This window comes from Bacteroides intestinalis (genome assembly GCF_003464595.1).
Taxonomy (GTDB): domain Bacteria; phylum Bacteroidota; class Bacteroidia; order Bacteroidales; family Bacteroidaceae; genus Bacteroides; species Bacteroides intestinalis_A.
This window is the reverse complement of the sequence record NZ_QRZF01000020.1, coordinates 1-56,525: the sequence shown is the minus strand read 5'-3', so window position 1 is coordinate 56,525 and position 56,525 is coordinate 1. Positions and strand designations below refer to the sequence as shown.

Sequence of the window (56,525 nt, the reverse complement as noted above, 5' to 3'; positions counted from 1 at the left end):
TATTCTTCTGCATTTCCACCTACTTTATGATTCATAAACGGAGAAAGCATGAGCGGCATTCCCGGAGTGAGCTTTGAAAGATGATCCAAATTTGTATTTAAGGCTCTCGCCAGAATAGCCTGACGTTCAGCTGTCATACAGTTCAGATTGTCAACTTCCCAAACCCAATACCATCCGTACATTGCATCCGGATATTTTTCCTTGTACAAGGCAACCAGTTCATCTGCCACTTTATTGCCGATTTCCATTTGGCTAATCAACCAATCTGCATCATAATCTACTTTCCACCATCTATCGTTAAAATTCAGTCCAATAAAGATCTTTATTCCATTCTTCTGGGCACTGCGCAAACACTTTTCAAGTGTCTTGTTCTGCTGTTTTTTCTTTGTCAGCGAAGAGGGATAGTTAGTAGTTGTTTTTCCTTTCTCATCTGTCAGAAGTGCAGGTGCATAAATCAGATACTTCATACCTGCCTCTTTAAACATTTCCATTTCCCGATCCCAACGTGCATCATCCCAATTAGCAACTAAATATTCTTGTATAAAAGAACCGCTGAAACGAGGGATATTGGTACCTTGATTTTTCTGTTCGAACATGTAATGGAAATATGTACCTTTCAGGTCAATAATATATGAATCGAAGCTGGCTTCATCTTCATGCAGATTAATGATACGGGCACCTCGGCTCAGAACTTCATTATAAGCAGACGGATAGCCTGTTTTACGTCCATAAGCTAATGCTATATTACCGTTCCAATCAACCATATAGTCATTGTTATGATCGTGCCCGACAAATACTCCTATTACATCTTTTTTCTCTATAAAAGAGGACAATAAGCCTGAATTTATGTTGGACGCACAAACACCTTCCTGCTTCTCACCGAATTCACGGCAAGCCCATCTGGCCGTTTCATGTTCGGGTAGAGGAATATGGAAAAACGCCATCGATGGCAATCTGTATTTATTACGTACTGTAAACTGATCACTTGTCTTACGATACCAATCTATCTGATCATGCTTAATCCAGTCATAATATCCGAAAGAACGGTCTTGGGTAAGATTATGTGAATCGAACAAATACAAAACCCATTTTTCTGAATTTCCATCAGATGAAAGGATAGGAAGCGCACAATTACCGGAACCGGACAACTTTCCATTTTCTGCATCATAAGTCAGGTTATAGGGTACCGTACGCAGAAATTCAAGAATCTGGGCATTATTCATATCAGTTTCTTCATCATGATTCCCGAACGTAACAGCAAACGGCATTTTCTCTTCCTCGAACAAACCAGCCAATCTTTTCCAGCCACGAAGAGCATTCCAGGAAACCACTACATCACCTGTCAGAATCACAAGATCAGGACGTTCTGAGCGAATAATTTCACGCATCAAGTTATAAGTACTGTCATTCTTTTGTTTATAAGAATCGCTTTCCACCCAGTGCAAATCGGTGAACTGCACAATCTTGAACTTTCCATCACGAAACTTCAAATTAGAAGTCTGGGCCAAACAGGAAAGACACAATAGTGAACTAAATAGGATCAATAAATATTTTTTCATTTCTTTCTATCTGTTCTAAATGGTGCCAAAGGCAACCCGTTACTATCAAATAAATTGGGAACTGCATCATTGGTAAAGCAATAGCGTACTGCAACCGGAGTTTTTACTTTTACGGAAGAAACACTAATCTCACCATTCTTCATTAGTTTGGCATCTGCCGGATATACATTTCCTGCCTGATCCACTATCTCAAAGTTTTGGATGGTTTTGTCATTACACGTTAATTTAATAGCAGTAGTAGTCACCATAACTTTGCGTCCTTCTATACGGATAGACTTTAACATCGGAGAATAAGGCTCCACTTCTTCCCTATGGTAGGTTTTCTTCAATGCCATATTGGCCAAACGGACACCGACCTGTTTTTTCAGACTCGGATGGATATCAGAAATATCATTCACCAGATCGCTGACTACGACCATTCCAGTGTTATGTAATGTTGCAGCAACATCTGCCTGCTGTTCCCGTAAATAAGCAGCATTTCTGTCTGCATATCCATTCCATGGAGCAATCTGCACAAAATAAAAGGGCAAAAAACGGTGAAATTCATTTCTCCAACCTCTTATCATTCCATCAAACAGAGGACCATAGTCAGCAGCCCGTTCATTATTAGCTTCTCCCTGGTACCAGATGACGCCTGCAATAGTATAATTCTTGATAGGATGAATCATTGCATTGTAAATGGATGAGTTGGCAGTAGGAGACCAACCTGCTACTTGTTGTTTTTGTGATAACTCAAACAACTCCTTTTCATGGCTGAAAGTAAATTCATCGATCCAAGGTTCTACTGCTGTTCCTCCCCAATAAGATCCAATCAGTCCGACTGGCACATTCAGTGCTTCATTCAAATGTTGACCAAAGAAGAAGGCCACAGCGCTGAAATCTTTGTAAGTTTCCGGAGAACAAATTTCCCATTGTCCCTGAATACGTTCTACCGGATACTTAGACGTTGCTTTAGATATCTTGAAAAAACGAACTTGCTTATTTTCCAAAGCTTTTGTGATATCCCCGGCATCACGAACCGGATAGCTCATAATATATTCCATATTGGACTGGCCGGAACACAACCATGTTTCACCCATCAGAATATCTTTTATTTCCCTCTCCAGTTTGTTCTCCCAACCGTAAAAACGAATACTATGAGGTCCTGCAGCTTCCGGAGTACGTATATAGGCTTCCCAGGCGCAATGCATATCCGACTTTACATGTACCGTATCTGTAGGGGCCCAACTGCATACAATCTTCAGGTCCCATACACTGGGACACCATCCCCAAAGCTTCACTTCAGAATTCCGTTGCATCACCGCATGATCACTAATGATAGATGGAAGAGCAAATTCCGGGTTCTGTGCTGAGATATTGGCAAATACCAGTATAAATGTTATTATAGTAACTAATCGTTTCATAGTAGTTATTATTTAAAGTTCTGCTTTCTATACCAATCCATGTACTGATTGTATAGTCTGACTGACTCATCACGCAGACCGGCATGAGCCAGCGAACCGGGTTTATTCATTATACCAAGATATTGATATACCAGAATCTTATCTACAAATGGAGATATAGCCTCCATCTGATGAATAATTCTCTTATCAAAATCAGCCGAGATTAAACTACCATGAGTAGTCTGTTCAAAGTAAAAAAGCTCCATGTCGGCCCATATTCTTGAACGACCGGCTTTTTGATGCGCTTTAGCTAAATTTTCAAAAGCACGGGCTGATTGACTAAAGGTAGTGACACCCACTCCCACGCCATCTTGATAAGCTACGATCTCTACATTGAGTTGCTCTAATTGTTTAATGAATGTGTCATCACACTTTTCGGCCTTAATGTTATAAGGCGCAATGATATTTACACAATTCGCATTCAGAGACTTGGCTATCTGCGCACATTCATTCACATATGGAATTACATACTCACCAAAATAAGGATCCAACCATGATTCATTGGGAAAATACCAACCATAGAAACTTTTATGATGTCCATATCTTGCATAAATTTCTTCCATGCATTTGGCTCTCTTCCTGCCCAACTCTTTGTCGGTCATCATCTTTACAGCATCCAGATCTAATGCCCAATAGTCATTGCTTACAAAGAACTTAACACCAAACTCATCTGCTGCCGAAAGTACTGTTTCTATGGGATCTTCACATCCCATTTTAAACTTAGGAGCCAGGTCCGTATCATAAAATGCAAAACCATGAGAAGCTACATTCATCATGACTAAGTATTCCATGCCTGTTTCACGGATTTCACGTATCTTTTCCCGCCACTGGGTTGCAGTAAAGTTTCTCAAATCTTTATCCCAATACACACCTTCTTTTCCTCCCGGGTGTTGGAATTCAAACCAGGAACCGGATATCGGCTTGATGTTTGGATTTTGAATGGCCTCCTGCAGAACTTTTGCCTGCGAGACTCCCGGTAAAATGATACCGGCAGCCCCCAAGCCTAAAGTCGTTAGAAAATTTCGTCGATTCATAGTATTAGATTTTTCATTCTGATTTTATAATTTCTTCCAGCACTGTCCAGCATTGATACAGTCCTCTGGGTACATGGAAACATCCTTTCCATTTCCCACCTTTTAATGGTAGCAACACCTCTCCTCTCCTATTCAGATAGCCGTACCATTCAGCATATTCCGGATCTTTAAAATGATTCCAGGTATAATCATGCACTTTCTCGAACCATTCCAAACATTTCTTATCGCCAGTAAGTTGATAAGCTTTCAATAAAGAAATCAATGTTTCAATATGTACCCACCAAAGTTTTTGGTCCCATTCCAGTTGTTGAGGAGGATATCCTTTACGGTCCATAAAGTAATATATACCGCCGAACTCTTTATCCCAGCCATACTCCAACATTGTCAAAGTAACATTCTTGGCTTTTTCTATCAGTTCAGGACGATGCAGACGTTTTCCAAGATCCATAATAAACCACATGGCTTCAATATCATGCCCCGGAGTCACCTGGCGTCCCTCAAAAGAATCAGAAAGTTCACCGTTAGTCTGTACATTTTCAATGATGATACCTCCCAGTTCAGGACGATAGAAAACCTCCATTACTTCATGGATGCATACCTCCATAGTTTTCTCTAAATAATCAGCATCAAGTAAATGTTCGATTTCCAAAGCCAGATTACATAGAATCATCGGGAGAGCGAAGTTTTTCAAATCTCGCGTACCGGGATGCAGTTTATTCCACTTACCCTTCGGATTATCCACTTTAGACAGGATGATCTCAAAAGTCTTCTTAGCAATATCAGCATATTCCTGATTTCCGGTAGCAAGACTGAGTTGTCCGAAAGCCATGGTTGCAAAAGTGTATGAGAAAATGTTATAAGGATCTACCAGCGGGCGTCCCGTACGGTCAAGAGAGAAATACCAATTGTAATTTCCATCGTGACCGTACTTTTTCAAGAACTCCCCGCCTTGAATGGCACAATCCAACCATTCCTGACGTTTCTCTACCTTATTGTAGAGCATTGAAAACAACCATACCTCACGGCCTTGCAACCAAACAAACTTATCTGTATCGAAAACATTACCTTGACGGTCCAAGCAAGTGAAATACCCGCCGAACTCGTGATCCTGAGAATGTTCTAGCCAGAAAGGAAGAACATTATCCATCAGTTCGTCCTTATAAAGAGCAGCTAATTTTTTAAAATCCATAATTCTCTATATTATATATGTATATTAAGGTCGATTTCTATTTGGAACTGGTCCAGTAACGCTCAATCTCTTCCAACGATTTGCCGGTAGTCTCAGGAACGAGTTTCCAAACAATAAGCATATAAGGAACGCACATGACAGCAAATAAAAAGAATGTTCCGGCGGGGGTAAGATTCTGGAGCATCCAGGGGGTTAATTGGCCGATAAGATACGTTCCGATCCATAAAGAAAATCCTGCGATAGACATAGCTAATCCGCGAACTTTGGTAGGATACATTTCAGAAAGAAGGACAAATACCACTGCACATATGGAGACAGCACAGCAAAATACATAAAACAAAAAGAATATAAGCAGGAATATGCTTGAAATACCTAAGGATTCACCAAACAAGAAATAGAATCCTATTAGTAATAAAGTAACGACCATACCCGAAACTCCATAATAAACTAACTTCTTACGGCCGACTTTGTCAATAATGACTAATGCCAGAACCGTAGTTAAAGTATTAACCAATCCTACCAGAACCTGATAGAAAAGAGAATCGCCACCTGACAAACCTGCATTCTCGAAGATAGAAGGGCCGTAATACAAAACGGCATTTACTCCCATAAACTGGCCTAATATAGCAATACAAACACCAATGATGACAGCTTTCAGAATTCCTGGTTGCAACAATAAAGACCATTCGGATTTTGATTCGGAAGATAAAACCGATTTCGTTTCATTCACCTGAAATGCTACATCTTTAGCAGAAACATAAATTCTCTCCAAAATATTTGTAGCCTTGGCATCCTGTCCTTTCAAAAGCAACCAGCGGGGACTTTCCGGTATAAAGAAAATGATGATAAAGAACAGTATAGCTGGAAGAGTCTCCATTCCTAACATCCCTCTCCACACCTCAGTTACAAAAATTAAATCAAACCAGCCAGTTCCCGGATTAGTACAACTTTCAGCATAAGCCAGCAGTTGGTAATTCACTAAATATGCACCTAAAAAACCAACAGTCACGGCCAATTGATATAAAGAAACCAATCGTCCTCTGTACTGGGCAACAGAAACCTCTGAAATGTAAAGTGGAGATATTATAGAAACAACGCCAATACCAATGCCACCAATTATACGGTAAATGACCAACTGGTTAAAATCAGCACATAAAGCACATCCAATGGCTGATGTAGAAAATAAAACCGCTGAAATAACCATAGTCAGTTTACGACCGAATTTATCACTTAGGACTCCGGCAAAAAGTACTCCAACTATGGAGCCTATTAATGCACATCCTACATACCATCCCTGCTGTAAGGCATCAAGTTTAAACAACTCTGTCACCTGAGCAATAGTTCCGGAAATGACAGCTGTATCGTATCCAAAGAGGAAACCACCTAAGGCAGCAACAACTGACAGAAAAACAAGGTACCCTATATTAATTGTAGATTTCATAGAATTGTTATTTAATATTTTGCTTATATATATGTCCGAAACGATCCGTTACTACTATCTCGATAACTGCATTCTTATTTTGGGGAGTCGCCTTAAATAAATGCTCTGTTTTTATAGGCATAATCCAGTCATATTCTACCCGTTCTTTATCCGAACAGATAATCTTTGCTTCAGGATCATACCCTTCGAAACGTTGCATCTCACCCATGCACTTACCATTCTCATACCACTCAACTTTCCACAACTCATCCCAATTCCAAACATTGGCAATAATATCCTGGGGGTATTCTTCTGAAGAACCGACCGGATACCCTCTGAATTGGTGATCAATAGGAAATCCCGCACTCTTATAGCTCCAAGTAACCTTATTACCATTTACTTCATAAATTCCGTAACCGCTGGGGGTACCATCCGTACAGATATCGGCTTTCCAGAAAGTACCGCAAACAGCCGCCGTATTATGTTCCATGAGTTTATCATTAAACACAACGTTCCAATTGTAATGGGTATGTCCGGAAAATATGTGTGCATCATATCCGGCTAAAAGATCATATAAACTGGAGGCATTGCTGGTTTCATCAGGAAGTAATGCATTAAACTGTAGCTCTTTTGTAGAGCTGCTTGGAATATGCATTGCAACAAAAACCAGATGATCTTTCGGTACGAAAGATAAATCCGCCTCTATCCATTGCAGCGTTCGCTCATCAATATAGCCTATATAGCGATAATGACGATTAATATAGAAGCAGTTATTCAATACAATATAATGTGCCTTACCCCGATTGAAAGAATAATAGATCGGTCCGAAATACTCTTCAAAAGTCTTGTAAGAATGTTCATAAGAGCGTACTCCATATTCCATATCATGATTGCCTACAGCACGATAGAAAGGAAGGTCCAGGACATTAGAAGCTTGGATATAAGAAGGAAATATAGCCGGTGCATTACCCACAATATCACCACAATCCAAAACAAAAATATCACTATTTCGCCGTTCACCTACAAATTGACGAACATCTTTCAAATATTTCATATACCCCTCAATGTCACTAGCTTTGGCAGCTTGTACATCAGACTGTACCAGACAGATATGTTTATCATCATTCTTAGGATTCTTAATCAAGGTAAAATCATAGTTTTCCACTTCACTGTCTATTCTTTTATAATAGTGAGGAAGACTCGCTTCTCTTTGAGGCAGATATCCGGCCGGAGTCGTCACATAAACAAAACGTGCATCCCGATGATATGGTAAACTATACATTCCTTTCGTGTCTGTCAACACGCAGTCGAAACCATTCGTCACCACGACATTGGATATTCCTTTACCTTGGCACATAACCTTTCCCTTAATGCCAGAAGCAGATTGAGCCATGGCACTCATATTCAGGATACAGATGCAACAAACAAATAGATATTTCAATAAACGTTTCATATTATTTGATATTAAAGTATTCCTTATATCTATCATATAAATGTCCAGCTTGTAAATAAGCAGACTGAGGACTCATGAAATGTGAGAACTCAAACGTAATGGCTTTATCATAGCCGGCTCTCTTTGCAGCTTCCAATTTCATTCTAAGCTTATCAAACTTGATCGGCAAGAAATTTATAGGCATATCACGATCGAATGTCTCCGCATTCGTCCAGCATTTCATTCCATATTTATCTGCCAGCTTTTTATTTACTGTAAAGAAGGCATCTAATTCATCATAATCAATGTGCCCATCTTGAAAAGCACACGCATCAACCACTTCATGGATTCCATCAAATATTTCATTCCATTCTCTTTCGTGTTCCTGAACTGAAACAGCATCTTCCTTAGTTAACTTATCAGTTCCCATCACAGCCTTCTTTCCATCAATCCAAGGAGAAATAAAAGTAGGTAAACCACCAGACACATCCTTACATTGTTTTCCCATTGCACGAAAAGCATCAATGGCCCCCTTGGTTTTACGACTGATTTCACCACTTATATACCAGCCACCAAAACTCTTATATTTTTCACCATATTGATTCCAGACTTCATCGATCACATACTTATTATCTTCAATCTCCCATGACAAATCACCCGTATCCCAGTATTTTCCGGAATCATACAGACCAAAATAAAACTTCATCTGATATTTCTCCGCTAAGCGAAGGTACATGTCTACTAAATCAACAGAGGGCATATAACATCCTCTACCCAATAAATATTTAGAAGGATAGGTGACAAACTTACGATAGCCGGAACGGATCATGATAACAGTATCAATTCCTATATTTTTCATGTGCCGGAAATCTTGATCCCATTCTTTTTCGCCCCAATTTTGATGAGGAATATCATGTGATATTTCATCTAAAAAAGTCCCGGTAATCTTTAACCCATTCTCTTTAGGAATAATAAGCCGACCAGCATCGCTTTTCTGTATTGAAGCAAATGAAGTGCTCTCTATTGCTTCAGTGGCCAGCAGCCCAGGAGCTACCAAAGCGGAAGCTCCTGTTAAAGCGACTTTCTTTAAAAATTCTCTGCGGTTACTTGTTTTCATAGTATTCCTTTCTGTATATTATACATGTTAACCTATTGAATGCGTGTTTAAGTTTTATTATTATAAAGCGTTTCTTGTTTATAATACGATGCAAATATAGATATATTTATTATATAAACAATAGATAATAAATTATTTTATTATCAAAATCTTATTTTCATTAGTATTTAATTAAATCATGCCTTATTTTAGCCCTTAATAAAGAAAAAAGAGAAATGAATACGAACTAAATATAAAAATTGAGGTGAGATAAAGCTTAATATACTAAGCATGAATTGAATCATAAAAGAACAAATGCTTTCTTTTCCATTATAAAAGGTTGAGGTTAATAAAAATATTAATTATCTTTGTGGTAAATAATGAAATTAACAAGATATATGTATCAGCAGTTTTTAAAAGAAATAGAAATGGGGTCTAAAAATGCCCTCATTAAAAAAAGGATTATTACCTATTATATATATAATGGTAGTTCGACAATTCCTGATCTTTCAAAAGAACTGGATTTAAGTGTTCCTACAGTTACTAAGCTAATTGGAGAAATGTATGACGAAGGATACATAAACGATTATGGCAAACTGGAAACAAGCGGAGGAAGACATCCTAATTTATATGGACTAAACCCCAAATCAGGCTATTTCATAGGAGTAGACATTAAGAAGTTCTCTATCAATATTGGATTAATAAATTTCAAAGGCGATATGGTAGAACTTAAAATGGATATACCTTATAATTTTGAAAATTCCTTAGAGGGAATGAACGAACTTTGCAATCTGATTCTCAATTTCATAAAAAAGCTCCCAATAGATACGGAAAAGATATTGAATATTAATGTAAACGTATCAGGAAGAGTAAATCCTGAATCGGGATATAGTTTCAGTCAGTTTAATTTTGAAGAACGTCCCCTCGCAGATGTATTAAGTGAAAGACTCGGCTATCCTGTAACGATTGATAATGATACACGCGCCATGACATACGGAGAATATATGCAAGGATGTGTAAAAGGAGAGAAAGATATTATTTTTGTTAATGTCAGTTGGGGATTAGGAATCGGAATCATTATAGACGGAAAAATTTATAAAGGAAAGTCTGGATTTTCCGGAGAGTTTGGACATGTGAATACATTTGACAATGAGATTATTTGCCATTGTGGCAAAAAAGGTTGTTTGGAAACAGAAGCTTCCGGATCTGCCCTACATCGTACTCTGCTGGAACGGATACTGAAAGGGGAAAATTCGATTTTATCCAACCGGGTAAATATGGAAACCCCAATAACGCTGGATGAAATTATAGCTGCAGTGAATAAAGAAGACCTCTTATGTATTGAAATTGTAGAAGAGATAGGGCAAAAATTAGGTAAACAAATAGCAGGACTTATAAATATCTTCAATCCCGAATTAGTAATAATCGGAGGAACATTATCTCTGACTGAAGATTACATTACCCAACCCATCAGAACAGCAGTACGAAAGTATTCTCTAAACCTCGTCAATAAAGACTCAGTCATTACAGCCTCTAAGTTAAAAGACAAGGCGGGTATTGTTGGGGCATGCATGTTGGCACGAAGTCGAATGTTTGAAGGTACAAACTAGACCTCCAACATTCGTTTCATAAATATAGCTGCGCCTTCCACATCGGAAGGTGCAGGTGCCCATGGCGCAACATCTTCTGGTGGAAGTGGCTTATAAGGGCCACTCTTTATTTCAAAGATAACAGTACCAGACTCTAAAACTACAATACTATGCCAAGTACCGGAAGGTATTTCCACTCCATACATTCCAGCTGATGGATTCAGATTAACTTTTTCCGTCACATTGCCCATATCATCATAGAAAAACGCTATCAGACTTCCGCGCAGAACAATATAAGTTTCTTCCTTATCTACATGACGATGAGGAGGGAGATAAGTTCCCGGCTCCAGGGCATTAAGAAGACGGTGAATAGGCGCATCTAAAGACTCATGAAAATTATAATTCATTCGTAAACGAGAATTCTCCTGAGCATCATGAGTTACCCCGTCCAATAGTTCTTCCGAAATCAGCTTCATCATTACTTCAACAATTGAGCAAACTTACTTGAAAGGTTTGCTTTATCTGATACAATAGAAAGCTCTTTGCCATCAGTACCCACTATAAAAGCGGCTTTCTGAGATGCTACAACAGGAGCTATATCCTTCAAATCTCCTTCTACAAAAACACAACCTGAGAAAAAAGGAACAATAATCTCCTTCATTTTCCCATTCCAATTTACATATATTGTTTGCATAGGACAAAAAGTCTTATACCCTGCAACATTTAAATGCTGCATCAATTTACGTTCCAATCTCGGTGCCGTATATACAATATACCAGCAACGTGCATTTTCATCCATCATCATATTGTTGTTTGCTTTTTCCATCCTTTTAATAAATCCTTTACAAATAAAATCCAACCTACACTACCTACTCCAGCTAAGAAAATAAAACCGATAAGAATCATTACTTTATTGGGTTTAGCCGGACGCAAAGGAACTGATGCCGGCTGTACAACGGTGTACACCGGAGTAATTTCTTGCACCTTAGCCTTAGCCATCTGTAATTGCTGAGCAACCTGAGTATACACATTATATGCTAAATTCATTTCATTTTGCAAGCGTTCTTGTTCAGCACGATAACTTAACAAAATTATATTTTGGTTAGCATCAACAAAAGATGCATACTTTGACTGTGCAGCAGTATAATTATCTTTAGCCTCCTTATAGAGTTTCTCTGTAAAAGCTAAATCATGACGCGCCTTATTGGTCCGATAATCCGTGATATAGTTCTGCAGGCAGCGCATTACCGTATCTGTCAATGAAGCTGAAATCAAAGGATCCTGCATAGTAACCGACAAAGTCGTAACACCTGTTTTCTTATCTACAGAAACAGAAATACGTTTGCTCAAGGCAGTTGCAATTGCAGCTTCATCTTTGGTTAATCTGAATGGATCTGTTTTAGCAGCAACACCTTCTTCTTCTTTATCTTTAAACAAAGATATCACCCAACCCAATGCTTTAAAAGGAGCTGAAGTGATGGCTCCCCACCAAGGTCCACGCTGATACTCGTCCAAATAGGCATAAAGTGTTGTATCAATCTTATCTTTCTGATCTTTCACCTTTACATCAAAAAGCTCAATCAGAAAGGGAGTGGAACTTACAATATCAGGATAGAGTTCCGGTGAAAGAGCATCTTCACCACTGGAAGCACCTAAACTGATACCTGCCATAGCCGCTAATGCCCCCATACTACCTCCACCCGACTTACCACCAGTCTCTGGTGCTAACGTCACACTTGTAGAGTATTCTTTCGGGATGCTGAATGCTACAACCAGTCCCACCAACACAGCATATCCACACGCCTTGAAAACCAGTTTCCTACTTGCCCACACCTTTTGAGCAAGTTCTATTAAATCGATCTCTTGTTCTTCCGGCTGTTGAGGAGTTGTATTCAGTTTGTTTTCTTCACTCATAACTTCTATTACTTAAAGAGGTTAACCATGGTTGCAATCATAGCAGCAATGGAGGCGGTTGTGCTACCCATACCTAAAATCTCAGCAGTACTCATCCGCTTCTTTTCTTCCTTGCTTGGAACAATAATCTCACAGCCAGGCTCTATAGCCTTTTTATCGCGAGATTTCAGACGGGATACCGTACCGTTCATATATACTACATAAGCTTTTTTCTTCTTGGCCAGATTACCATAACCACCTGCCTGATTGATGTAATAACGTAAACTTTCACCACGCTTATACAATACAGTATTGGGATACATAACCGCTCCACTAATTTTTACCGTATTAATATATTCAGGAATGAATAAAACATCCCCTTCACGCAAAACCAAGTCAAAATCACTACCTGGATTAGAGATAGCCTTCTCCAAATTAATACCAACAGTATAAGTGTCTGATATGTTCAGCTTCTCAACAGAAATAGAGTCTTTTCCCTCTCCCATTCGAGCCATCCGAACAGCATCGGCCTGACGGCGTTGTTCTTCTTCCGTCATTTTACGAATCAAGCGCGCACCTTTTACATAAGCATCCGGAGTAATTCCGCCAGCTTTTGAAATCAAATCAGACAAACGCTCATTCTTCTTCACTAAAGCATAATTACCACCAAAAAGTACTTCCCCTGCAACAACTACATTCTGCTGTTTGCGGTATGCAGGACTTTTGCGAACATATACTTCATCAAATGGCTCCAAGTGGAAATCTCCTTCTCCACCTACTACTAAACCGTCTTTAATATCAAATGAATAAGTCTTTCCTAAAACACTGCTAAAAGAAGTGCTCTTCGGATCCTTAATACGACGGGTAATATCAACCTTTGTTGTTGCAGCTGCTTCCAATAAGCCACCAGACTGAACCAACAAATCTTCAATAGTCATATTCTTAGAAAAGAGGAATGTACCCGGATTTGCAACTTCACCATGAATAGAGATAGTCTCCTCCTCTTTCAGGTCATGAATGCTTGGTATATATAAAATATCATTTTTCTGCAATGGTATGTCAGCTACAGTTCCTTTAAGCAAACCACCTAAATCCACAGCAATTACCTCATGAGACAAATCTTCATTCTCACGATCTAAAAGTGCACGATTCAAAAATGCATCACCTCTTAATCCCTCAGCTTTCTTTATTAATTGCTTTACAGTATTTACTGTCCCACTCAATTCATATAAACCAGAGCGATAAACAGCACCACGAATTTCTACGCGATTCTCAAAACGCTTCAATACGGCATCTACAGAAATGGAATCACCATCATCCAAACGGAAAACAGAGTAATCCATTTCGTCTACATTATATACCTGATGTTCGCGACCACTTTTACGAATAATACGAACTGCCTTTTTGTAAGCATCTCCAGTAAAGCCACCAGCATAATTCAAAATAGTAGCAACAGTCTCTGTTGGCTTCATTTCATAGAACATCGGACGCTTTACCTTACCAGCTATTCGCACCAAAGATTCATAAGGGTTAACTATAATTACATCTCCTTCCTGAAGACGGATATCATCTTTCATCTTACCCTTCATAAGGTAATCATAAACATCCAGATCAGCAATCGTTTTACCATTGCGAACTACCTTAATACTACGCAGACTACCAATTTTATTAACACCGCCAGCACGATACAAAGCATGGAAAACAGAGGAAAAAGAGGATAATGTATATGTTCCAGGAACAGCAACTTCACCCATTATATTAATCTGTATAGTCCGGATATCCCCTAAAGTCAACTTTATTTGAGAGGTAGGTTCACTTCCTGATATTCCTGAGTATATTTTTGAAAATTCACGTTGCAAATATGCATTGGCATCTTTTACAGTCATGCCACTTAATTGAACAGGTCCCAGCCCACTCACCTGAATAGTTCCTTCAGGTGAAATACTTTGGCGAATTGTATTCTCCGAAGCACCCCAAACATCAATAATAACCTCATCGCCAGGTCCTAAACGATAGTCCACCGGAGTAGCCAGGTTAATACTCGGTTCAAACGTTAAATTCCGGTTTGTAAATACATCATGACCAAAAATTTGAGAAGCATTATCTGTAGTAGCAGTATTATCAGCCCTATTATCTACTCTATTATCAACTCTCGCCCCTACAGTCTCATCAGGCATTCCCACTTCCGAATAGTCAGTAGTTCTTCTCTGCCCTCCCCCATCATCAACTAAAGTACGTTGACGCAATTGAGAAGGCATTTCATTGGATTTATTACTTACAGTATTACTTTCCGAATATTTCTGTTGTATCCTGCTAACTTGCTCTTTGGTCACCCCTCTACGCAATAGTTCAGTGGTTATCTGCTTCTGACTTTTTCCACTTTTATTTGCTTCCTTTACGTATTGAATAACCTGATCATCCGACATCTGCTGGGCCATAGCCACTCCAGAAAGGACGAAAATTAAAAAGAATAGTGTTATTAATCTGCGCATAAGATATTTGATTAATCTTTAGAATTCCTATAATTAATATAAATCGGGCACAAAGGTAGCATATTATTTTATAACGCCCATTTATTTTACATCTAAATTTTGGAAAAAGAATTTAAAACCGTCTCTATCAAGAGCTCAGACCTCTACCGAATGTTCAGCAATACATAAAATTATTTTTTTCATTTCGTTAATTATTGTCAGAGGTTCATCCGATTCGCATTTTTCAACTAAAGAGTCAATCTGTTTACAGACCTTATCAACTCCTGCAAAATCTTCCCTGCTCCTCCTCACTTTGTCATAACATGTAGCTTCAGTTTCCTCTGCCAATTCATCCTCAAAGACATATATGCCTCCATTTTCACCAAGATTTCCTGCTTCCAATATCAGTAGGCAAGCTTCCGGCAAGGTCATCAAACTACGGGGAGCCTCTGGATATACATCTGCAAAGCGTACTACAAATAATTTAGCAGTAAGTTCCTCTTGCCTGATTTTTTGCGAAAGTCCCCGCATATAGATTTCAGCCAAACGCTTACTGTATCCCATTACATGAACTGGTGACAGAGCATGATTCGTAGAAATCATCATACATTTATACACCTTATATTTAACCGCCAAATCTGCAATATTTTTAGTCCCTAAAACATTAACCTGCAACGCTTCAGCAGCATAATCCTCCAACATGGAAATATTTTTATAAGCCGCTGCATGAAAGACCAACTGTGGCATATACTGTTTAAATATAGCTTCCATCCTACTACGATTAGCAACATCCGCTACCAGGACCTTTACTTCAAGGTTCTTCCAATGATCTGATAATTCCAATTGAACATCATACAAAGGAGATTCAGCCTGATCAACTAATATCAATTGATAAGGATTCAGAGCCGCCAACTGACGAACGATTTCACGTCCCACAGCACCTGCAGCACCAGTCACCAATATCCGATGCCCTTCAATATAAGCAGCAATCTTTCGGATATCAGCCTGGATAGGCTCACGACGAAGCCAGTCCTCTATATGAATATCTTTTATAATCCCGTCATCCAGACAGTTACTTAAGGGTGGTACTGTCATTACATGAATATTTTGGGCCAACATTCGCTCCATTACACCGGATGATTCTAAATCTGCCAGCTTATCCGGTGCCACAACAACCGTTTGTACATTCTTTCTTTTCAAATGCTCAAACAACTTATTATTATTAGCATAAACCCTACACCCCATCGTATGCTTACCTATCATCCAAGGTTCATCTGAAATAAAGCCGCATACACGATAATGATTATTTCGACTGACCCGCATCGATTTAGCTATATTTACTCCCGTCCCGCGAAAGCCGTAAATAAATACATTTACGCAGTGGCGATCATCAAAAGACAAAGCCTCATGCAGCATTTTCACTAAAATGCGCAGACATACCATAAAAGTAAAATTGAGAATATATGCTATAAAGACAATCCCATTCGGTAATGTTTCTCCAAATCCAAAAGCTGACCAACAAAAATTACCAATACCCAATAAACCATAGCTTATTGTAAGAGATATAAACACTCTGTAAATATCCACAAACGAAGAGAAACGAATAACTCCAACATAGGTATGGAAGACAGAAAAGAAACACAGATTACAAAAAAGCGAGAATAAAATCATCCATATATATAATGACACCTTATATATTATAGAAGAAACTCCCAATTGAAGTATGCATGCTAAAAGCATAGAAATCACAACCAAGCAGATATCAATAGCCAAAATCGTCCATTTAGATGCAATGCGGGATGAAAGATTTCTATAATAAACTTTTAGGTTCATAATTATTGTCAGATCTTAGGTTGATATACACTTTTGCAAAGATGTATTTTTTATATTGATAAAACAATTTTTTTAGAAGGAAAATGACAGAACAGACCTCAAAAAGAGCTTTAGGAAAGATTTTCTCAAAAAAATCTTCTTTTCTTTTCGTAGTTTCGAAGAAAGCTGTAAATTTGCACCCCGTAAAACAAAAAGCCGTTGCCGCTATAGCTCAGTTGGTAGAGCAACGCATTCGTAACGCGTAGGTCGCCAGTTCAAGTCTGGCTAGCGGCTCTTTGAAAAGTTGATTATAAATGCCTTATAATCAACTTTTTATTTTATCTTTCCTCAGCCTATTGGCTATAAAAAAAAGATACAATTTCCCGTCCACAAGTCACCAACAGTGGAAAAACAGTGTCTTTAAAACTTATAGCTTATGGCAACACTAGCATTAACCATTTTATCCGCTAAGCCTACCAAGGCTGGAGAGTACCCTATCTTTGTCCGTATCTCGGTCAAGAACGATAAAGAGTACATTAAAACCGAATACCTACTGGATGACGCCTGCCAGTGGTATGAAGGAAAAGTCGTTGCTCGTCCTGATGCAACAATGATGAACAGGCGATTACTTTTTGAACTCAAGAAGTATAAAGAGCGACTTCAGTACATAGACAACTACGAATATTATTCAGCCAAGCAGATTAAGGCAATCCTTATTCAGCAAGACACAGCCATCCCGGACGTCCGTACCTTCAACGAATTCATGCGACAACGGATTAGGGAGATCCGGGAGGAAGGTCGGGAAAGCTATGCAAAAATGATGGAAGACACTATGAAAGTTTTCGATGCGGCAGAGGGTGATGTACCAATGGTTATTATGAATCACATCACAGTCGAACACTTCGATCGATGGATGAAGTTACACGGACATACCGATGGTGGGCGTCAGATCAGGCTGTGTCACATAAAAGCCCGCGTAAATGAAGCTATCAAACTCGGTTTACTTCGATGTGATAAACATCCATTTGCTTATACAACAATCCCAGCACCAGAACCACGAGAACTTGATATCCCCGTCGAAGCTGTCAGGAAAATAATTAGTACCGATGTATCACATAGTCGGCAGCTGACTTTAGCTAAAGATATGTTTCTGTTGAGTTTCTACCTCGGTGGCATGAACTTTGCCGATCTTATACAGATAGACTTCTCAGAAGAAGAAATTAGCTACATACGTCAAAAGAGTAGCGAGCACAAGAAGAAGAACCGGAAAATAAAAATTGGCATCTGCCTAGAAGCTTCCTGTATATTAAATAGATATATGGGAAAAAACGGAGTACTGGAATTTAATTATAGATATACTTCCAAAAATTTACAATGCTATATCAATAAGTGCTTGAAGCTACTTGCAAAAGAGTTGAATATCAAAGGTAGCCTTACCTATTATTCTGCTCGCAAAACCTTTGCTCAATTTGCAGCAGAAATCGGCATTCCTTATCCTATTATCGAATACTGTCTCGGCCATTCTATTAAAACTGGGATTACCATCAATTCTTATGTACGTGTAAAACAGTACCAAGCTGATGCTGCAATCCGTAGAGTAATAGATTATGTTAATGATCCAGAAGTATTCAAACCATATATTGAAATGAGAAATCAAATGCAAATGATGATGATGTAACAAAAAACAAGAAGGGATTGGCTTATTCTGCCATCCCTTCTACAAATTCTTTTAAGCAACAAATCTCTAATTCTCCAACAAAGGTATTATTTCATTAGGCGTAGCTATTACATGAGTAGCTCCTGAAGTTAATAATAAATCAGAATTATCACTTCCCCACAAACAAGCGACACTATCAATATCAGCATCATTTGAAGCTGTTATATCATTTCTATCATCGCCAAATGAAATAACGTCATTAGAAGCTAATTGAAGTCTACTAATAGCAAGATTCATGCCTTCCGGATTAGGTTTTCTCCTACTAACATCATGATACGCAACAATTGTATCAAAAGGTATATTAAATTGCCTAAGCACCTTCTGTACATATATGGAAGGGGCTTTACTTACAATGCCAACTTTAATTCCATTCTTCTTAATATGCTCAAACACGTCATTGAAACCATCATATAACACAAATTGGGGAATCAAAGTGTATACAGCAGTCCAATTTCTATTATCCCGATATTGCTTAGCCGAAGAAGAGTCTACTAAAGTTTGATCCAGATCAAAAATAACACCTTTTTTCATTGTATATAGTATTAAAAATTAAATCGCATTTCCAAATCTTTAGGCTTATACTGTAACTTTTGCTCTGATTGCAAAAAATCATATAATGTATTTGCGTCACGAAGGGGAAAAGCTCCCCTTTTTATCAAATAATCATTTCCACATACATTCTCAAGTTCTCTTACTTTCGGCTCTCGATAAGAAACTACAGCCAGTATCTTATTATTATCAATAGTTGCTTGAACAGCATGCATTGTTCCACCCTCGATCCCTGTTTGAATGACAATTGTAGCTATAGCCAATCCTGCTTGCAACCTATCCCGTTCTACGAAATATGTTTTATAAGCAGGAGTCCCGTAAAAATACTCTGAAAGAAGCACTCCGCCCTTTTCAATAATTTCTTCTGCTATTTTTTCATGAGCTTTTGGAGAAATCATGTGCAAACCATGAGCTAATATAGCGGTCGTTGTTCCATTATGAACATTTAATGTGGCTTTATGTGCAATAGTATCACACCCTAGAGCTAAGCCACTAACTATATTATATCCTTTTTCCGCAAAAAACCGCCCATAATATGTACCGGCCTCTTCACCTTCAGAAGTTGGTTTTCTTGTTCCAATTATAGCAATAGATTTTCTATCATTAATGCCATTTATATCACCTTTATAATTAAGAAGTAGTGGCGCAACATTTTTAAATTTGCCATTACTATATGACTTTAGTTCCTTAAGTTGCTTTGGGAAAATACTATCATACTGAGAAATAATAAAAATATTATTATTTAATGACAGATCTATATTTTTTTTTGCTGCATCAATAGAGTTTTTATATTGTTCAGAGGTCAATTTATTATTTAATCTTATATAATTAGTTTTGATACATTGTTGCACGTATGCTTCAATATCACTATCTCTAAATAGCCCCAAATCAATCATGGCTTTAGATACTAATTCCACATTCTTAGGTCCAAAACCAGGTAAATGTTTTAGTTTAACAATTAATTCTGTTTCTCTTGATATGTTCATAATAATTACAAATCTTCGTTAGCATGTGTATTATGGCTCGTTCTCGCGATACAAAATAAATAAAAAATAGCTTTGGGCCACACCTTCTTTAATGTTTTTATCATTTCCGCAACAGTTGTACAAGTCGTTGTTATATCGTCAACTATTAAGATTTTTTTCCCGTTTAAGTTACAAGTACGATCATTTACCAGAAATACATCATTTATTTCAGCCTGTCTTTCAGGCAATGACAAAAAGTGCATAGGCGTAGTTTCTTTCTTTTTATGAAGTAACTGTGGTAAATATATAGCTCCTGTTGCCTTAGCAATTGCCACGGCCAAGCTTCTTATTGGCACATTCTTTAATGGCTTTGTCTCTTTATGCCCCATCATCCTTATAACATAATCAAAATGTAAACCTTCAGTATTTAAGGCACTAACACATTCATCTATTATATCCTGATCGACCTCTTTTTTACATGCAGACACTTTTTTGCTCCAATCTGTCAAATCTTGGTCTTTAGGTATATAATACACAAGATGGTAGGCATTTTCCAATCCCGCACTCGCATATTGCCGGTCATCGGATAAATATCTTAATTTCATATCATTACTCTCTTGTTGTTTTTGCTAAAAAAATGCCTGTAACACTTTTAGCACCAGTTTCTAATAGTTTAGCAGCAACTTGCTTAAAGGAAGTACCAGATGTTATAATATCATCAAAAAGTAGTACATTTTTACCTTTGTATTGTTCCGAATTCAATATTAAATATGGTACGATATTTTTATCAACAGAGCCTTTTGTTTCTTCGTGCTCAACCGCAGAAAGATAGTTAAAACCATTTTCTATTTTTAGAGCTTTTGCCACTATACTACAAAATTCTTGAAAACGCTTATTGGTATTCTCTGGTTTTGAAGCTGGTATTATCATTAAGCATGTATTTTCAAGATCAATCTTTTCCTTTTTAATACTTTCCACTATAATTTTAGCAGCATATTCCATATCTGCTTTGTGACCATTTTTAAAACTATAAATAAAATTTCGGACTGTATTAATCTCTTTATCAACATCATTCCCTATACCAGATTTAGGATAATAGTCATGAATTGCATAATACTTACATTTATTAAAATTAAATCCTTTTCCCATTCGTACTAAAGATGAACTGTGATGACGAAATTCCCTAATCCTTTTATCATATTTAAGGGTATACATAACATTTTCTGTTTTAAAGGTTAATACTACGTAAAAATAACAATAAATAAATTAATATTATCATAGTAATCGAATGTTAGATAACATAAAAAGCCCCGACCGTCACCAGCCAGGGCAAACACTTATCACAAATAAGTCACTTCTACTTCTTTACCACTGCCACAAATTATAACTCACTCCCACCCCTACATAAAAACCACTTTGGCCAGGATAGAAGCCATATCCTGCTTGCAAGCCAAATCCCCAACGCTTCTTCTTAGGTGCAATGGTGTGGTAAATATCATTTGTCACTGTCTGATACACTGTACGTGGAAATATCTGCAAACTATCAAGTCTCGGACGATATCCACTCACCCATGCCCGGTAAAGGCTATCTTCGTAATATGCCTGCTCACGATGAACAACAGTGTCACCGATACGCATAGTATCGGTTAACCGGAAGACTAACAGAGGCGCCATAGGTGGCGAAATAAGCAAGGTCTCGATCTGGACTACCGTACTTACCTTAGTTTCGGTGCGTATAGTCTCCTTAGCGGCCTGCGGACGGAAACAAGCAACCACACAAGCCACTGCCAGCAATATGACTAATATCCAAGGCAGCTTCTTCATAACGCAAAGGTTAGATTATTAATCCGGTTCATCCATCCTCGCTTGAACTTATTGTTGGCAGGTCGCTTCTGGCATATATCCTCTATAAAATCAAACCGAGCTATCTTGATGCGGTCGAACAGCTCACGGGGATCCCTAGAATTCAAGGTAGCAATGGTCTTGGGACCTACAATTCCGTCCACATCCACGCCAAGAAACTGTTGAGGAATCTTTATCCCATAAACACCGGATGCCCATACCCAATCAACAAGTATATTAGCGACCGATTGAGACTCAATCTCATCAGCTTTCCATCTATCCCAGTACATAGTTTTAAGGATTTCAGTCCACTCCTCTTTCGTGAGGTTCTTTAATCGTTCAACCGTAGGCTTGGGATAGCCTTTCTTTCGGCAATACGCCCCGTATGTGCCGATTGTCACGCCCATATTAGTATCTCCTCCCAAGTCATCAAGATCATTCACAAAGCCGCCTTCCCATTTCAGGATGAACGGAGCCAGTTTATTCACATTTGCCATTTATTTTTCCTCCTTATTAATTATATCGTTTACATCTTCCTTTTCCACACTAAATACTTTCTTTGCAAACACACCGATAGCAGCCGCCAGATTAAAGTTATATCCTTTTGGTTTTAGTATATTACTGATGATTGAACATCCCTCTATAAAGCAGACAAACAAACACGCATAAGTATCTATATGGAAAGAGCCACCTGCTGCTTTATTCACCATCACCACCATCACCACGAAAGAAAAATAAGTAACCATCTTTCCCATTGTCGCACGCCATGCACGACTGAAACGTACATGTTCCTTCATCAACAAGCTTTTTCTTACTCCTGTCGCCAAATCACAAACCACCACACAGAACATGGCTATGAGCCATGGTATCATCAACTGCAAGCTGTCCATGACAAAACTGCCGGCTATCGGGCCAAACAATCCAGCAACGGCCTGATGAAAACTTTTTTCTTCCATTTTTGAATATTAAATATTAATACTATCTTTGTCATAATATTGGTCTTTAAGGCCATATAGTGTTTATCCCGCCCAGCTTGTGATAAGTAGGACGGGACTTTTTATTTCACAAATGGATATTCAATCACATTTCTATCCGCACCAGAATCTGTGATATGAGCACCGATACGTTCAACAACAGTCTTCCTATTTTCAAAATCAACCATTACCTTATTGATACAGTAAGCCGTTTCATCAGACTCACTACGCGGTAAGTCAGACCGGACATATTGAGCAGGCCGATCCTCATCTATAATCAATTGCAACTGATTCGGGTAAAGTGGCAGGTATTCGCAGACATCCCAATGAGTATGCCCCCCTATGTGAAACAAGAATTTACAGGGAGATATTCCGGAGAAATCCACATCCAGTGTCATCTTTGTACCCAAAGTATCACCGCAATGATATTCCCCCGAAACAGTGCCACCACTCAAATAGGCATCAAGTATCATTGGTAACAAATGTGGCAGACAAGCAAGTTCCGGTATAGCAGTTAAAGCACCTTCATGTTCATACCAATTAGGCGCCTTTTCCGATATAAATTTTCCGGTTCCATTATTACGAAAAGCAGATGCCGGTTGATGGTGCGCAAGAATAAGATAGTAACTTGAAGGCGTACTCTTTAGCAATTCAACAAACCAATCTATCTGCTGCTGCGAATATACTACTGAATAACGAGAAGTGGCCGGAGAACCGACAGTCACATACTCATACTCATCAAAGGCTATTATCCGAATGGTAGCAAACGACGTCGTTACATCCTTGTACCAATAGCTTGAAGTCTCTGAACCCATAGTCACATACTTCTCGCAAAATGGTGCAATATATGTATTCCTGGCACCAATCTGATCGCCGCCAAAATCATCTGCCACATCATGATTGCCAAGCATTAGCAGAATAGGCTTAGCACTTGAGAGAATAGTAGCCTTCATATCTCCTGTTAACTGTAAGTCTCCAGTGATAATAGTAAGAGGAATACCGGCATCCTGATCCATCAGTTCGATGCACTTTTTTATTCCATGATTAAACTTATGAGTATCCGACAGGTGCAGGAAAGTGAACGTACTACCACGACCATACGCTTGGTTTATAAATTGCGTCAATGTCATACCATTCACATCCGCATTGGCCGGGATCATGCCCACAGCTTCACGCATCGGACCTACATTTGTCAGATAAACAGCATCCGATACCGTTACAGGTAACGGCATGACATTATTCTTATCATCTTTTAGCTGTACTATTTTCTTGTCCATATTATCCGGCTATACAGAGTTTAAAACCGTTATAAATTTTAAGAAAGCTCCTGTCGCTAATGCCGACATTCCAATAATCAATGCCGTCCTGTTTCGTGGAGAGGATATCCGCGTCATTTACCATCAGTTTCGTTACATAATCAGCACTATCCATATTGACAGTACCATTCACCTCTATCAACATCTTTGAGACCTCAGACACAGGGAATGATTTGCAACACGATTTACTGGCACTATACTGCACGCTGATATAATTACTCATGAAGAATATAGCTGGTATGATAGGTTGATAGTTGGCTTTCAATAGACCTCCTACAAAAACAGATTCTTTCCCACCATACTGTACCACATTTCCTTCGTAATACATCTTTGTTAATGTAAGGGTTCCGTCTTTTGCAAAGTTCGAAGAGTAATTTAACACTCCGGCTACTTCAGTGGTTATGACACCATCATGAACGATAACATTCGTCAAGTTATCACAGTCATAAGTACTGTCAAGAGAATACAATTTTGCAACAACTCCGCCATCACTTAACTTATAGCCAAGGAAATCAAGCTTTGGCGTAGTCCCTAATAAAACCATATGAGCATCATATTCATCCTGAGTATTGGACGCAGTCCCTTTCAGCAATACACCGCCATCGGCTATTACTCTGTCGCAATACTCCTGAACAGCACGCGACACACCACTGGAATAATAGGTTGCAGAAACGGTAATTTCAGCAAAAACAGATATATCATACGTCGAAGTCGCACGAATGACAATCTTAGATTGATTCGCATTTTCTTTTATGCTTAGAATACCCGCAGAACTGATTTCAGCATATTCACTACCTGACTGGATACTCCATGTGACTCCCCTCTGAGTCGTGGAGACAGGCAGATAAGTGACGGTGTAAACGGAAGATATGCCATAAGGCGAAAGATCACCGTTAATACTAACACCGACTACACCGACAGTTTCAATCGGCGTAGGGGTTACGTTTAAATGCTCACCCAAATTGGAAGATGCATAGATTGCTATACCTGACATAATATTTTGTTTTAAAAGTTATATACATTATCATTTATCACCTCATATTCAAGGCTACCCGTTACTCCGGCCTTGTTTAATACCTGGACAAAATGGTCTGAAACCTTGGCAACATCAAAACCCTCCGAAGTGTAATTCATCACATCACTGCCGCTTGAATCGGGAAAATGAAAGCCGTCTTCCGCAACGGAAACAAGGCTTGCTATCCGGCTGATTATCTCACTTGCCAACATCTTAGTCGTTATCGAACCGCTTTTCAGGATAAGAGAGGCAAAATGTTCTGATACTTGTGCAGCGTCAAAGCCCTCAGAAGTATAATTCATGACATCTTTACCCGTAGAATCGGGAAAGTGATATCCTTCTTCTTCGACTGATACCAGACTTGCTATTTTCATAACGATCTCATCTGCCAACATCTTAGCTGTAACAGAGCCATTCTTTAAGATAAGAGAAATGAAATGCTCAGTGACTTTAGCAGCATCCAAACCCTTCGAAGTGTAGTTCATTACATCCTTGCCAGTAGAATCAGAAAAATGATACCCCTCTTCAGCTATGGAAACAATATGCGAAAGTTTGGATACGACATCCTTTGTCAGCATATCGGCAGAGACGGTCCCGGTGGTTAGGATAAGAGAGATGAAATGTTTCGTAACCTTAGCGGCATCCAAACCATCATAGGTGTAGTTCATCACATCTTTGCCAGTAGAGTCACTAAAGTGAAAACCATCTTCTCTGACAGCAGTCAACATGCCGGCCATCAGGCCAAAGAACATTTTCAGGGTGTTACTTTCTTCAATTAGCTGTTGGATGACATCAACGATCTGATTGAATTCTTTGGCTGACAAACGACCTTTAGAGTTCTTGCCTTCATTTTCTTCCTTTGTACCTATATTCAACTCCATATTATTCTCCAAATATTAAAGGAAAATCATAGGGGAACCCCTTGCTTTCCTGTTCTACCTTTCCACCCGACGCGGATAATGCGTGCATGATCAAGTTTGTTTCAAGCATGGAGGTATCAGCCATATCACTTTCAATACGACTGATAACAGCGCGAGTGGTATTGCCCGCATCATCGCTCTTCCGGATGCTCATTACAAACTTGATATAACCCATAACATTTTTCTTTTTTATAAGAGAACCGGGTCTTCATATATTTCATCTCCCAGTTCATTGTATGTAAATGACATGTTCGAATTGTTCGAAGGAATCCAATATGCACCTAAAGATATGAATTCATAGGTATAGCCGGAATCTAAAGAAACGGTGTTACAATATTCATATTTTTCATTCACAAGCTCCAGCCGATTAAATCCGTCAGTTGAAATGACGTTAATATATCCCCACGTAGAAGCCGACGCAGAATTGTATATAGTCAATGAAATTCTTAATCCCACACAGCCACTTGCCGCCGGAAGTTTATACTTGGCCTGGCTGATACGGTTAGGAACTGAATTCATAAAATGAGAGCCATAGGCGGGATTCAAGAAAAAGCACCCACCAGTATTTTTGAACGTGTAAAATCTGACAAATGATGCGTTAGAGACAATTTTCCCTTCCACATTCGCATTTTTCATGGTCACAAGTCCGTCCTTATCCACAGAGAAGCTATCATTTGCCATAATATTCCCATTAAACCGAATCTGGTCAGCATCAATTATTGCATTACTCTGAAATCCACCTTCAGGAAGCGCAGTTACAAAGAGGTCGATATACGACTTTTTTACATAACCGTTCGTATCAGCCAGCTGTGAAAACATCCCTGTTAAGCCTGCCTCTGTGATAAGACCGGACATCTTTGTCATGTCTACATGCCCATCCTTATCATACACGATTTCTTTCCCATACAGTGCCGAAAAGTCTGCTGTGGTTATTAATCCGGATGTATTGATATTCGTAATATTGCCTGCGCTATTGAAATGAATACCTTCTACAAGTGCAGCAATGGATTTTTCTGTCACTTGGATAGCGGAAGTATTCTTATCTGCTGCATTCTGAGCTCCTTGTGCGATACCCAATGCTTTCAAGGCATCCTGAGCAGCGTCGTATGCATCACTGATGCCTTGTCTGGCAATCTCTTTTGCAGCCTCTATTCCATCATTGGAATTAGTTACGGCAAGTATAATCTGATCGCTAAGGTTTTCAAGATAGGCCGTTGTAGCAGTAGACGAAGGATTCCAATGAGAAATACTAAAAGCAGTTCCTTTAACTTTTGCAGTCTTGCAGACGAGGGAGTCATTCTTATACTTAACTATACCATCGTTATAGGTAGCATTTACCCAGAGATCACCGACATCATATTCCGAATCTGTTGTAGGCTGCTCCACAAAAACACGCCGCTTGCCGTCGGCTGTATCTTGCGCTTTAGCAGCATCTTCCAGAGCCTTCAACGTCAGATGGTCGGTAATTTCAGACCAAACGCCCGCCTCAAAACGATAGCCCTTACCTGTTAAACGGTTATAGAACATATCTTGGTCGTGCATCGTTTTTAAAGCTTCTGTTGTCCACTCTGAAGCCGGTATATTATTTAGTGTCGGAGCGTAATCAAAAAACCAAAGTGTATACTCCCTATCCGTCTGTTCCTTAACAAGGTCTACATCCGTCTGCAGGTCTTCAATAGTTTCGTCGATATCCTTTCCGGTTGCCTGGTTAACAAACTTGGCCGTAATTTCACTCAGCACAGTATTGAAATCAATAAGTGGTTCAGGCATCGTATAAGTCCCGTCGGCTCCAATTCCATTATATATCCGCACATAAGGACCTCCTGCCGTTACGCTGTCCCAGACAATTGCGCCTTGACGACTGGTATCCGTACGGTTGCCCAACTGTACGATATTGTCTCCTACGGCAGGCACATCACTTCCTGATGCGCAATCTTTCTTGGATAAGTCAATGTAGTCATCGCCACAGCCACTCACGTAACGCCAATAAAAAGTTGTTCCGGTTTTTAAGGCAAAAGTCTCACTGATCGCCAAGTCGCCTACCGCAAAAGTATTCCTGACTGTCCTACCCTCAGCATCTGTTGTGCTAAAATAGCATCTGTAACTTCCGCCTATATCCTCCACTTTCTTACAGATGATACCTGCAGCCGTGTTGTATTGTTTTCCACCGATATAGGTTGAACGCTGGACCTGTATCTCTTCGACATTAAGTTTCTTCCTGATATCCACGAAATCAATATCCAGATGATAGTTTCCATCCGCATCTTGGTAGATGCCAAAACCACTACCACCGGCAGCAAAGTTCTTCGATACTATATTCTTTAGCAAAGTGATCTCTTCCAAGGTCGCAGTACCTTTTACGTTGATACCTTCAAGGAAGGTCATCAGCTTTTGAACTGTTTCTGCCACATCCCGGCGCAGATACCGGTCATCATTATCATTTTTGCTACCAATAAGAACCAGTTTAAAATGTTTCTTTCCATCAGCCTCAGAGATGCTGTCATCTTTCTCCAACTTATAAATCGCCCCATCTTCCACCACGGAAACAATCTGCCCGGCATAAGGCACATACGCTACACTATCTGTATTACGTGCATATACAAGAGCGTGATTGTATGTATCCCATATATCTGTAGTATCAATAGGGTAATCATTCACTCTTTTGTATCGACCTGCAAAGCTGTCCCCTTTTATATCCAGTGCCATAACTAATTTGTTTTAAAGGTGAAATTATCCGTCTCAGTACTTGTCGTGGCGGAAGTGAACACATACATGGTATATTCCACGGCGGCTGATCCATTTGCACCCTCCACGCTGATTTTGTGTGGTGTAGCGGCAGAATCCAAGTCCATGAAGTTATATTGATACCTATCCAACGAGACTTCCTTAATGGTTCCGGCAGGAATACAGATGACGAAAGTCTTATAATTGCCAATAGTGAACTTATACGTGCCGGCACCGGCATACAGCCCACTCGCCGATAATGCACGTACCTGGGAAGAAGTCGTAGGAATCGCACTGACCACCCCCGCAAACCACCTCCTGCGCACATTCACAGTAATAGAATTGTTCAAGGTCGTTTCCGGTATTGATCCGTCTTCACTCGCAGCATAAACAACAGTAGCCTTATAAGTTTCTCCTTGTGTATATATGCCGGATAAAGCACGCATAGCAGTTTGTACACCGTTCACTTCCGTGGAAAATTCAAGTTTGTTACTTTCATCATTTTCATAGAAGGATTTCGTCATTTCACCGTTTCCATGGCGCGTGGCAGTATAGTTTATTTGTCCTTTCGAAGTACCATATTCAACGTCATTACCGGTTGTCAACCTACCTTCAAGTGTAGCAGGTGTAGGTTTAAAAAGTAAGGCTTTGACGAACTGAGTAAATGTCATACCTTTTGGTAGAACCTGACCGGCTTCGATGTGCCCTGTTTTTGCTGCATTAGAAGTTATTTCTGCTTCCAAAGCTGCGCTACCCGTAACAACGGTTGTATTGCCACCTCCCGAACCACCACCTGTACGCACAACCGTTGACCCGACGGGATAATTCCCCGACCGAGGCTTTGTAGGAATAGTTTTTGATATGACAGTAACCTTCTTCATCTTTTTAAATCTCAATCATTACGCATTCGAACTTATTCATCTGACAATCGATTGTACCACCTGTACAGATGAATTTCTTATCAACCAAAAAAGTGTCGGACAATCTCGTTATCGGAGATAAATCTGCATGCTCTTTTATTTCCTGAGTAAGTTTAATACGGGTGGCACTATAATGATTAATACAGCGGGTGATCATCATTTCCTCGGGACGAATAGCGTCATCGAGAATGCAGTTGTATAGGTTATCTTTCAGATAATCACCATCTAATAATACTTTGCTATAGCATGCTCCATCTTCATTGTAAGAAGACATCTTAAATTCGATTTCATCCAGTTCATTGATATAATTCTCGTTGAGAACATTTTCGTAAGTTCTGTCCGAATCATTATCTGATTTTGATATATTATCTTTATTCTGGATTTTTACACTAAAGTCTTTGATTATGATTCCCGTCATATCTCCCCTCGATCCATCCCCTTGGCGGTTGTATACTAATAAGTTGAATTCAAGTTCTCCAGAGATCGGCCGGTCAATAGGAACGATTAGGCCGCTTAATCCATTATAAGGCATATCCAAAGTCTTATCATTCGGAAGAGTCAACCATTCAAGCTTTCCGTCATTATTCCAACTGTCAAGGTTCAATATGACAAAATTCATAGGATCTTCTGCCCAAGTAAAGCCATGAAAGCTATCTCCAAAATGGTTGCCGTAATATTCATTACCTATACGTATTTGGCATCTTAATGAATTTCGTGCATATCCGGCTGCGCTGTTTCCCCAAGGTAGCATGTCATTGTCTTTGATAACCTTTACTGTAGCATTAATACCGAGTGCACAATCCATATACGTTGCAGATGCACCTTTAAAAGTAAGTACTTTATAATTAATAAGGTTAAATACCCCAGGAGTACCTTTTAAGGGAAAGCGTACCCGTATTGCATTTATAAAGGAATAATCATGAATATTGGGTTGCCAAACCCCATTCGCATCCTTTTCTTGTTCGTATACACAGTATTTCATTAACATAGCCCCGTCTAATGATGGAGCTATGTCTTTAACAGATGACAGCATGCTATTGTCAATAATGCTTCCATCTCTATACAATAGGCAATTCCACGCGTCAGGATATAAGTAAACCGAACGGCACGCCTTCTTATTATCAGATGTTTTGTTGTCAATAGTTGACAGTTCTTCTAAATCATTGAAATCTTCTTCCTGCAGCATTTGCCCAACCGAATAGTTGCTGCATTTTACTGTCACCTTATTAAAACCGGGAAGGACATCCAAAGAATGGTTACCTCCGGCAAAACCAATATCCTGAACAAGCAATTCATTGATCTGGGCATCGGCCTTACTTGTCATCATAGCATTATACTTGTAATATACTCCAGAGTGATCCACATCGACAAAGTAAAGACTGCCTTTCCAGTCGACACATGTCCAGTTGAGGAACTTGCAGACTTCTTCCAGTACCTCCTTTAGTTTCATAGGTTTATCATCTTCATCAAAGAAGTCCTGTTCACTTAGCGTCATGTTGGCAAGTACATTTTCACCGGTCGTGTAAGCTACTTTGCTGGAAGCATATACATGAGGAATGTAAACGGAAGTATAACGACCGATTGCCGTGGAGACACAACGCTGCAATAGACGCCATAATGAAACAAAATCCTTACTGTCTCCTTCTATTGTGTAATCAATAAACTCCAGTACTGACATCGATGAAATGCATTCTATTTCAAGAATGAATTTTTCGGAGGTATAATCCTGAGTGTACAATTCCGGCTTAATAAAGCCGCACCAAGTTATTACGCCATCCTTGATAAGTGTTACCCGATATTCTCGATAGGCAGTCGAGAAAAGGGATTGGAGATAATCACTTCCAACAATCTGTAGCTTTGCTGTTGAGAACCGGGTAGGAGTATAAAGAAACTCCTCGCTATTAATATCTATGGTGAACGGAGTGACACCGGGTGTCAACTCCGTCGATCCCCCTTCGTATCCGTCCTTCTCAATCTCCACCACACAAGGAATATTATCCAAAGTGGCGAATGGTACTGTATAGATTAATCCGTAGCTCATAACTTCTTATTGGTTGATTTCATGTAGTTTTTTAATGAGAGATAAATGTCTGATCCGCGTACTTTGTCGAAACCGATACTAACCGATTGATTTTGCATAGAATTAAGTTTACCCGAATTGATTGCCTCAAGCAAGTTGGATTGCTGCCTGCCGTTCAATATCATTTCTCCGGCGTTAACCCGGGCCAAAATCTTATCTCCGGATGTTGGACCACCGGCAATAATACCACCACTGGCAAACTTTGGGATGACAGCAAAAGCAGCGATAGCGGCAGCGATGGCACCACCAATGGCGACGATATTCCAAGGGAATGGTAAACTCGCAGCACTTGCACCCGCAGCACTCGCACCCTTAGCGGTATTGGCTGCAACTTCGGTAGTAGCTGCGGACTTTTCTACCTGTGCCTCGGCAATGGTTGCCGCAGCACCCTGAGCAGCATTTACAACTTTTTCATCTGCGGTAGCCTTATCGATTACAGCTTCAACTTCCTTTGCTTTAACAAGTTTGTTAGTCAGTTCCGTTAACGTTTCGATGGTTTTGCAGATACTCATAATCCCATCAATGGTATTTGTCATTGCGTTCCAAACGGCCATGATACGTTCCCATCCGGACGCATCGACATCATTCATGACATCACGCAGATTCTCAAATGCACTGACCATCCGGTCAGAGCTACTGGCTATATTCTTCACTCCAGAGTATAAGCTTTCATTCAGTTCCTTTGAAAAATCTTTCACATCCTGCCTTACTTGTGCTATCTTTAAAGCTTTCTCAAAATCATTAGTATTTTGGATAGCACTATTCAACTCGGTTTGTATTTCCTTAGCCAAATCGCTCGTCTTATCTTTTACCCCGTTGAGCTTCTCTTTCAAATTATCCCTATACTCAATCCATATATCAACCTTTTCCGAAAGTTTATCAGTTTCAGTTTTCTTATAATCAAAAGTAGTATCCCGTTGGCGAAGTTTAGGCATCTGGAAATTCTTCTGCAGATTCTCGCCAATCACTCCCTGCATTTCCTTGACGAAATTATCAGCAGCATCTCCTATCTTTTCAATGGAGACAGCCGAATTTGCAGCTGCCAAAGCAGCATCAATGATCGCTTGTCTGTATTCGTCTTCCGAAATTAGTTTCTTGTCTAATTTGACCTTAGCAAGTTCTGCAGCTTTAGTATATGTTTCTTGCACACTACTTAACTCGGCTTGTGCTTTGGCTGATTGCGTCACACGTGGATTTAATGTGCCGAGTAGTGCCGATACATATATCTCATTTGCATCAGCCGACTTACCCAAAATACCGCCCAGTTTGACTACCGTATCTGAATTAAGTTTATCTATTTCTTCATTATACTTGTTCTGTGTAATAGCCCCGGATTCGAGTTGGTTCTTATATTTTTGCAAAGAAGCTCGATATTCTTCCTCCGCTTTTTGAAGGTTGGTTTGTTCGGGATCATCATCAGGATCGTCATCGTCCGTATCGAGTACTGTTACAGTTTGAGCTAAATGTTCGCCTCCTCTTTTAATGGCATTATCAATAACCTTTAAATTTTCATAGAATTCAGGGAACTTATCTTCTATCTTATACCAGTTAAGATTCTCTCTGTTTCCTGACTTCTCGGCTTCTTCTCGTTGCGCCCTAAGATAAGCATGGTAATTCTCTTTAGATGTCATTCTGCCGGCATACAGTTTAGCGAGTCGTCCCATCGCCTTTTCGGACAGTCCAGCATCACCCGCTAACTTAGCATTTCGCTCAGTATACTCTCCAACTGTGCTGAATGCAGCTTCTGCCATTGCAGCCTCTTTCAACAACGCAATTCTTTCTTTGACTTTCTTAACGAGTTCTTCTTGTGTCAATTTTTCCCCATCAACTATCTTTTTCAACTCAGCTTGAGCCGAATTGATTTCCGCTTGCTTGCTTTTTCGATCGGTCATTATCTTTAGGAGAGACTGCATTCGTGATACTTCGGAAGTATTCCCGGCCTTCTGCAACTCCTTTTCGTATTCGGAAAAAATATTCTTAACACGTTTAGCCTCCTCGCGCATATTTACTATCTTTCCAATTACTACACCGATCGCCGTAATTAGAGCCATTGGCCAAACAGCAGACCAAAGCAACTTTAATGTAATGGCGACCTTTGCCCAAGCAAGTTTAATCGTATTGGCGGTTTTTCCCCATATAGTAGTTGTTTGTAACGCAGTCGCTTTATCAGATGCAATCTTTGCCGCATCTATAGCCCGCTTTTCCGCCAACGATGCAGCATTAAGGGCTTTCTCCGCTTTTGCCAGTTGAGACTTACTTACAAGCCTTTTACCATTTTCCATGGTCTCATAAGCTGTTTTAGTAGCTTCCAGAACTTTTTCCGCTTCTATACGCTTCTGTGTAAGCAGCAACTTTTGTTCCTCTGCTATTTTTGCTTTGCTGACAGTTGTAGTTATGAAATTCCATTGGGTCTTGAAGAAGCCTCCAATAACCTGTATCAGTTTTCCGCTTACCAATGTAATAACGAATGCTACCAGACCGGAAAATCCGGACTTTATATCTCGCAGCAATTGGGTGAACCAATTTATCATATCTTTCAGTGGCCCGTTGGTGCTTTCCGACAACTTAATTATGAGGGCTTCCCATGCAGATCCAAGCCCCGCCATAGCTCCTTTTACGTTATCTCCCATTGTAGAAGCCATTTGATCGAGATCACCTTCTACACCAGTAATGGCCTCACGAAGTGGTACTATACTATCAGCAGATTGCAAGAAAGCATTGAAAGCTGCTACACTTCTTTTGTCCGTCAACTGAAGGGTAGTGTTAAGATCGACACCTTTATCTTTCAGTTTCTGCAAGCCCGATACAAGCTCCGGCAATGTTTTCACAGGCCCGCCCAACGCAGTAGCAAGTTTTCCTCCACTGTCAGCCAGATTAAGCAAGATGTTACGTGTAGCAGTGGCGGCTGATGAAGCGTCAAATCCAGAATCAGCCAACTTTCCAAGCAACGCCATGGTATCCTCTATTGTAAAATTGAAAGCTTTCGCCACTGGTCCTACAGTCGGAAGTGCCGCCGCAAGGTAGTTAAATGATAAAGCACTCTTAGTGGTCGCTATAGACATTGCGGAAACGTATCTTTTCGACTCCGAAGCCTCAGCCCCAAACATTCTTAAGGATGCTCCGGCGAGTGCGGCCGCTTCCGCCAATCCGGCGTCAGTAGCTTGTGCAAACTTTAGGACTGATTCTGTAGCCGATAGAATCTCATTCTTTGTGAAGCCTAACTTTGCTAATTCAATTTGTAAGTTAGCGGCCTCTGCTGCTGTGTATTTCGTTGTTTCTCCTAATTTTTTAGCATTCTCTGTCAACGCCTTAATCTTGTCAGGAGTAGTGCCAAGAATAGCTGATAATTTACTGATGGACGATTCAAATGCTGATGTAGTCTCTATGAAATTCCTGAGTCCCATTCCACCAATACCCAATATTGCTGCAAATCCTAATATTTGCTTCTTCATTCCGTCAAATGCGGATTTTACCTGGTTGGCACCTCTTTTGAATTGTTCAGTTAAGAGATTGATTGCTATACTGAATGATAATTTACCTGCCATAATAGTCTGTTTTTTTAGTTTTCATAAATTCTTCAAATCGCCCTGCATCTTCTTTGATGGTACGTTCGGCCTCTTTTCGCATCTCTTCTTCTTCCCATGGGAAAGTAATTAGGTCTCTGGCACCGTTTTTCATCTTCCAGGCATCAATATGAGGAAGAATGTTGTAGTAGGTCCACATCCGGCTTTCTTCCATCTGTTCCTTCTTCTTTTGTTCGTATGCTTCCAAGTAGAGAGGAAGGTCACATAGTTCCATCTCGTTCAATGCATAATGGGCGTCCAGTCCTGCCATTATCAAAGTAGAAACTATTCTGCCTATGTTTTCAGGACTACCCTCGGAATTACCGACATCAGATGTGATTGCCTTTCTTTGAAATTGGGCCACTACTTCCATGATCTTCCCTAAATCGGAAGACATGGCATTCATAAACCTTTCGTCTGTCAGCACTTGCCGGAATACTTCAAATGTATACCTGGACTTATCGCTGGTGATATACATGACATAAAGCAAAGATTCGATATCTTCTTTATCTGTATAATCCATTTGTGAGAAAGATTTTCCTCGCATCTGTTCCCATCGTATAATCGCCTTTATAGTAAGGCGATGAAATTCCCCTCTTAACGTTGACTTGGATTTAAACGGAGTAGAAATATGAGACGGTTCTGGCTTACCGTTGTGCCCCGTATTCTTATAAACAGCAATAAGATATATGCCATAAATCAGAACGGCTATTGTTACATACAAAACAGTTTCATTCATCATAATTATTTCGTATTAAAAAAGGCGGCCATCATAGGACCGCCCTTACGCATTTGTTAACGAATTCTCAGTATTACACAGTAACCGGCTTAACCGGTTCCAAAGCTCCTACACCCTTGAAAGACGCACTCACAGAAACAATCTGCCCGTTATCTGACTTGATTGACAAAGAAGTGATAATCACTTTCCCTGTATAATTTACCTGTGCAGTATCCTTTGTGAAGGTGCCACCGAAGTTATCCTGATCTGCGGCTTTCGCACTTCCGAAGAAGAATTCAAGAGGATCACCTGCAATCTGTTTTGTAAGTAAAGTATCAAAACTCATAGCTCCTTCCTTACGTGTCAAGAGGGATTCGCTGGAAATAGTGAAACTGTTCTTGCCCGCAAGAGAGCCGGCCCAGTTTCCCATCATCTTGTTTGAGATGTCCAGTTCTTCCGTACTAACATCGAGCGCAGCGCTCGATCCGAATGCTATCGGGTCTTCTCCGATAAAAAGCATAAGCTCACCCCTGTGGATGTCTACGCTTGAATCTAACTTTTTTTCTGCCATAATTATTTCTGTTGAATTGAAAATTGTAATACTTGAATAAATTTGTTATCAATGAAGTCCTCTGTAGAGTCTTCAAGCTGTATGTGTATATCCGGATTCCGAAAATCACCGGATAAAGTGTCATAAATCAAAGAAGCCAGTTCTTGACCGCAATTATAATCATCCGATACCGCAGCAACATTCACATAAGGAATTTGCTCGGCTACACCGTACTTAGTACACGTCTGCTTGTATCCATCGCGCTGGTAAGTAATAAAATCGCCCTCCGTACCATCCGGAGCTATGACAGGGAAAATCTTGTCTTCTACCAGAGAAACAATATTAGGATTATCCAATAAAATAGTTCGTACCTCCGTTGTTATTTTGAACATGTCCATTATCTACGGGAATTAATGCGTTGAACTGCCTTTTGTGTGCCCTCATAAACGGCCTGCATAGCTCTGCTTCCTTCCGTTTTTTCTGTGTCCGTCCAGAATTGGTTACCCGGCATAACACCACGATTAGCACCAGATTTAGTATAGCGTCGCTTTGTACCTCTATCCACAAGATGAGAATGATTACCTCCCGGACGATCAAAACCGGCCAAAGCACCAAGTTTATTCCGTTTTACCCGATTGGTAAAAGAGTTCATAAGATGGTTGGTTTGTTTTCCGTGATGCAATAACCTAACACGTAGGTTGCTACGGCCTTTTACACGAAAGAGATTGACCGCAGAACGAAGCCCGCTCTTGATGGCCTTGTCCTTTTCAAAATTCTCAAGATTACGGACTAAGTACAGTATGCTATCTTTGTCAATAACTGAAGCTTGTATCATGTATTCAACTTTTTAAGGGTTAAAGTAAGTTCGTTATCACGAGGTTCAATCATTTTTATTTCCCAGGTACATTCAGCCCACTTTACGCGATAATTATAACTTATCTGAGGATATTTACGGACCAACATTACGGCCATCTGTCCGATAAACTGTTCCTTTGCATTCTCATCCCCGGTTACGATGGACTGTTTCTTTCGGTAAGCCCTACACCTGAATACTTCTTTGTATTCCTTGCTAATAGCTCCTGATGGTGTCTTCTCTTTTGTCAACGCCTCAAAAATCAAAGTCTCTTTCAATAACCCAGCTCTCATTTCTCGTAATTTCTGTAAAGTGAAACTAAATGTTCATAGGAAAGAGGAACTTTACTTGACTGAGCAAAAGCAACCGGTTCCCGGTTGGCATAAAACTGACCAACCATCAGAAGGATACACTGACGAAGAGGAGCAGGTATCTTACCAGTATTCTCCTCTTCCAAAGTCTTAAGGTCCTCACATATATCCTTAGATACAACAGCTTCGGCTACCTCGATAAGATTCTCGATGTATTCGTCATCTTCAGTAAATTCCTGTTCTACATTCAAATGACGCTTAGCCTGTTGTAACTCAATGTATGCCATATTTATTTCAATGATGCAATAGAGAATGATTCCGGACGAATCATGCCCATATTCCAGAAGGAACGGATCATTAAGCGCACATATCCATCGAGCATAAGAGTATAAGGATCGACTCTTACTTCGAGACCTCCCCATTGGCCAATAAAATAGTCATACCAATTACCGAAAACGATACCGAACTCATCAGCAGAATCCTGTAATTCTTTTGGCATATTATTCGTTCTTAAAGCCTTGTACCCGTTCAACAAGCCGTCTCCGTTTCCTGTGAAAATAAAGCCACCGGCTCCTGATTGGTCCTTCACTTTTGTTTTGGCTTTACCAATTAAAGAAGGATGCATGATATATGCCAGATTCCCTATGAGGGCATTATTCACATCAGCATTAGTTTCAAGCTCGACAACCTTTCCCCAGTCCATTGTACCGCTGATTTTCGGAACTTCCTGAAATAATCCGTCAGGAATCTTTTCATCATGTGCATGTTTGCCGAACGCAGTCTGTTCTACTTTTTGTGCAATGGCTATTGCAAGAGTCTGACGTACCAATCCTTCTACATCGGCGTTTTCTTGAATAAGCAACTGTTCGGAAAAGTCCACATAGGCAGTCAAGCGTTTAGGCTTGAAAGCGTCATTCTTATCAAGTTCTCCGGCACCATCTTTAGCTTTCGTGTTTTCACCTTCCCAGAAAACATTGGAACCACTATACGTTGGCCAATAAATATCGCCTTTCAAGCCCGTCATGAATCTTGCCCCTGCTTTAGCTAACACGAGATTTGATTGCAAAGGAAGCAACATCTCTTGCTGTTCTTGATCGATCACGACACCTTTAGGAGATTCTACAGTTGCCGTCAGCGGCGCACGTGATTCAACAGGAAGAACTATTGAATTCGCCGCAGCTCTTTCTATTCCACAATTGTTATGGAATTCTGTCGTTGCGGAAATAATTGAAGCATCCGACTCATGCTGTCTTTGTCCAGTTACCAGATTAGCCAAAGCACGACGGAAAGAGAATTTTTCTGTTCCAGAGATAACCCTAACGGCGGGCTGGCGATTCAAAGCTTCACGTTCTTCTATTTCAAGGTTGATTTCTGCCATACGTGTTTGGGCTGTACCCAGTTCCTCATTTTCTTCTGTAGTGAACTGACGTTTTTCACCTCTTGCAGCAGTAATAATTTCTTTTGAACGAGCAGAAAGCTGTTTCTTCTCATCCTTCAATTCGGTAATACTTTTTTCTTTTGCCATAACATTTAGATGTTTAATGATTTTTCTATATTTGAGTAATACTCTTCCAAATTTTCGTTGTTTTGGCGGGCAAATTCAGCCTCAGCCTGTTCCTTACCACGCATATACACCGAAGTCTTGCTATATGCGGCATTGTATACAGGAGCAATGTCGTATAGATTCCCTATCTTAGAGACTGTCCGCTTCCATACACCGTCTCTTTTCTTTTCCCAAGTGTCCTTTTCCACATCAAAGCAGAAGGAGCTCACACTGATCTCGCCCCGGCGGATATTTTCCAGCAATTCATCTCCAAGTGCTGTCTTAGGTGCCTCAAAACGATACTTAAGTCCCTTACTGTCGACAGATAAACTTAGTGATCCGTTCCCATTCGTACACCGGGCAAGTATTCCCCGACTCTGATTATGATTCAACAATGCAAACACATCACTTTTTTCAATGACTCCGTCCAAAGCCCCACGATCAATCACTTCTTCAAAGGATAAGCCGTCAGAAGATATCCCAAACAGTAAGGCGTAGCCCTCAACTGTACGTTTTTCCTCTTCTTCTCCGGTTACCTGTACCTGAAAGGCAGTGTTTCTAATTTCTCTTTTTTCATCCATAATCTTAGCTTTTACACACTAACCACAGAATTGTCGGACACTTTAAAATTTTCTTCATTATTTGTAGAAATTTCCTTGACCGCATTATCTAAAGTTTGCACATTGACAGGCACGAAGGATTTATCTCCGTTGGGATCGCGAGGAAGATTATTTTCCCTGCGAATAACATTCGGTGTAGCTCCACCAACATAGAACATGTCTTTCCAATAAGCCGCCTGTGCCGCTTTATCTGTGCGAAGAATGGCAGATGTATCAAACTCTGCAACCACACTGCCTCGTTCAGATGGAAGAAATACCTTGCGATTGATTTCCAGTTCTATTTTGGTTATTACAGCCAGTGCGGTATCTGTCAGATATTGGAGTTGTGTCGCCTCAACGGTAGAATAACTCGATTTGCTCAGATCAAAGGCTTTCACCGGAGATACGGAGAAAAAACGACAAATATCCACGACATTAAATTGCCGACTTTCAAGAAGTTGGCTGTCTTTTGGTGATATAGAAATAGGCTGGTATTTCATGTTTCCTTCCAATATAGCAATTCCGTTAGGTCTTTTTGCTATGCGTTTATCCCAAGTCTTATACATTTGCTCCTTTTGCGGATCATCCAATCGCTTATTTTCTACAGTCAAAATACCTGAGATACCACCACCACTATCAAAGAAGCCATCGGCGTGCTCCTCTGATTTAGTTGCTATATTTACAGACTGTGCGGCATGAGTCAAGGTAGATACCCCATAAATTCCGTCATAAGAGAAATTTAGTACATGAATCATATCACGAGGTTCCACAAGTTCCTTAAAACCAACAACCTGATATCGCTTTCTTAGAATGCCATTTTTGTCAGTAACCCAAACAATGGAAACTTGACTTTTAGGAAGATATATAAGCTGCAATGGTTCCAGATAGCTGCTGCGCTCAATATACGCAAACCCATTACCTTCCAAAAGCACAGAAGCCATTAAAGTTTTGAAGAATACAAATCTCGTCATATCTTCGTTAGGCTCAAGATTAAGGAGGTAATAGGCTGGATGTGTTTTAAAGTCTGTTTTAAAACCATCCTTGTCAAGACTATAGGTCTTTAGCGGCAACACGGCAACACTATCTGATATCAGGTCTACACAACGGTAAACAGTTGACAATAACATTGGCTTACTACGACTGGAAAGCAAATGTTTGTATCCACCTGGAAAATTATGTGCAGGTATTGCTGATATTTCCTTTTTACTTGCTTTCCTAATTTCAAAATTGTATCCGAATATATTCATATCACACTTTTCTACACCAACCAAAAAAGTGTCGGACATTTTAATAAAATTCTCCGTAGCGCGGTGATGTCAGATATCCGCCCAAAGCTTCCAGCATACCGATGACACCATCTATCTTCTTTTCTTCAAACTGCTTAGATGGCTTGGTGTTGCCATTTCTGTCCCTGGCCATTACTACATTGCGGAAGCAATGCCGATTTATCACATTATTATCTATCACGGCTTTCCCGGAAAGCAGAAGACGCTCCATCTCTTTGGTAGGTCGGTTAAAATTCCCGAGAGCCTGGCTAAAAGGTTCCATAGGCAACCCTTTTTCTTCGGCATTAATGGTAAATTGAGTGGCATTCCAGCTATCGTAAGCAATCTTTTGGATATAGACCTTATCCCGGATATCCATAATGTCATTGAGGATATAGTCATAGTCCGTCACGTTTCCCGGAGTGATTGTTATCAATCCCTGCCTGCGCCATTCCCCATAAAGTTCCTTGAAACGCTTCTCTTGAAGCGCGACTTCCGGCAGGTAGTATTTAACCTTGAAATAATACTTTTCTTCAGTTGGGAACATGAACGCAGCGCAGGTTAAGTCACTGGTACTTGATAAGTCAATACCCATGTAGCAATCCCTGTTTATGAAGTCATTAAAATCAATGTTGGCAGATGAATTCAAGATATAGTGTTCAGGTATCCAAACCGTCTCGGCATCACACCACATATTGATATTTTTTGTTTTGATACCTACTTCCTCAGATGGTGAGTTTACAGCCTTTTGCACCTGTTCTCGCAAATACTTTGCCTTGACAGTTACTCCAAGGTTCGGATTGCTTTTGGCCCAGTTCTTTTCATTTTTCCAGTCATCCCCTTCATCCAACGAATATATCAATGCGAATATGGTATCGTCTTCTTTTAGCCCTTTCAGAATTTCTGTACACATATCCCTGAATTGATAGCATGGCCCTAACTTATCAAAGCCTGCTGTAGTAATTATAACGCCCATTGGATCATCCCGCATACCCTGTCCGGACTGTAATACATCCTTTAGACCTGAATTCTTTGCGGCGTGATACTCGTCAAGCAAGAACATGGAAGGATTCGGACCGTCCAGCTTGGATGAATCAGCAGCCAGAACTTTTAGAAAAGATAGAGTCTTATCGAAATTGATCTGGTCGCGAAAGGAGTCCAGATATTTATGCTTTGGATCGAGTCCGGACACAAAGTTGCGACACATCTTGAAACTGACCTTAGCTTGGTCTTTGGAGTTGGCAGCCAAATATACTTCGGCCGCGGATTCCCCATCAGCAATAAGATGATAGAGACAAAGAGCAGCAGCAAAAGCGGACTTGCCATTTTTACGGGCCATCTCTATGTACACAAAGGAAATTAGTCGGCACCAAGTTCCATCCTCATCCTTCTTATAAAATCCGTAAATGCTGGCTACTGCAAACTTCTGCCATGGCAATAATTCGAAAGACATGCCGGCATGACGTCCCGTATAATGGCGAAGTAAGGCAATAAATTCAATAGCGTAATCCGCACATTCTTCACGGAATTCGATATCATCACGGTCAAATAAGGAATAGAAACGTTCTACGGCCAGCTTAATAAATTCACCCACTACTACTTTACCGTCGCGTACATCAGCAGCATATTGATAATAGCCTTTCATCTCTTTTTCCCCGGAGCCTTTTTGATAAACTTGTCCAATGGAGATTCTTCTTCCTTATCTGATTTCATTTCCTTGATATTTCCCCTGCTTTTAATGGTCAGGCCATACTCTGTCATGATCTTCATCACCTGGGCATAATTTTTAGTCGCAATATTCTGTGCGGGATTGGCGGCCCTTTCATATTTGATCATAACAACAGGACCATCAGCAAGCAAAATATCCGTAGCCTGTAAATACATCTCGTAACTGGTAGCGAGCATTCGGAGTGCTCCCAAATCAATGCTTTGTATAATCTTTCTTTTATTTAGTTCCTTGACTACATCCCGCATAAATTTCTGCGTTTCTTCCGATAATCCATCGGGCATATTAAACTTTACCATATTGATTAGATTTTTCTGACTAACCATTTTATTGTCGGACAGAAACAGTGTTAATAAATTAACAAATTCAAAATTTGAAAAAGTGGCGTGCGTGTGAAGAAGGGTTGGGCGAGGTTTCGGAAGTCAAAACCCTGAAAAAAAATACCCCTATCCCCTCCCTGATGTTCCACGAGATTTTAACACTTTGTTCCACGGAAAAGATAAAATAGGGAAATCCCTATTTATTTGCGTAAAGCAAACATTATTTGTTAAAAGTTTGCGTAAAGCAAATAAATGCATTATCTTTGTAACAGTTAAAGCAAGGGGCTTTAAATCATTTGACATTATGAAACAATTAATCGATGGAGTTTGGGAATACTCACTAATCAATCCTGATGGTTTTACTCTTAACATTGAGACAATGAAACCTGTTAAGTACGGAATTTCAGTGGCGTATCAAGAAACGCAAAACAGTTTCGGAAAAGAGAGTTTAAACGGAGTTATTAATCATGCTTTAGAACATAGTAAGACGGTTGGCGGATGGTTCGATACCGAAAGCGAACGTTACTACTTCGACAGCGTAAAGGTCTTTAAAAACTCGGAGATTGACAAGGCGATAGAGTTCGCAAAGAAAAACAATCAACTTGCAATCTACGATATGACAAACGTAAAAGAGATTAGAATTAAGTAAGGGGTTCGCCCCTTGCTTTTTCTTTCTTTTCTAAAATAGAAATAGTATGGAAAAAGAATTTATTAATGGTTACAGAAGAATGGGGATAGATATTGAACCATTGGAAGACGGTACGGTAAAAGTTACTCAGGCAAGGCTGATCAACGGGTATATACTGAACCAAAAGCAGCTCATTGAACGGGGGAAAGAACTGTATCCAGATTCAAAGATTATCCCGGTGGCGTATTCTTTGAATGTAGATGATATTACAGTTGAATGGATAGAAAGTAAGATGCAGGAGTTTGGCATAAAGAGGAATGATCTAATAAAGCAATTAGCTATTGATCGTTCTTCTTTGAGCCTTATCATGTCTGGTAAACGTGAGCTGTCCAAACCTATGCGGGCAACGTTCTTTTATTATTTCCTGACGTATGAATTGAACCGGGATTTCAGGGAACATCTGGATAGTCTATAATTTGTTGTGGATCTTTTGATGACATTGCTTACAAAGACTCATCAGGTTGTCATAATCATAGGCAAGGAATAACCGTTGCTGTGGATCATCCGTGCTCATAAATGAAATGATATGGTGAATGTCTTCAGCCGGCACCGTTTTATTTTCTTTCAAGCATAGTTCACATAGTGGATTACATGCCAATTTCCACGCACGCAACCGGCGCCAGCGTTCAGAGTTATATATCTTCCGTCGCTCGGCATTGTATTGGCTATTGTCTTTCGGCTGTTTCTTCTTTGGCTTGTATATAGTCGGCATAGGGTATTTTCTTTAGTTGTTGGGCATCTCTTATTGTCTGAAACTCTATCATCCGGTAGCGATGAAGAAAATGTTTTACCAGATCTTCATCAGTAGTACATTTCAAGGATTCTTCATCTTGAATAACGTACAGAACTGTGTCCTGAAAGATATCTTCATGGCTTCGGGAATCAAAATACCCAGTTACCTGTCGGAAGCATAAGGCCCGCAGTTTATCATAATTGCGGGCTATGCTTCCAGCAATAACCGGATAATACTTACTGTTCTTGTATCGGTTTCTCATCAAGTTTTAAATTTCCTGCATCGTCCACTATGTCGTTAAGCCCTTTCATCACTAATGAACGAACAACTACGGAGACTTTAGCACTTGTCTTACCGGATAATTCTTCTAATAGCATTAGTGTACGGTCATCAAATCGGATTGATATTCTTTTCTTCTTCATTATTTAAGCCTCATCAATTTATCACGTTTATACTCTTCCGCATATTGCCGGGTGGCTTTACTCTTTGTGACATAGATCACGGTTGTACCTGACACCCGGACGGGACAGAGATTCTTTTCTCTTTCCCGTTGCCTGGCAATGATTTCGTCAAGGTTTTCTATATTCTTAGTAGTATCCGGCTTACTTTCTTCTACCGGACCTTTACGTTTCTTATCCCTTTTATTCTGCATCTTTATTTTTTTATTAGTTATTACTTTCTGAAAAACATATCACCACTGATAGAACGTGCGGTGTCTTCTCCTGTTAGGCGAATGTATCGGAAGAAGTTCTGTTCGGTTCGATGGCCGGTGAGTTTCATTATCTCTAAGGTCTTCATCCGACCGGTAAGGTACATATTCGTTGCTGCTGATCGGCGAGCTGTATGACTGCTTATCAATTCCCATTTTTCACTGGTAACAGTTACCAGTTTTCCGCCTTGGGTATAGGAGAATGTAATCTTATCGTTTAATCCAATTTCTCGCATGATAATCTTCAAGTACTTATTAAAGTACTGAATGCAAAGTTCACTTGGTATATTCCCGCTGTACTTCGCAAAGATTTCTTTCACATAATCATGAACCGGCACCTTTACGTCTACATTGGTTTTCTTCGTGCGCTTTACTATGTATCCATTTTGAAGGTTGTCTTTAGTAAGCGTTGAATAATCAGAGTACCTTAAGGCTGTAAGACATCCAACTACGAACAAGTCTCTAATACGTTCCTTAGCCTTTCTTTTATCTTGCTTAGTAAACTTATAATAATAGATCCTTGTGATCTCATTCATCGAAAGGAACACCTCGTTTGTCTCCTCCAGGCGCATATCAATCTCATCATAGGTTGAATCTACTGCGTAATTGTATTGGCTTGCTTTTCGTACCATAGACTGTATCTTTAAGATATACCCAACAATTGTATTATGCCTTAAATTCTGGTTCTCCAAGTAGATTATGAAATCATCCAGAAATTCCTCAGTAATCGAATTGGTGAAAATGTCGCAATCGTACAACTCAGAGAATTGGTCGATATGCTTCATGATGGCATCATAGACTACTGCATAGTTTGCAGACTTGCGTCTGGATCGCTTTTCAAGTACTTCGTGCATGAAACCGGTGAAGTAGATTCCTTCAAGTGGTTTCTCTTGGCGGAAGTGGTTAATGTAGTCCTTTCTCGCTGGGCGAGCTGGGACCGGGGAAAATACTTGTAATGCTTTGACTATATCATTTTAAAAGGTTACTATTATCATCTTCCGTATCAAGGGAAAGCTTTCCCTCTATTATCTCTATTCCATCTTCACAGGCCACATTCTCACAGAAAGCCTTCTTCTGATAGAATTCGCACCATCCATTGCCGAATGAGTCTTCATTGGCAAACAGCTTACATTCACCGCACACTTGCTCCTGATTCATACTTATTCACTTATCTTGATTTGATTAAATCAGAAACATACGCCCATCTGATAGCATTATATTCCTCTAAATCTTTTCTGATATTAGATGTAGCAAACCATGACGTTAAGTGCCCGCTACCAACTTGCACACATATATGCTCACCTTTCTTCGGCTCCTCACTGACTTCATGCCATGGGGATTCTTTTCTCCCATTTTCGTAACCTTTCGCATATACTTTCCGTAAATAGCACTCTATTACATGAGGTTGGTTTATTCGATTAGCCAATTGGCTTACTATGTCTTTTAGCTTCATTTTTTTCGGTTATGAACTAAATGATAAATAATCTTTTAGACGCAGATGACACGGATCTTTTTTTTATCCACTTTTATAGCGCAGCCTTTTAAATCCGCGTTATCTGTGTCATCCGCGTCTAAAAAATAATATACCGAATGGCGCTAATCACTTATCACCAAACACTAATCACTTTTATTCCTTTCTGTACCGTTATAAATTAAATTCTATATTTGTCGAATAACTTTTTAAGTTCTTCCTCAAATTCAGTTTCTTGTTCTCTGGATATATAAATCAGAGTTTTGTCATTAACCTTGATTTTTGCTTCATATTCATCTACTTCCTCCAAAACGAATTCAACACCAATATTTTCATAAATTGTTCTTGCCATATTCTTGTTCCTTTCTATATTGTTTTGAGGGTTATTCAGTAGCCTTTTTAATTGCATCACATAATACATCATAGGCAGGTTCATCTACGCAGACATATTTTAGTGCTTCTTGGCACGCTTTTAATAATTCAGGAGCAGCCGCTATTAACTTGGCTGTCTCTCGTTGTTTTTTCGTTCCATTCGCATGCCCCCCAAATGGAAAAGCTACAACAGCCAAAGGGAACTCAATAGATGTATCTTCTTTTATAAAGATTGCACCATCAGGAAAGATGGGGGTAGTTGTTTCAACCGTTTTCCATTTTACTAAATTTTCTTTTTTACTCATTTCTTTATAATTTTGAATTTAAGTCCAACTCTATTTCGATAACTAATCTCTGTTTCCCCGGATTGGAGACGCTGCAACGCTTCTTGACAATGTTCGTCCGTTTCAAAGCCCATCCCAAAGACTAAATTCTCCGTACCACGTACTTTCTCCTGTAAATCGACAATGGTATATAATACAGTCTTTTTAGGATTGAACGGTTTGGTACATATAAGATACCTTGAATCACAAGCGCGGACAGTATATGCGTTTCGTTCACCATCAAAATGGATTTTATCACCAACTTTAAATCGTTTCATATCTTATTAGTTTTGAAGATGACTTCGCGATTTACGAGGCCATCTGATTCTTTATATTTCCCTCTTTTCTTTCGCTCTCTTGCAACATCCTGCCACCATGCAGAACTTACACCATGATTGTAGAGACTCATGTATTTCTCCATTACGTCGATACTTCAAGGGATAAAAATATTTCAGACGGAAGTATTTCCCGCAATGGGTGCAACGCTTATGTAATACTCCATCGATGTTCATGTAGTTGTTCTTCCTTCTGCCAACAGGCAGACCGTCACTTCCGAGTACTATCATGATGCCATCTTTTTACGGATTAAACCGATGTTCTTTTTCACAAGAGAAATTATTCGTTCATGGTACTCAGTATTTTTGTTACAAGTACCGCGAGACTGAACGATCTCAAAAGTCTTCAATGATACCTCTATTGTCTCAATACGTTTTTCCCCAATACGGGCCGACAAGATAAGACTATCACTAAGCTTGTAATATTCGTTCGTATATACGCAATGGTGCATTGCTTTACCCTCCTGGTAGAACTGAGTCACACTTTCCAACGGACGGATAGTGATGCTCCCGTCCGTAATCTTTAAGCCAAAGAACTTCTCCATTTTTTTATAAAACCGGGCGATATTTTCCTTGCGCTCTTTTTCATGACGAATCTTCTCCATCCGCTCCTGTTCTCTTCTCTGTCTGGTCTCAATATCCCTCTTTTTGTTCACAAGTAAATCGTGTTCAGTCTTCAGGTCCTTGGGACAAACATAATGGGCATTACGCACATCCTTGTGAAAGTACAATAGCAAGCCGACATAATCATTCCACATAGAGGCGTCTTTGATAATATAATGATTCCTGTTGCAGATATTAAAGGAAGGCTTATAGCGGAGTTGGTAATATCCTTCTTTGAACATGTGTTTAAGCATTGACATCTGTCCTGTCTTTAGGCAAAGCTCTGCATCGTTATCTCCTTTTAAAAGAGAACATATGAGTCTTGACGGATTAACATCTGGAAATTTTCTGCTAATACCTCGTTTCTTTAATTCGGATATCAACTCTACTTTGGAGTATAAGTACCCATAAATCGCATAGATATCTCCGTAATGATAATAGCCATTACTACCATATTCATCCTTTATGCTTAAAGGACTTGAATATATCCATCCGTTACCACCCATATTCATCGGTTTGGCCATGACAGTACGCTTTCCATCCGCTGTGATCCATTCCTGAACGGTTTCAAAAAAAGAGTAACGAATATGAGAAGAAATGGTAGTGTAGGCCGTTTTTTTATAGGCACATTTACAGCATAATACATGCCTTATCACTTGGAATCCGCCCACAACTTGCAGAATAGACATATACACTTCGTCTGTACTTTTCTTCTTCCGGCTTACCTTTACCTTTAGCTTATGATGGCAATATGGACATTCGGTACTATCTCCTAAAATGATAGCACCCAACTCGCTGTTGTTTGTGTCTATCCAGGCTCCACCACAATCAGAACACCACAATTCATTCTTGCATTTATACGCTTCATGAGCAAACAGATGTTCTGTTGCCCAGCGTTTGTGTGCATTAGTTATTTCAGATAACTTGTTGCTAAGCTCCGAAACTGTTTTCTGTAATTTGGTTCTCGGTTTCATAATTAGAATAAACTCATTTGTTCTACCTCTGTAACCTCTTTCTTTGACCGTGACGGCTTTTTCTTTAGCATAGCATATTGTTCTTCGGTCAGGCGTTTAATCGCTTCCTCACGGGCTTTTTTCTCGTCTTCCTCGGTTAACTTAACCGGCTTGGCTGGTGTTGTAGTAGAAGCAGAAGTTCTAACGTTTGACGGCAGCTTATTAACTTTGATATCATCCTCATCATAGTAATGGACTGCCATTCCGTAGACTACATCATTATCCATCATGCAGCCTTGCGCATTGGATGCAAAAGCAGTACTATTTTTGAGGGCTTCGCCAAAAATATAGGTACAACATTCATCGATGCTTTTATTCTTCTTTGCATAAGACTTTGCAAATAATTCGTCTGTCCGGGCACGCTCATCAAGATATGACTTGATGATGTCCTTTATTGATTCTTGTTTACTCATAGCAACTTTTATTTATTTCTTATCTGTATATATCCCCTGCGTTCGGTTTCCCTGAGAAGTTCCATATCCTCATCTTTGATGCTACAAGAGGTCTCTCCGTTAACCGTAGTGTATTCAGGTATATTAAACTTTTCCCGTATCTTCTTCTTAATTCTTGGAATGTCCTTCAGGTCAACATTCCTAAGATCCCAGTAGATTGTTACTTTCATTGATCTACAGTGTATAATTTGCATCCCGTTTTCTCTTTTGCCCTGAGTAAGAAGTTAGCTGCCTCGTCATTATCTACTATCAACTTTACAGCGGTTAATCCTTCTGTTCTTGGTTTCTGAAAAAGTAAAGAGCAAGGTTGATCGTAATACATCCAGTAGAAGATAAATTCGGCTAACCGAAAATTATCTATCTGAACGATATATTTCTTCGGGGGACGCTGCATATCAAATTCTAACTAAGCTTCTCTATTTGATAAGCCTTCACATCGTTGTACCATTTACCGTTGATTTCACGTGCTTCTACAGTAAACCGTACCCTTACCTTTTCATCGACTGATGGAGCATCTTCTACAGGACCATCGAAACTGAGCATAGAGAATCTCATCCTGAGAGGGAAACGTTCTATAGTTTCCAAAACAAACTCTTTCTTCTGCCAGTCTTTTCCTGTCTTCGTTTGTCCATTGGTGGTTGGCAATGCCACTAATATTTTGCCTTCGGCTTCACAATTCATAAACTAATATTTTTATTGTTATAATTTTTATTTTTCAGCCCTTCCATGTCGGTTCCCGACAACCCTTCGGGCTGTATAGGACAAGTTGCCGTATATCGTTAAAAGTGCTGTTTTAAAAGCGTATATCTCTTATTATCAAATAATTACACGCGCACCATAAGGTGCTTTTTAATTCTTGTGTAATTTATTGGTTATCAAACGATTATCTTTTTATTCGAATCGGTGTAAATATCCCAACCTGATAACTCGCTAAAAGACGTTCTTTAAATTCACGCTCTAATTCGCCTATTTCTTCCACGTACTTCACCCGCTCTGTTGGCCAGATGCGAGCGAAATTGCGGATCGTTTCCCATTGTTTCTTAGTAAGCTCACCATTCAGATACATCTTCTTGTACCGTTCCTTGTAGCGCGTCACTCCTATACGCTGTATCTCACGCGCTTTGTCAAGTTGGGACATCTTTACACCTTTCGTAGCGGACAACTCTCTTACAAAGTTTATCTCTGACCAATCCTTGTAGAAAATGCGACCAACTTTGGATAAGAAGGAATTATCAGTTAGTTCGGTCAAAGGGATGGACTGATGTTTGTATATCGTTTCGATACGCAATATATTAGCACCAACCCGGCGCCCCTTTTCTCCGGCTTCGAAGGTCTTATCATAAATCTTTAGCACCTTACGGAAATATTTGCTTTTCTCCGTTGTCTTCTGTTTGGATTCGGGAAAGTTGGCATCATTCCATAATATCCGACCGGATGCTTCCCGGACCTGCTTTATATACTCATCCGCTGGCAGTTTCATTTTCATTGTAATACCGATTTCGTAGTAGGTAACTACAGCGTTTTCCGGCTTTACAGAAAGTCTTAACAGAAGCTCTTTGATTGTCCGGACTGCCATCGCAAAAGTCATTGGACGAGAATTATCCAGTTTTCCGGTACGCCCCTTACTCCATAACTTGCAGATAGAACATTTACAGCGCAGCTTACTTCCCCTGACCTCAATAAAACAACCGTCGAAGTTGGCGTATGCCGTTGACTTATAATAGACCTCATCACCTTCTGTACATTGCTCCAGATAGTTGCGAAGAACGATAGTGTCAATATCGGCAGTGTCAATAGTTGCCTTTATTATCAGCTTATCGAACATAAACTACCTATTTATCACTTGTATAAGGATATACATCAATGATAGGAGTTTCAACAACCGACCCTATGCGGTATTCCGCCATTGTACCTTTCATCCCTTCATGTAACTTAGTCGTTGCATCCTCTGTTGAGGCGCCTTGTACAAGTACATAGGTTGATGTTTTCTTTTCGGCACCGCTTTTATCATCCAGGGTAATGAAAATTAGTTTGCACTTGAACCAACGGTCAGCTGCTTCTTCTTCGCTTGGGAATAATTCGCTATAGTTAGCACGTTTGATGTCCGATACCGTAAACTCTCCTGAAATAAACGGTGTCATTTCCTCAATAATACGTGCTTCTGCTTCCGTAAAGCTGAGCGCGTCCACCAGATAAGGCTCCGTCACTTTCTTATTCATTCCGTTCTCCATTACTTTTTCGTAACGAATCTTACATATAAACCATGTGTGCATTGACATGACTATTTCTTTTTATTGTTCAACTTCTTTATAAACTTCTTGCACCGACGACATAAGTCCTGATCAGGAGATGTCTTAGGTGCATACTTCTCAATCCTTTCTGAGCATTGGCGGAGAAGGCGCTCTAATCCTTGTATGTCCGTTTTGCATAGCTCCATGTTATTTGATTTGTTTTTCTGTCTTTAGGCGCTTAACCTCTTTCCGATAATGATCTATCATTGTCTGATATTCAAAGTCGGAGATCTTATTAATTTGAGTCTTCATCGCTTCAAGCATCGATACAGTAGCTTCTCCGTACTTGGCAATCAATCCACGTCGATACCCCTGAATGTTGCCTTCATCAAATCGGTTACATTTCCGGCATTGGGCATTGCAATTTTTTTCGCTGAATCTTGTAGCCATGTGCTGGCGGTTGATGTAATGCCCGCAATCGGATTCGTCAAAAGGCAGGATATTACCACAGGAGATACACCTGAACATTCCGTTCGGCATCACATCCCGAAGGCGGATATACTTGGCAAATACCACATCGAGGCGATTTTTCAATTTACTTTTTGCCATAAGAAATACCTGTTATTTGCCGATATTGATCTTCGCTACGGAAACGTATGGCATTCTGATACCAAACACTGTTGGCCGCCTGATAAGGATGCTCGTCAGTTAAATCACTTGAGTTTTCGTCTGACAGGCGAGCGATGATAGCACATTTACGTTCTTCGTCATTCCATAAGATGGCGGTATCTCCAATACGAGGAACTTCTTCTACATGATCCGTCAGGTCGCAGTGAAAATCGCCATAATGTTCAGGCTCAAATATGATAAGCAACTTGTTATCAATAGCTTCAATTGACACACGGCTACATTCTGCCGGTATCTTGTAATCTATCAGTTTCATTTTCATGGCTAATATATTTTTGAATCATAAAATTCTTGATGCCTCATATACTCCCGAGCTACTTCGTACCGGGAAGCCGGTGCGATACGATCATGGATGTATTGGTACTTTTCAAAGCTCATACCGGAAAGAATATCATCGGTATATTCAACCCTGCCGGAATAAATACATCCTACAACTACAATGGCAATAAGAATTGCATGAATGATATATTTGCTGGTCTTGTTCATGCCTGATTCTCTTTGTTAACTGTAAATCGTAATACATCCGAACCCCTACATTCCCAACGTCCGAAGCGTCCATCTTCAATTCTTACATAACTGATTTTTCCCTCTCCAGCAAGACGTTCTAATCGTCTCCGGCCACCAACGAGAATAGAAGCCTGGTTTTTGTTAAATGTTACCTTTTCGGCAGCTTTCATTATTTCTTGTAGTCTATCCATGATTAGTCCTCCTTTCCAATGAATTTATTTACAAAGTATATTTGGCCTTTCCCAGTAACTTTGCTTGTAGTAGTTACAATGATGTCACCGTCAGGTTTAGTTATTGTTGTCTTTTTGATTTCGAACAGTCCTAATTCCATAGCTTTCTGTGTGGGCTGGTTGTAGCACTGTCCTTTATTGCAGAGATAGCCATTCTTGCGCATCCATGCGAACAATCGATTCTGTCCTATGGTTACCCCATTTTGAGGGATGATTTTTGCAAGTTCAGACACCAGGCAACAACGCTGGGAAGTCGAGACAGCCTCAGCGAACAGAACCTTAGGTTTATTTGCTTCAATCTGCTTTTGCTGATTTTCTATTTCCTCTTGTTGGTGGGCAGCAAGAAGAAGTGCTTCTTTGAAGGAGCTGGGAACCTGAAAATTTCCATTCCGCCTTTCTTTTTCTAATTGTTCCCAACGAAGAATCAATTTTGCCCGGGCCTCGTCATTAAACTTAGTAGCAACATAGAGGCATTCGGTCTTTGTAAGTTCGTAATAAGGCTCTTCTTTATGCCCACCGTTAGGTAACTCTCTGATTTTGAACATTAGGGAAAATTTTCCCTGTTGTACTTTCTCCCATGCAGGTTCCATTACTCGAATAGCCTTCATTATATCATTGTGAGGCTTGCCTGTGAGTTCTGCAATTTCAATTGAACTCATCGTTTCTTTAATCAATTCAAGATTTCCCATATCCTTTTTCTCCTCCTAAGAGAAAAGCTCATCCTTTTCATAGACCGATTGTAGGAGTTTGTCTATTACTGGGGATGAGCTTTCTAAATGTTTTCTGTACCGCGGAAACTCCTACATAACCGCTAATTGTGTCGTAAAACATTCAGCTTTGATTGGATAATTGAAAAGGACTGCCTATCTTTGCAAGCGATCAAACATACGACGATAGGAATTAGGGACGCTTCTCTAACAGCCCTTTTTATATCCGTCTGTGAGCTTAGTGACGTTTTACGAATGCAAATATAGTTCAATATTGAACCATTCAATGAATACAGTTCAATATTGAACTATATTTAACTTTTTATAATACATATTACTAAATGGATACATTTTCATCACGTCTAATGAGGGTACTAATGGAACTAAATTGGACCAACTACCGATTAGCAAAAGAATGCGGTTTTTCTAAATCAAGTGTATCAAATTGGCTAAAGGACAAAGTTAAACCAGACGATTCTAAACTTGAGGTAATAGCAAGAGTTACTGGCGTTAATAAGAAATGGTTAAAAGAGGGCGGAGAGCCAATCATCTGGGATAGAAATGAAGACTTTGATATTTCTATGGAAGTTAGCCTTGAACAAGAATTAAGGTATGATATAGAACAACTATACAACAGTCTTGAAGGTACCAATTATGAAAAGGCAGAAATTATTTCTAAACAATTAGGGTGCTCTATTGAAAAGGTAAAAAGTGTATTAAGAGAGCAAACAGATTTATTATCAGTAAATACAAAAATAAAAACAGAGACTCGCCCACGTATTCCCTATACTGCCGCAGCCGGCTCCCTGACTAATGCGATGAATGGTATTACAGCAGATCAGTGTGAACATATACCCCGAATCAATATTTTCCCTGAATATGACTTTACCATTATCATAAAAGGAGATAGCATGGAACCAAAATACGAAGGAGGGGATGAAGTTGCCTGCAAACGTATAGATAGTACATCTTTTATCCAATGGGGTAAGGTACATGTACTTGATACCGCACAAGGTATCCTGATTAAAAGAGCATATGAGGATGGTGAGAAGATACGTTGTGTATCATACAATCCGGAATATCCGGATTTCTCGATAGATAAGAGTGAGATTTATTCAATGAGTTTAGTTGTTGGTTTAGTAAGATTATAATGCAGAAAACACTACTAATATTAATCATAGCTATTCAAGCAACCCTCAGTGAGGCACAAGAATTTCGTTTCGGCTTATACACCCGAAATAGTTCTAGGATATTCGAACAAATCTCACCATCTCTGATAGCTGATAAAAATATGAATCTCAGTTATTTATTTAATTTTGAAAAGCCCATAATAACTGTTTATATAGAGAAAGACACTGCTGATATTGCACTACATACAGATAAACCTGAATTCTTTTTCTATCTACCAAGCGATAGGGATAGTACGACTCTATCTGTAAAAAGCATGGTGGCCTTGATAAAGAATTACCCATTCATATATGCAGAATCACCAGAAGATTTCATACTAGTACCCATCTTCAATATGAGACGTGGAAGAGCAATAAGACTTGCAAAGGAAAAGTATTTTTATGGCACAAATTTTAAGCCATTTAAAGACGATATAATAGATTACAACATCATTTCTATGCCAGAGGATAATGCCTATAAAATAGAACTAACTAATCCTTTACCTAAAGGAGAATACGGTTTCATTTATAACAGACCTACTCCATATGATATGGTGATTTACGATTTCAGAATAGAATAACTAATGTGATTATTAACCCTATTTGGATATGACAGAAATAAATTCATTTTCTTTCTCCGGGTTATGGTTAATGAAATCTTTAGCCATCTCAATGATGAAACCCTGCTCAAGTTCTTTCTCCTCTGGAGTTTTCTCATGCAAAGATGGATTCCCAAAGATTACTCCACCAGGAATATAATCACTCCAGCCTGTTTCAAGTAAAATTTTCATAATCTAATAATGTTTTTTACAAAAGTACAATTTATATATGGAAAATAAAACAGTCTGATTATCCGTTTATGCACCTGTTATATTCGCAATTACTAGTCTG

65 protein-coding genes, 1 tRNA gene and 2 pseudogenes (1 of these 68 running past the window's edge) are annotated in these 56,525 nt (G+C 39.6%); 8 read left to right on the top strand and 60 right to left on the bottom strand.

Translation table 11 applies throughout. The annotated features are described in order from the left end of the window. The 7 genes in view from DWW10_RS20995 to DWW10_RS20965 are tightly spaced (at most 37 nt apart) and all read right to left on the bottom strand, a layout consistent with a single transcriptional unit that may run on beyond the window. Positions 1–1,559, bottom strand: partial view of a DUF4434 domain-containing protein gene (locus DWW10_RS20995; RefSeq protein ID WP_022393792.1) — the 5' portion only. Its footprint begins 628 nt before the window's first position; only the first 1,559 of its 2,187 coding nucleotides appear in the window; it begins with the start codon at positions 1,557–1,559; its stop codon lies off the left edge, out of view. Next, positions 1,556–2,962, bottom strand: a complete 1,407-nt coding sequence (locus DWW10_RS20990; protein ID WP_022393793.1) for a sialate O-acetylesterase — start codon at positions 2,960–2,962, stop codon at positions 1,556–1,558. The genes DWW10_RS20995 and DWW10_RS20990 overlap by 4 nt, the downstream gene beginning before the upstream one ends. 8 nt (positions 2,963–2,970) lie before the next feature. Continuing rightward, entirely contained in the window at positions 2,971–4,035 is a 1,065-nt protein-coding gene (locus DWW10_RS20985; protein WP_022393794.1) for a DUF4434 domain-containing protein, read from the bottom strand. Positions 4,036–4,048: 13 nt separating this feature from the next. Continuing rightward, positions 4,049–5,224, bottom strand: a complete 1,176-nt coding sequence (locus DWW10_RS20980) for a n-acyl-d-glucosamine 2-epimerase (RefSeq protein ID WP_022393795.1) — start codon at positions 5,222–5,224, stop codon at positions 4,049–4,051. Between the two features lie 37 nt (positions 5,225–5,261). Next, positions 5,262–6,665: a sugar porter family MFS transporter gene (locus tag DWW10_RS20975; RefSeq protein ID WP_022393796.1), complete on the bottom strand. Its 1,404-nt coding sequence runs from the start codon at positions 6,663–6,665 to the stop codon at positions 5,262–5,264. Positions 6,666–6,672: 7 nt separating this feature from the next. Continuing rightward, on the bottom strand, positions 6,673–8,097 hold the full coding sequence (locus DWW10_RS20970) for a calcineurin-like phosphoesterase C-terminal domain-containing protein (protein WP_022393797.1): 1,425 nt from the start codon (positions 8,095–8,097) through the stop codon (positions 6,673–6,675). Between the two features lies 1 nt (position 8,098). Continuing rightward, positions 8,099–9,193 carry a DUF4434 domain-containing protein gene (locus tag DWW10_RS20965; protein WP_022393798.1) on the bottom strand — a complete coding sequence of 365 codons (1,095 nt, stop codon included), beginning with the start codon at positions 9,191–9,193 and terminating at the stop codon, positions 8,099–8,101. 377 nt (positions 9,194–9,570) lie between these two features. On the opposite strand from DWW10_RS20965, the gene DWW10_RS20960 reads away from it, so the two are divergent. Further along, a complete protein-coding gene (locus tag DWW10_RS20960; protein ID WP_022393799.1) occupies positions 9,571–10,782 on the top strand; it encodes an ROK family transcriptional regulator in 1,212 nt (403 codons plus the stop codon). Here the strand turns inward: DWW10_RS20960 and DWW10_RS20955 are convergent. The 6 genes and pseudogenes from DWW10_RS20955 to DWW10_RS20935 all read right to left on the bottom strand — a co-directional run bounded on the left by DWW10_RS20955 (position 10,779) and on the right by DWW10_RS20935 (position 16,958). Next, entirely contained in the window at positions 10,779–11,237 is a 459-nt protein-coding gene (locus tag DWW10_RS20955) for a WbuC family cupin fold metalloprotein (RefSeq protein WP_222850740.1), read from the bottom strand. The two genes, DWW10_RS20960 and DWW10_RS20955, sit on opposite strands and share 4 nt — an antisense overlap. Positions 11,238–11,239: 2 nt before the next feature. Further along, on the bottom strand, positions 11,240–11,587 hold the full coding sequence (locus DWW10_RS20950; protein WP_118422174.1) for a UpxY family transcription antiterminator: 348 nt from the start codon (positions 11,585–11,587) through the stop codon (positions 11,240–11,242). Beyond that, positions 11,563–12,675: a GNVR domain-containing protein gene (locus DWW10_RS20945; protein WP_007663715.1), complete on the bottom strand. Its 1,113-nt coding sequence runs from the start codon at positions 12,673–12,675 to the stop codon at positions 11,563–11,565. The genes DWW10_RS20950 and DWW10_RS20945 overlap by 25 nt, the downstream gene beginning before the upstream one ends. Before the next feature lie 8 nt (positions 12,676–12,683). Next, positions 12,684–14,750 (bottom strand): annotated as a pseudogene (locus DWW10_RS20940) (SLBB domain-containing protein); the annotation flags it as partial. 194 nt (positions 14,751–14,944) lie between these two features. Next, a pseudogene (locus DWW10_RS26715) lies at positions 14,945–15,146 on the bottom strand (hypothetical protein); the annotation flags it as partial. Positions 15,147–15,281: 135 nt separating this feature from the next. Next, positions 15,282–16,958 (bottom strand): SDR family NAD(P)-dependent oxidoreductase, encoded by a 1,677-nt coding sequence (locus DWW10_RS20935; RefSeq protein ID WP_022393803.1) that lies wholly within the window; start codon positions 16,956–16,958, stop codon positions 15,282–15,284. A gap of 200 nt (positions 16,959–17,158) precedes the next feature. Here DWW10_RS20935 and DWW10_RS20930 point away from each other — a divergent pair. Together DWW10_RS20930 and DWW10_RS20925 are read left to right on the top strand one after the other, a co-directional pair. Further along, a tRNA-Thr gene (locus tag DWW10_RS20930) sits at positions 17,159–17,231 on the top strand. 142 nt (positions 17,232–17,373) lie between these two features. Beyond that, positions 17,374–18,615 (top strand): phage integrase SAM-like domain-containing protein, encoded by a 1,242-nt coding sequence (locus DWW10_RS20925; protein WP_118487350.1) that lies wholly within the window; start codon positions 17,374–17,376, stop codon positions 18,613–18,615. Positions 18,616–18,681: 66 nt separating this feature from the next. Here DWW10_RS20925 and DWW10_RS20920 read toward each other — a convergent pair whose 3' ends face one another. The 26 genes from DWW10_RS20920 to DWW10_RS20795 form a co-directional block, all read right to left on the bottom strand. Beyond that, a complete protein-coding gene (locus DWW10_RS20920; protein ID WP_118487348.1) occupies positions 18,682–19,185 on the bottom strand; it encodes an HAD family hydrolase in 504 nt (167 codons plus the stop codon). A gap of 11 nt (positions 19,186–19,196) precedes the next feature. Beyond that, positions 19,197–20,189, bottom strand: a complete 993-nt coding sequence (locus tag DWW10_RS20915) for a DNA-processing protein DprA (protein WP_118487346.1) — start codon at positions 20,187–20,189, stop codon at positions 19,197–19,199. A 5-nt stretch (positions 20,190–20,194) separates the two neighbouring features. Then, a complete protein-coding gene (locus DWW10_RS20910) occupies positions 20,195–20,773 on the bottom strand; it encodes a ComF family protein (RefSeq protein WP_118487344.1) in 579 nt (192 codons plus the stop codon). A 4-nt stretch (positions 20,774–20,777) separates the two neighbouring features. Continuing rightward, positions 20,778–21,383 carry a phosphoribosyltransferase gene (locus DWW10_RS20905; RefSeq protein WP_118487342.1) on the bottom strand — a complete coding sequence of 202 codons (606 nt, stop codon included), beginning with the start codon at positions 21,381–21,383 and terminating at the stop codon, positions 20,778–20,780. 150 nt (positions 21,384–21,533) lie between these two features. Further along, positions 21,534–21,992 (bottom strand): DUF6808 domain-containing protein, encoded by a 459-nt coding sequence (locus DWW10_RS20900; protein ID WP_118487340.1) that lies wholly within the window; start codon positions 21,990–21,992, stop codon positions 21,534–21,536. Further along, positions 21,989–22,507, bottom strand: coding sequence for a glycoside hydrolase family 108 protein (locus tag DWW10_RS20895; protein WP_118487338.1), 519 nt, complete (start codon positions 22,505–22,507; stop codon positions 21,989–21,991). Before DWW10_RS20895 ends, DWW10_RS20900 begins: the two co-directional genes overlap by 4 nt. Further along, positions 22,508–22,966 (bottom strand): phage holin family protein, encoded by a 459-nt coding sequence (locus DWW10_RS20890; RefSeq protein ID WP_118487336.1) that lies wholly within the window; start codon positions 22,964–22,966, stop codon positions 22,508–22,510. Positions 22,967–23,067: 101 nt separating this feature from the next. After that, a complete protein-coding gene (locus tag DWW10_RS20885; RefSeq protein WP_118487334.1) occupies positions 23,068–24,261 on the bottom strand; it encodes a metallophosphoesterase family protein in 1,194 nt (397 codons plus the stop codon). Between the two features lies 1 nt (position 24,262). Further along, positions 24,263–25,294 (bottom strand): hypothetical protein, encoded by a 1,032-nt coding sequence (locus tag DWW10_RS20880; protein WP_118487332.1) that lies wholly within the window; start codon positions 25,292–25,294, stop codon positions 24,263–24,265. Positions 25,295–25,305: 11 nt separating this feature from the next. Next, positions 25,306–26,196 carry a hypothetical protein gene (locus tag DWW10_RS20875; RefSeq protein WP_118487330.1) on the bottom strand — a complete coding sequence of 297 codons (891 nt, stop codon included), beginning with the start codon at positions 26,194–26,196 and terminating at the stop codon, positions 25,306–25,308. 1 nt (position 26,197) lies between these two features. Next, positions 26,198–26,410, bottom strand: a complete 213-nt coding sequence (locus DWW10_RS20870) for a hypothetical protein (protein WP_118487328.1) — start codon at positions 26,408–26,410, stop codon at positions 26,198–26,200. Positions 26,411–26,424: 14 nt separating this feature from the next. After that, positions 26,425–28,941 carry a hypothetical protein gene (locus DWW10_RS20865; protein ID WP_182021496.1) on the bottom strand — a complete coding sequence of 839 codons (2,517 nt, stop codon included), beginning with the start codon at positions 28,939–28,941 and terminating at the stop codon, positions 26,425–26,427. A 2-nt stretch (positions 28,942–28,943) separates the two neighbouring features. Next, a complete protein-coding gene (locus DWW10_RS20860; RefSeq protein WP_118487326.1) occupies positions 28,944–29,840 on the bottom strand; it encodes a hypothetical protein in 897 nt (298 codons plus the stop codon). A gap of 4 nt (positions 29,841–29,844) precedes the next feature. Further along, entirely contained in the window at positions 29,845–31,920 is a 2,076-nt protein-coding gene (locus DWW10_RS20855) for a hypothetical protein (RefSeq protein ID WP_118487324.1), read from the bottom strand. Beyond that, positions 31,917–35,504, bottom strand: coding sequence for a phage tail tape measure protein (locus tag DWW10_RS20850; protein WP_118487322.1), 3,588 nt, complete (start codon positions 35,502–35,504; stop codon positions 31,917–31,919). The genes DWW10_RS20855 and DWW10_RS20850 overlap by 4 nt, the downstream gene beginning before the upstream one ends. Beyond that, a complete protein-coding gene (locus tag DWW10_RS20845; protein ID WP_259320514.1) occupies positions 35,494–36,264 on the bottom strand; it encodes a hypothetical protein in 771 nt (256 codons plus the stop codon). Before DWW10_RS20845 ends, DWW10_RS20850 begins: the two co-directional genes overlap by 11 nt. A 70-nt stretch (positions 36,265–36,334) precedes the next feature. Next, a complete protein-coding gene (locus tag DWW10_RS20840) occupies positions 36,335–36,811 on the bottom strand; it encodes a phage tail tube protein (RefSeq protein WP_118487320.1) in 477 nt (158 codons plus the stop codon). A 2-nt stretch (positions 36,812–36,813) separates the two neighbouring features. Next, positions 36,814–37,188 carry a DUF3168 domain-containing protein gene (locus DWW10_RS20835; protein ID WP_118487318.1) on the bottom strand — a complete coding sequence of 125 codons (375 nt, stop codon included), beginning with the start codon at positions 37,186–37,188 and terminating at the stop codon, positions 36,814–36,816. Then, the gene (locus DWW10_RS20830) at positions 37,188–37,625 is read right to left on the bottom strand and encodes a hypothetical protein (protein WP_118487316.1); all 438 of its coding nucleotides are present in this window, start codon (positions 37,623–37,625) and stop codon (positions 37,188–37,190) included. The genes DWW10_RS20835 and DWW10_RS20830 overlap by 1 nt, the downstream gene beginning before the upstream one ends. Continuing rightward, positions 37,622–37,936 carry a phage head completion protein gene (locus tag DWW10_RS20825; protein ID WP_118487314.1) on the bottom strand — a complete coding sequence of 105 codons (315 nt, stop codon included), beginning with the start codon at positions 37,934–37,936 and terminating at the stop codon, positions 37,622–37,624. The genes DWW10_RS20830 and DWW10_RS20825 overlap by 4 nt, the downstream gene beginning before the upstream one ends. After that, positions 37,933–38,241: a head-tail connector protein gene (locus DWW10_RS20820; RefSeq protein ID WP_118487312.1), complete on the bottom strand. Its 309-nt coding sequence runs from the start codon at positions 38,239–38,241 to the stop codon at positions 37,933–37,935. The genes DWW10_RS20825 and DWW10_RS20820 overlap by 4 nt, the downstream gene beginning before the upstream one ends. A 2-nt stretch (positions 38,242–38,243) precedes the next feature. Next, positions 38,244–39,479, bottom strand: coding sequence for a phage major capsid protein (locus tag DWW10_RS20815; RefSeq protein WP_118487310.1), 1,236 nt, complete (start codon positions 39,477–39,479; stop codon positions 38,244–38,246). A 5-nt stretch (positions 39,480–39,484) separates the two neighbouring features. After that, the gene (locus DWW10_RS20810; RefSeq protein WP_118487308.1) at positions 39,485–40,078 is read right to left on the bottom strand and encodes an HK97 family phage prohead protease; all 594 of its coding nucleotides are present in this window, start codon (positions 40,076–40,078) and stop codon (positions 39,485–39,487) included. A gap of 11 nt (positions 40,079–40,089) precedes the next feature. Beyond that, positions 40,090–41,382, bottom strand: a complete 1,293-nt coding sequence (locus DWW10_RS20805) for a phage portal protein (RefSeq protein WP_259320513.1) — start codon at positions 41,380–41,382, stop codon at positions 40,090–40,092. A gap of 1 nt (position 41,383) precedes the next feature. Beyond that, on the bottom strand, positions 41,384–43,006 hold the full coding sequence (locus DWW10_RS20800; protein WP_118487306.1) for a terminase large subunit: 1,623 nt from the start codon (positions 43,004–43,006) through the stop codon (positions 41,384–41,386). Further along, positions 43,003–43,386: a phage terminase small subunit P27 family gene (locus DWW10_RS20795; protein ID WP_118487354.1), complete on the bottom strand. Its 384-nt coding sequence runs from the start codon at positions 43,384–43,386 to the stop codon at positions 43,003–43,005. The genes DWW10_RS20800 and DWW10_RS20795 overlap by 4 nt, the downstream gene beginning before the upstream one ends. Before the next feature lie 325 nt (positions 43,387–43,711). Between DWW10_RS20795 and DWW10_RS20790 the strand changes: the two genes are divergently transcribed. Continuing rightward, positions 43,712–44,056, top strand: coding sequence for a hypothetical protein (locus DWW10_RS20790; protein WP_259320512.1), 345 nt, complete (start codon positions 43,712–43,714; stop codon positions 44,054–44,056). A gap of 46 nt (positions 44,057–44,102) precedes the next feature. After that, positions 44,103–44,510, top strand: coding sequence for a hypothetical protein (locus DWW10_RS20785; RefSeq protein ID WP_118487302.1), 408 nt, complete (start codon positions 44,103–44,105; stop codon positions 44,508–44,510). On the opposite strand, the gene DWW10_RS20780 is transcribed toward DWW10_RS20785, so the two are convergent. The 18 genes from DWW10_RS20780 to DWW10_RS20690 all read right to left on the bottom strand — a co-directional run bounded on the left by DWW10_RS20780 (position 44,505) and on the right by DWW10_RS20690 (position 53,286). Next, positions 44,505–44,807 (bottom strand): HNH endonuclease signature motif containing protein, encoded by a 303-nt coding sequence (locus tag DWW10_RS20780; protein WP_118487300.1) that lies wholly within the window; start codon positions 44,805–44,807, stop codon positions 44,505–44,507. The two genes, DWW10_RS20785 and DWW10_RS20780, sit on opposite strands and share 6 nt — an antisense overlap. After that, on the bottom strand, positions 44,761–45,090 hold the full coding sequence (locus DWW10_RS20775; RefSeq protein WP_118487299.1) for a hypothetical protein: 330 nt from the start codon (positions 45,088–45,090) through the stop codon (positions 44,761–44,763). The genes DWW10_RS20780 and DWW10_RS20775 overlap by 47 nt, the downstream gene beginning before the upstream one ends. Beyond that, a complete protein-coding gene (locus DWW10_RS20770) occupies positions 45,065–45,250 on the bottom strand; it encodes a ribbon-helix-helix domain-containing protein (RefSeq protein WP_118487297.1) in 186 nt (61 codons plus the stop codon). Before DWW10_RS20770 ends, DWW10_RS20775 begins: the two co-directional genes overlap by 26 nt. Continuing rightward, positions 45,250–45,480, bottom strand: a complete 231-nt coding sequence (locus DWW10_RS20765; protein WP_118487295.1) for a hypothetical protein — start codon at positions 45,478–45,480, stop codon at positions 45,250–45,252. Before DWW10_RS20765 ends, DWW10_RS20770 begins: the two co-directional genes overlap by 1 nt. A 20-nt stretch (positions 45,481–45,500) precedes the next feature. After that, a complete protein-coding gene (locus DWW10_RS20760; RefSeq protein ID WP_259320511.1) occupies positions 45,501–46,391 on the bottom strand; it encodes a site-specific integrase in 891 nt (296 codons plus the stop codon). A gap of 115 nt (positions 46,392–46,506) precedes the next feature. Beyond that, positions 46,507–46,695, bottom strand: coding sequence for a hypothetical protein (locus DWW10_RS20755; protein ID WP_118487291.1), 189 nt, complete (start codon positions 46,693–46,695; stop codon positions 46,507–46,509). A gap of 494 nt (positions 46,696–47,189) precedes the next feature. Next, positions 47,190–47,360, bottom strand: a complete 171-nt coding sequence (locus tag DWW10_RS26135; RefSeq protein ID WP_165361049.1) for a hypothetical protein — start codon at positions 47,358–47,360, stop codon at positions 47,190–47,192. A 31-nt stretch (positions 47,361–47,391) separates the two neighbouring features. Then, positions 47,392–47,685: a hypothetical protein gene (locus tag DWW10_RS20740; protein WP_118487285.1), complete on the bottom strand. Its 294-nt coding sequence runs from the start codon at positions 47,683–47,685 to the stop codon at positions 47,392–47,394. Next, positions 47,682–47,981 carry a hypothetical protein gene (locus tag DWW10_RS20735; RefSeq protein ID WP_118487283.1) on the bottom strand — a complete coding sequence of 100 codons (300 nt, stop codon included), beginning with the start codon at positions 47,979–47,981 and terminating at the stop codon, positions 47,682–47,684. The genes DWW10_RS20740 and DWW10_RS20735 overlap by 4 nt, the downstream gene beginning before the upstream one ends. A 51-nt stretch (positions 47,982–48,032) precedes the next feature. Continuing rightward, entirely contained in the window at positions 48,033–48,269 is a 237-nt protein-coding gene (locus DWW10_RS25920) for a hypothetical protein (protein ID WP_147350482.1), read from the bottom strand. After that, positions 48,266–49,615: a PcfJ domain-containing protein gene (locus DWW10_RS20730; protein ID WP_118487281.1), complete on the bottom strand. Its 1,350-nt coding sequence runs from the start codon at positions 49,613–49,615 to the stop codon at positions 48,266–48,268. The genes DWW10_RS25920 and DWW10_RS20730 overlap by 4 nt, the downstream gene beginning before the upstream one ends. A 2-nt stretch (positions 49,616–49,617) precedes the next feature. Next, on the bottom strand, positions 49,618–50,067 hold the full coding sequence (locus tag DWW10_RS20725) for a PcfK-like family protein (protein ID WP_118487279.1): 450 nt from the start codon (positions 50,065–50,067) through the stop codon (positions 49,618–49,620). Between the two features lie 8 nt (positions 50,068–50,075). Continuing rightward, complete coding sequence (locus DWW10_RS20720) at positions 50,076–50,276, bottom strand: hypothetical protein (protein ID WP_118487277.1); 201 nt, start codon at positions 50,274–50,276, stop codon at positions 50,076–50,078. A gap of 232 nt (positions 50,277–50,508) precedes the next feature. Beyond that, positions 50,509–50,787 (bottom strand): DUF3127 domain-containing protein, encoded by a 279-nt coding sequence (locus tag DWW10_RS20710; RefSeq protein WP_118487273.1) that lies wholly within the window; start codon positions 50,785–50,787, stop codon positions 50,509–50,511. Positions 50,788–50,989: 202 nt separating this feature from the next. Further along, the gene (locus DWW10_RS20705) at positions 50,990–51,931 is read right to left on the bottom strand and encodes a hypothetical protein (protein ID WP_118487271.1); all 942 of its coding nucleotides are present in this window, start codon (positions 51,929–51,931) and stop codon (positions 50,990–50,992) included. Between the two features lie 7 nt (positions 51,932–51,938). Next, the gene (locus DWW10_RS20700; protein WP_118487269.1) at positions 51,939–52,385 is read right to left on the bottom strand and encodes a DUF4494 domain-containing protein; all 447 of its coding nucleotides are present in this window, start codon (positions 52,383–52,385) and stop codon (positions 51,939–51,941) included. 159 nt (positions 52,386–52,544) lie between these two features. Next, the gene (locus DWW10_RS20695; protein WP_118487267.1) at positions 52,545–52,946 is read right to left on the bottom strand and encodes a recombination protein NinG; all 402 of its coding nucleotides are present in this window, start codon (positions 52,944–52,946) and stop codon (positions 52,545–52,547) included. After that, a complete protein-coding gene (locus tag DWW10_RS20690) occupies positions 52,933–53,286 on the bottom strand; it encodes a hypothetical protein (RefSeq protein WP_118487265.1) in 354 nt (117 codons plus the stop codon). The genes DWW10_RS20695 and DWW10_RS20690 overlap by 14 nt, the downstream gene beginning before the upstream one ends. 32 nt (positions 53,287–53,318) lie before the next feature. On the opposite strand from DWW10_RS20690, the gene DWW10_RS26130 reads away from it, so the two are divergent. Beyond that, positions 53,319–53,516, top strand: a complete 198-nt coding sequence (locus DWW10_RS26130) for a hypothetical protein (protein ID WP_182021494.1) — start codon at positions 53,319–53,321, stop codon at positions 53,514–53,516. Here the strand turns inward: DWW10_RS26130 and DWW10_RS20680 are convergent. Continuing rightward, positions 53,507–53,722, bottom strand: coding sequence for a hypothetical protein (locus DWW10_RS20680; protein WP_118487261.1), 216 nt, complete (start codon positions 53,720–53,722; stop codon positions 53,507–53,509). The genes DWW10_RS26130 and DWW10_RS20680 overlap by 10 nt on opposite strands. Positions 53,723–53,724: 2 nt before the next feature. Continuing rightward, the gene (locus DWW10_RS26505) at positions 53,725–54,450 is read right to left on the bottom strand and encodes a phage antirepressor KilAC domain-containing protein (protein ID WP_118487259.1); all 726 of its coding nucleotides are present in this window, start codon (positions 54,448–54,450) and stop codon (positions 53,725–53,727) included. A gap of 395 nt (positions 54,451–54,845) precedes the next feature. On the opposite strand from DWW10_RS26505, the gene DWW10_RS20670 reads away from it, so the two are divergent. Beyond that, positions 54,846–55,619, top strand: coding sequence for a LexA family transcriptional regulator (locus tag DWW10_RS20670; protein WP_182021492.1), 774 nt, complete (start codon positions 54,846–54,848; stop codon positions 55,617–55,619). Positions 55,620–55,759: 140 nt separating this feature from the next. Further along, positions 55,760–56,215 (top strand): hypothetical protein, encoded by a 456-nt coding sequence (locus DWW10_RS20665; RefSeq protein ID WP_147350481.1) that lies wholly within the window; start codon positions 55,760–55,762, stop codon positions 56,213–56,215. An 18-nt stretch (positions 56,216–56,233) separates the two neighbouring features. Here the strand turns inward: DWW10_RS20665 and DWW10_RS20660 are convergent, their stop codons facing one another. Continuing rightward, positions 56,234–56,425: a hypothetical protein gene (locus DWW10_RS20660; RefSeq protein ID WP_118487253.1), complete on the bottom strand. Its 192-nt coding sequence runs from the start codon at positions 56,423–56,425 to the stop codon at positions 56,234–56,236. Between the last annotated feature and the right edge of the window lie 100 nt (positions 56,426–56,525).

Excerpts from the sequence above, each read along its gene's own strand:
- DWW10_RS20990 (WP_022393793.1), bottom strand. The coding sequence starts at position 2,962 with ATGAAACGATTAGTTACTATAATAACATTTATACTGGTATTTGCCAAT.
- DWW10_RS20985 (WP_022393794.1), bottom strand. The coding sequence starts at position 4,035 with ATGAATCGACGAAATTTTCTAACGACTTTAGGCTTGGGGGCTGCCGGT.
- DWW10_RS20980 (WP_022393795.1), bottom strand. The coding sequence starts at position 5,224 with ATGGATTTTAAAAAATTAGCTGCTCTTTATAAGGACGAACTGATGGAT.
- DWW10_RS20975 (WP_022393796.1), bottom strand. The coding sequence starts at position 6,665 with ATGAAATCTACAATTAATATAGGGTACCTTGTTTTTCTGTCAGTTGTT.
- DWW10_RS20970 (WP_022393797.1), bottom strand. The coding sequence starts at position 8,097 with ATGAAACGTTTATTGAAATATCTATTTGTTTGTTGCATCTGTATCCTG.
- DWW10_RS20965 (WP_022393798.1), bottom strand. The coding sequence starts at position 9,193 with ATGAAAACAAGTAACCGCAGAGAATTTTTAAAGAAAGTCGCTTTAACA.
- DWW10_RS20960 (WP_022393799.1), top strand. The coding sequence starts at position 9,571 with ATGTATCAGCAGTTTTTAAAAGAAATAGAAATGGGGTCTAAAAATGCC.
- DWW10_RS20955 (WP_222850740.1), bottom strand. The coding sequence starts at position 11,237 with ATGAAGCTGATTTCGGAAGAACTATTGGACGGGGTAACTCATGATGCT.
- DWW10_RS20950 (WP_118422174.1), bottom strand. The coding sequence starts at position 11,587 with ATGGAAAAAGCAAACAACAATATGATGATGGATGAAAATGCACGTTGC.
- DWW10_RS20945 (WP_007663715.1), bottom strand. The coding sequence starts at position 12,675 with ATGAGTGAAGAAAACAAACTGAATACAACTCCTCAACAGCCGGAAGAA.
- DWW10_RS20935 (WP_022393803.1), bottom strand. The coding sequence starts at position 16,958 with ATGAACCTAAAAGTTTATTATAGAAATCTTTCATCCCGCATTGCATCT.
- DWW10_RS20925 (WP_118487350.1), top strand. The coding sequence starts at position 17,374 with ATGGCAACACTAGCATTAACCATTTTATCCGCTAAGCCTACCAAGGCT.
- DWW10_RS20920 (WP_118487348.1), bottom strand. The coding sequence starts at position 19,185 with ATGAAAAAAGGTGTTATTTTTGATCTGGATCAAACTTTAGTAGACTCT.
- DWW10_RS20915 (WP_118487346.1), bottom strand. The coding sequence starts at position 20,189 with ATGAACATATCAAGAGAAACAGAATTAATTGTTAAACTAAAACATTTA.
- DWW10_RS20910 (WP_118487344.1), bottom strand. The coding sequence starts at position 20,773 with ATGAAATTAAGATATTTATCCGATGACCGGCAATATGCGAGTGCGGGA.
- DWW10_RS20905 (WP_118487342.1), bottom strand. The coding sequence starts at position 21,383 with ATGTATACCCTTAAATATGATAAAAGGATTAGGGAATTTCGTCATCAC.
- DWW10_RS20900 (WP_118487340.1), bottom strand. The coding sequence starts at position 21,992 with ATGAAGAAGCTGCCTTGGATATTAGTCATATTGCTGGCAGTGGCTTGT.
- DWW10_RS20895 (WP_118487338.1), bottom strand. The coding sequence starts at position 22,507 with ATGGCAAATGTGAATAAACTGGCTCCGTTCATCCTGAAATGGGAAGGC.
- DWW10_RS20890 (WP_118487336.1), bottom strand. The coding sequence starts at position 22,966 with ATGGAAGAAAAAAGTTTTCATCAGGCCGTTGCTGGATTGTTTGGCCCG.
- DWW10_RS20885 (WP_118487334.1), bottom strand. The coding sequence starts at position 24,261 with ATGGACAAGAAAATAGTACAGCTAAAAGATGATAAGAATAATGTCATG.
- DWW10_RS20880 (WP_118487332.1), bottom strand. The coding sequence starts at position 25,294 with ATGTCAGGTATAGCAATCTATGCATCTTCCAATTTGGGTGAGCATTTA.
- DWW10_RS20875 (WP_118487330.1), bottom strand. The coding sequence starts at position 26,196 with ATGGAGTTGAATATAGGTACAAAGGAAGAAAATGAAGGCAAGAACTCT.
- DWW10_RS20870 (WP_118487328.1), bottom strand. The coding sequence starts at position 26,410 with ATGGGTTATATCAAGTTTGTAATGAGCATCCGGAAGAGCGATGATGCG.
- DWW10_RS20865 (WP_182021496.1), bottom strand. The coding sequence starts at position 28,941 with ATGGCACTGGATATAAAAGGGGACAGCTTTGCAGGTCGATACAAAAGA.
- DWW10_RS20860 (WP_118487326.1), bottom strand. The coding sequence starts at position 29,840 with ATGAAGAAGGTTACTGTCATATCAAAAACTATTCCTACAAAGCCTCGG.
- DWW10_RS20855 (WP_118487324.1), bottom strand. The coding sequence starts at position 31,920 with ATGAGCTACGGATTAATCTATACAGTACCATTCGCCACTTTGGATAAT.
- DWW10_RS20850 (WP_118487322.1), bottom strand. The coding sequence starts at position 35,504 with ATGGCAGGTAAATTATCATTCAGTATAGCAATCAATCTCTTAACTGAA.
- DWW10_RS20845 (WP_259320514.1), bottom strand. The coding sequence starts at position 36,264 with ATGATGAATGAAACTGTTTTGTATGTAACAATAGCCGTTCTGATTTAT.
- DWW10_RS20840 (WP_118487320.1), bottom strand. The coding sequence starts at position 36,811 with ATGGCAGAAAAAAAGTTAGATTCAAGCGTAGACATCCACAGGGGTGAG.
- DWW10_RS20835 (WP_118487318.1), bottom strand. The coding sequence starts at position 37,188 with ATGGACATGTTCAAAATAACAACGGAGGTACGAACTATTTTATTGGAT.
- DWW10_RS20830 (WP_118487316.1), bottom strand. The coding sequence starts at position 37,625 with ATGATACAAGCTTCAGTTATTGACAAAGATAGCATACTGTACTTAGTC.
- DWW10_RS20825 (WP_118487314.1), bottom strand. The coding sequence starts at position 37,936 with ATGAGAGCTGGGTTATTGAAAGAGACTTTGATTTTTGAGGCGTTGACA.
- DWW10_RS20820 (WP_118487312.1), bottom strand. The coding sequence starts at position 38,241 with ATGGCATACATTGAGTTACAACAGGCTAAGCGTCATTTGAATGTAGAA.
- DWW10_RS20815 (WP_118487310.1), bottom strand. The coding sequence starts at position 39,479 with ATGGCAAAAGAAAAAAGTATTACCGAATTGAAGGATGAGAAGAAACAG.
- DWW10_RS20810 (WP_118487308.1), bottom strand. The coding sequence starts at position 40,078 with ATGGATGAAAAAAGAGAAATTAGAAACACTGCCTTTCAGGTACAGGTA.
- DWW10_RS20805 (WP_259320513.1), bottom strand. The coding sequence starts at position 41,382 with ATGTCCGACACTTTTTTGGTTGGTGTAGAAAAGTGTGATATGAATATA.
- DWW10_RS20800 (WP_118487306.1), bottom strand. The coding sequence starts at position 43,006 with ATGAAAGGCTATTATCAATATGCTGCTGATGTACGCGACGGTAAAGTA.
- DWW10_RS20795 (WP_118487354.1), bottom strand. The coding sequence starts at position 43,386 with ATGGTAAAGTTTAATATGCCCGATGGATTATCGGAAGAAACGCAGAAA.
- DWW10_RS20790 (WP_259320512.1), top strand. The coding sequence starts at position 43,712 with ATGAAACAATTAATCGATGGAGTTTGGGAATACTCACTAATCAATCCT.
- DWW10_RS20785 (WP_118487302.1), top strand. The coding sequence starts at position 44,103 with ATGGAAAAAGAATTTATTAATGGTTACAGAAGAATGGGGATAGATATT.
- DWW10_RS20780 (WP_118487300.1), bottom strand. The coding sequence starts at position 44,807 with ATGCCGACTATATACAAGCCAAAGAAGAAACAGCCGAAAGACAATAGC.
- DWW10_RS20775 (WP_118487299.1), bottom strand. The coding sequence starts at position 45,090 with ATGAGAAACCGATACAAGAACAGTAAGTATTATCCGGTTATTGCTGGA.
- DWW10_RS20770 (WP_118487297.1), bottom strand. The coding sequence starts at position 45,250 with ATGAAGAAGAAAAGAATATCAATCCGATTTGATGACCGTACACTAATG.
- DWW10_RS20765 (WP_118487295.1), bottom strand. The coding sequence starts at position 45,480 with ATGCAGAATAAAAGGGATAAGAAACGTAAAGGTCCGGTAGAAGAAAGT.
- DWW10_RS20760 (WP_259320511.1), bottom strand. The coding sequence starts at position 46,391 with ATGCACGAAGTACTTGAAAAGCGATCCAGACGCAAGTCTGCAAACTAT.
- DWW10_RS20755 (WP_118487291.1), bottom strand. The coding sequence starts at position 46,695 with ATGAATCAGGAGCAAGTGTGCGGTGAATGTAAGCTGTTTGCCAATGAA.
- DWW10_RS26135 (WP_165361049.1), bottom strand. The coding sequence starts at position 47,360 with ATGGCAAGAACAATTTATGAAAATATTGGTGTTGAATTCGTTTTGGAG.
- DWW10_RS20740 (WP_118487285.1), bottom strand. The coding sequence starts at position 47,685 with ATGAGTAAAAAAGAAAATTTAGTAAAATGGAAAACGGTTGAAACAACT.
- DWW10_RS20735 (WP_118487283.1), bottom strand. The coding sequence starts at position 47,981 with ATGAAACGATTTAAAGTTGGTGATAAAATCCATTTTGATGGTGAACGA.
- DWW10_RS25920 (WP_147350482.1), bottom strand. The coding sequence starts at position 48,269 with ATGATAGTACTCGGAAGTGACGGTCTGCCTGTTGGCAGAAGGAAGAAC.
- DWW10_RS20730 (WP_118487281.1), bottom strand. The coding sequence starts at position 49,615 with ATGAAACCGAGAACCAAATTACAGAAAACAGTTTCGGAGCTTAGCAAC.
- DWW10_RS20725 (WP_118487279.1), bottom strand. The coding sequence starts at position 50,067 with ATGAGTAAACAAGAATCAATAAAGGACATCATCAAGTCATATCTTGAT.
- DWW10_RS20720 (WP_118487277.1), bottom strand. The coding sequence starts at position 50,276 with ATGAAAGTAACAATCTACTGGGATCTTAGGAATGTTGACCTGAAGGAC.
- DWW10_RS20710 (WP_118487273.1), bottom strand. The coding sequence starts at position 50,787 with ATGAATTGTGAAGCCGAAGGCAAAATATTAGTGGCATTGCCAACCACC.
- DWW10_RS20705 (WP_118487271.1), bottom strand. The coding sequence starts at position 51,931 with ATGTTCGATAAGCTGATAATAAAGGCAACTATTGACACTGCCGATATT.
- DWW10_RS20700 (WP_118487269.1), bottom strand. The coding sequence starts at position 52,385 with ATGTCAATGCACACATGGTTTATATGTAAGATTCGTTACGAAAAAGTA.
- DWW10_RS20695 (WP_118487267.1), bottom strand. The coding sequence starts at position 52,946 with ATGGCAAAAAGTAAATTGAAAAATCGCCTCGATGTGGTATTTGCCAAG.
- DWW10_RS20690 (WP_118487265.1), bottom strand. The coding sequence starts at position 53,286 with ATGAAAATGAAACTGATAGATTACAAGATACCGGCAGAATGTAGCCGT.
- DWW10_RS26130 (WP_182021494.1), top strand. The coding sequence starts at position 53,319 with ATGCCTCATATACTCCCGAGCTACTTCGTACCGGGAAGCCGGTGCGAT.
- DWW10_RS20680 (WP_118487261.1), bottom strand. The coding sequence starts at position 53,722 with ATGGATAGACTACAAGAAATAATGAAAGCTGCCGAAAAGGTAACATTT.
- DWW10_RS26505 (WP_118487259.1), bottom strand. The coding sequence starts at position 54,450 with ATGGGAAATCTTGAATTGATTAAAGAAACGATGAGTTCAATTGAAATT.
- DWW10_RS20670 (WP_182021492.1), top strand. The coding sequence starts at position 54,846 with ATGGAACTAAATTGGACCAACTACCGATTAGCAAAAGAATGCGGTTTT.
- DWW10_RS20665 (WP_147350481.1), top strand. The coding sequence starts at position 55,760 with ATGAATCTCAGTTATTTATTTAATTTTGAAAAGCCCATAATAACTGTT.
- DWW10_RS20660 (WP_118487253.1), bottom strand. The coding sequence starts at position 56,425 with ATGAAAATTTTACTTGAAACAGGCTGGAGTGATTATATTCCTGGTGGA.